The following is a 55,812-nucleotide window of genomic DNA, read 5'->3' as shown; positions in this document are numbered from 1 at the left end:
CAATGGGGTTCATTGAAGCACTCCGGGCTGCCGCCGCCAGTGGCATTTCTGGGGGGTTTTCAAGGTCGGTGGAAATGTCGATCAGTCTTGGATGCCCGATGAGACGGAGAGCCGAGACTCCGTAGGGGATGAGCGCAATGGCTGCGATCAATATACCGGCACTGGCGATGGAGGCACCCGATGAACCGTGCTCCCATATCTGGACCAGAGCGATCACGCCAAGCGCGAGGCCGATAAAGGCAAGCACTCCACTCAACCCCAGCAGCCAGAAAAACGGCACGGTTTCGACCAGAGCGAACCGGTGTCCTGCTCCCGACACTGCAAGGAGCACTGCAGCAAATGTCGCAAATCTACGGCTCCACGGAGCTGCCGGTGCTCGTTGCGGTACCAGAATTGCGTTCATATGACGGACCACGCATGTCTTGCGGCTAAGGATAGGTCCTCTTAACGCAATGCTCGCCGGCGGGAAATGCGGTTCGCGTATATTCCTTGAGGTTTCAGTCTCTTGCACCGTTAGGCTGCGAAACTGATTCAGCTTCCATGAATTGCCTGGTGGTATGCAACGTTCTGCTCGCCTCAGCGTTTCCTTCTTTAAGGATAACGCGCCACATTCCGGCCATGCTGACCAGCAGAATGAAACGGGCGGAGGGAGTGCGTGGATGAAAGTTGTGAGGGTCCACCATGCAAACAGTGCTTCCAGAACACGATAAAACCGCCTCAAGCTCGCTCGAGCTGGTCGAGCTCGAACTTGCTCTCAAGCATCAGGATTTCGTCGATCTCGGTTTCGAAGGTGCTGTGCAAAAGGCATTGGATCAGACAAACGGACGTATGCTTTTTCACATGCGGCTTGATGGAATGAACGATTGCGACTGGGTTGCCGCTGTCGTTCTGGAGGAGCATGGAGATCCCGCCTATGCTCTTGTGGTGCAGAGGACAGGCGGCGGCTCGCTCGAGATCGAAGACATTGAGACAAGTGAATTGCCGGTGGCTCGGATCGTCACCGCCTATGCGGGTTTGATGACAACACTGGATGGCGTGCAGTAATGCCGCACATCGCGTAACAAGGCGTTACTCCTTGGCGAGGAACCGGCAGAAAACCGTTGCGTTCCCTCCACAACGGAGTGAACGTCATGACTGATAAAGAAAACCCGGCCCCCGGTTTCTTGCGCAATCCCAACAAGCGCATGACCATTGCACCTCAAAAGAAGACGATTTCCGTCAAGGCCGATGGCCTCGAAATCGCAAAGACGGAGGCTGCGAAAATTCTACGAGAGAGCGGGTGTCCGGACGTGCTCTACATTCCATTCGCGGACATCAATTTTGCGCGCCTCGAGCAAACCCGCACCAGGACCCACTGCCCCTACAAGGGCGATGCCACCTATTGGCGGTTGTCCGGCGCCGGAGAACCGGGCGGCGATATCATGTGGGCTTACCAAGATCCCTATGACGAAGCCTTGGAAATCAAGGAGCACGGCGCATTTTACGCCGAGCTCGTTGATATTGAAGAACGCTAGGCGCTGGCCCGGGCTTCGCTGATCGCAGCCTGAGCTGCAGCCAGTCTGGCAATGGGGACGCGGAAAGGCGAGCAAGATACGTAATCGAGCCCCACGCTCTCACAGAAGCGGATCGAAGCGGGATCTCCCCCGTGTTCACCACAGATGCCGAGCTTGATATCAGAACGCGCCTCCCGCCCCTTTGCGGAGGCAATCCGCACGAGCTCACCAACACCGTCGACGTCCAGAGAAACGAACGGATCCTGCTCGATGATACCGCGTGCACGGTAGGTCTCCAGGAATGAGGCCGCATCGTCTCGGGAAATGCCGAACGTGGTTTGGGTAAGATCGTTGGTCCCGAAAGAAAAGAATTCCGCGCTGGCGGCAATTTCATCCGCCCTGAGAGCAGCTCGCGGCAATTCGATCATTGTCCCCACGAGATAATCGAACGTCACGCCTCGCTCTTCCATGACCGTGTTCGCGACCGCATCGACGCGATCCTTCACGAAGGTCAACTCGGCAGAGATGCCCACGAGCGGCACCATGATCTCAGGCACCACAGGCTTACCGGCCTTTTCGGCCGCATCTGCAGCCGCCTCGAAAATCGCGCGTGCCTGCATCTCCGCAATTTCCGGGTAGGAAATTGCAAGCCGGCAGCCGCGATGGCCGAGCATCGGATTGAATTCATGCAGCGCTTCGGTTCGCTGGCGCAATCTCTCAGCCGAAACCCCCATTGCCTCTGCCACCTCGGCGATTTCTTCCTCGGTTTTGGGCAGGAACTCGTGCAGTGGCGGGTCGAGCAGGCGGATGGTGACAGGCAGCCCGGCCATCACCTCGAAGATTTCAATGAAGTCCGACCGCTGCATGGGCAGCAGCTTGGCGAGTGCCGCCCGGCGATCGATCTCGCTGTCGGCGAGGATCATCTCGCGCATCGCGAGGATGCGGCCATCGTCAAAGAACATGTGTTCGGTGCGGCAAAGACCGATGCCCTCCGCCCCGAAGGATCTTGCGGTGCGAGCATCAGCCGGCGTTTCGGCATTGGCGCGCACCCGCATGCGCCGCACCTCGTCCGCCCACCCCATGATGGTGGAGAAATCACCCGAGAGCTCCGGCTGCAGCATAGGAACCGGGCCTTTCAGAACCTGTCCTGTCGCGCCATCAATGGTGATGGTGTCGCCAGCCTTGAGCGTCTGCCCCATGGCCAGAAGAACACCTTTCTTATGGTCCACGCGCAGGGAGCCAGCGCCTGAGACACAGGGCTTTCCCATACCGCGCGCGACCACCGCCGCGTGGCTCGTCATGCCACCACGCGTGGTCAAAATGCCTTCTGCGGCATGCATGCCGTGAATGTCTTCGGGGCTCGTTTCCACCCGCACCAGGATCACCCTGCGGCCTTCGGCCTTCGCTTCTTCGGCAGCTTCCGAAGAAAACACGATCTCGCCAGTGGCAGCTCCAGGAGAGGCCGGCAGGCCCATGCCGATGATGTCGCGCGGGGCGGAGGGGTCGATGGTGGGATGGAGAAGCTGGTCGAGAGACGCCGCATCGATGCGCGCCACCGCCTCCTCTTTCGTGATGAGCCCCTCATTGGCCATGTCGACCGCGACCTTGAGAGCCGCACTGGCCGTGCGTTTTCCCGAACGGGTCTGCAGCATCCATAATTTGCCGCGCTCGATGGTGAATTCCAGATCCTGCATGTCGCGATAATGCCGCTCGAGAGTGTCGGCGATCTGGATGAAGGCTGCGAACGCTTCCGGCATCAGTTTTTCGAGCGAGGGTTTGTCAGAGCCGGCGGCGAGCCTTGCCGCCTCGGTGATGTTTTGCGGCGTGCGGATGCCGGCCACCACGTCTTCGCCCTGCGCATTAACGAGGAATTCGCCATAGAGCGCCTTTTCGCCGGTGGAGGGATCACGCGTGAACGCCACGCCCGTTGCCGAATCCTCACCCCGGTTGCCAAACACCATGGCCTGCACGTTCACCGCCGTGCCCCAGCTTTCGGGAATGTCGTGCAGCCGGCGATACGTCACCGCGCGCGGGTTCATCCATGATGAGAACACTGCGCCGACCGCGCCCCAAAGCTGCTCGTGCGGATCCTGCGGAAACGGCGCACCGAGTTCGGTCTCGATCCGCCCCTTGTAGAGCGCGATCACGTTCTGCCAGTCTTCAGCCGAAAACTCCGTATCGACCTCATAGCCGAGCCGCGCTTTCTCCTCTTCGAGAATTTCCTCGAAGACATCATGATCGAGTCCGAGGACCACATTGCAGTACATCTGGATGAACCGGCGATAGCTGTCATAGGCAAAGCGTGCATCACCAGCCTCCGCCGCAATTGCCTCAACCGTTGCATCGTTGAGGCCGAGATTGAGCACCGTGTCCATCATTCCGGGCATCGAAGCACGAGCGCCGGAGCGAACGGAAACCAGAAGCGGTTGGCGCGCATCGCCGAAACGGCGACCGGCCACCCGGCCAACCTCTTCAAGAGCCGCTTCAACTTGAGTTTTCAGTTCGTCCGGATAGGTGCGGCCATTGGCATAATAGTGGGAGCAGAGTTCGGTGGTGATCGTAAAGCCGGGCGGCACCGGCAGCCCCAGGCTGCACATCTCCGCCAGATTTGCGCCTTTGCCGCCGAGCAGATTTTTGTCGCCCGCGCTGCCTTCGGCACGTCCATCGCCAAACACATAGACCCACTTGGTCATGCTGCCTTCCCCTTCCGGTCGATTTGCCGGCGCTGGAACCTTTTTGCACCGGCCACGGGACGCAGCGTTAAGCGGCAGCGCGCGCCAAGGCAAGGCCGGCTTCCGCGCCATCCGCCGCTTTATCGATTGAAGAGAAATTTTTTTCTCAACCAGCCATATCCAGGTGAAGCAGCAGAGCCTCTCGCACGATGCGAGGCGGCGATAGCCCGCCGCCTCCACTGGGCTGCACTGATGCGAGATCAGGCCGTGGCTATTACTGACCGGGGGCGAACTCCGACAAAGATCATCACCGCCGCCAGAAACAGCACTATGCTTGCCGCACTGAACACGCCCTGTGCGCCACTGGTGTCGAAGATCAACCCACCGCCGGCTGCGCCAAGGGCGATCGCAAGCTGGATGGCAGCCACCAGCAGACCACCGGCACTTTCCGCCTGATCGGGTACGGTGCGTGCCAACCAGGTGGACCAGCCAACCGGAACAGCGCCGAACGCGAGACCCCATAGTGCGATCATCACAGCACTCGCCACAGGCGTGGATCCAACCGAGATCAGCCCAAAGCCTAGAATGCTCAAAACCAGCGGCACGGTCATCAACGTACGGCGCAAACTCCGCTCGACCAGAAAACCGCCGAACAATGAGCCCAGGAAATTGGCAAGGCCGAAGCCCAGCAACATTCCCGAGACCGCCGTAATGCTCGCCTCCGTGATGTTTTCCAGATGCGGCCGGATATAGGTGAAGAACGCGAAGTGGCCGGCGAAGACCAGCATTGCCGACAAGAGGCCCAACCCAACCCCTGGGCGCACCAAAACATCAAGCAGCGTACGCAGCCGGGTTGCGGAATTGGGAGCCATGGCCGGCAGCGTGGCAAACTGGACCACGAAGGTGATGACCCCCAGCCCGGTGCCCAGCAGAAAGACACTGCGCCAGCCGAACAGATCACCTACATAACTGCCCACAGGTGCGGCAATAATGGTGGCCGCGGCCACGCCGCTGACGATCATCGACAGCGCCCTCGGCACCAGAGCATCCGGCACAAGCCGCATGGCGACCGCCGTCGACATGGTCCAGAACCCTCCCAGACCGATTCCGAGCAGAACGCGCCCGATGAGCAACACCGTGATGTCTGGCGCAAAAGCCACCATGAGATTCGAGACCATCAGCAACACGGTGAAGCCGAGCAGAACATGCCGCCTGTCGATGTTGCGCGTGGCAGCCGAAACCAGCAGGCTCGTTATCAGCGCCACCACGGCCGTGGCTGTCACCGCCTGACCGGCCATCCCCTCCGACACCTCCAGCTCCTGGGCCATGGGCGTTAAAAGGCTTGCGGGCAGAAACTCCGCCGTTACCAATCCAAACACGCCAAGTGCCATGGAAATCACCGCTCCCCAGGCTGGCGACCGACTTGCCTGGGCCCCGGTCCACTGCGGGACATCGTCCATCTGTCATTCCTTTCAAAATGCAAAAACTGTTGTGCAGTGCAAAAGAAATAGACTGGACTTTCCGGACGTACCATGCCAGAAAATCCGAAATGCTTGATCGAAACGCCGAAAATTCATCAATGCACGCCAATCCCGATCTGGTCAGTGATCTATTGATGGGGATGCGGCTATATGGGCTCGAATACAATCGTACCCAGGTCTCTCCCCCTTTCGGCCTTCGGTTTCCCGCCATCGAGGGGCGTGCTCAATTTCATTTCGTGGGGCGTGGCCCGGTGCATCTGCGCGGCCCCGGTGAGGCTATTCATGCTCTGGATACAGGCGATGCGGTTCTCCTGCCGCGCGGTGGCGAGCATTCTCTTGTTTCTGATACGAAGCTCAAGTGTCAGTGCATCACAGAGTTTCAGCCCAAAGCGCTGTGCAGGGACGTCAGTGAGATCGTGGCCCGCTCGAATGAGCGAGACCAGTCTTCCGATGTCCTCATCTTCTCGGGCTGCATGGAGTTCGATCTGGGGAGCATGCATCCGCTTGTTTCCCTTATGCCGGACGTCATGCGCGTCAACACATTGCTGGAGCGCTACCCGGAAATCCTTCCGATTCTTGATGCTATGGAGCGCGAAGCGAAAGAAGACCGCGCCGGTTTTGCAGGCATTCTTGCCCGGCTCGCAGACGTGGTTTCAGCCTTCATCGTGCGGGCATGGGTGGAGTGTGGCTGCGGCGGCACCAGCGGCTGGGTGGCAGCGTTGCGCGATCCACGTCTGGGGCGTGTCATTGCAGCCCTTCACCGCGATCCCGGCCGCGACTGGACGGTGGCAGAACTGGCGGCACAGATGGGCAGTTCCCGCTCCGTCTTCGCAGACCGGTTTCAGGCCGTAACGGGCATGACACCGGTCCGGTATCTGACAGAACTCAGGATGCGGCTTGCCGCGCAGTGGATCAGCCGTGAAGGCATGCCCATAGAGACGGCCGCTCAACGCTTGGGATATGGCTCCCAGGCCGCGTTCAGCCGCGCTTTCAAGCGCATCATAGGAAAACCGCCTGGCGCCGTGCGCGTCGCGCAGCCCCGATCACGCCCTGCCGCTACGGATCGTCAAGCTTCCGCTCCGGCTCCGTAGACCCTGTAAGGCGGAGCGTTGCCTCATCCATCGCTCCACCGCACCACCGGGCGAGTGCCGAGGAAAAAGGGCCGTCCCGCTCTCCCGAGACCAACGCAAAGAGTGTCATGCACGAACAGAATTTCTGATCGTCAGGATGTCCAAGAATAGCTGCCAGAGACTGGCCAGGTGCCTTCAACATCACCCTAGTCGCCTCCTGCAGGCGCGGCCCCAAAAGCGGATGCGCAAGATAAGCGCGTGCTTCCTCCAGGGAGGAAATGCCGTAATAGGTCGCGTTCCGCGACCGGCCAAGATCACGCAGCTGTGGAAACACAAACCACATCCAGTGGGTTTGCTTGCGGCCAGAACGCAATTCCCGGAGCGCGGTCTCAAAAACACCCGCCTGTGCCTCGGTGAAACGCTGCAGATTGAACGGATCCATCGCCATCTCAGCCCTCCCGCACACTTGATTGAACGACCACTATGAACCCTATTTCACACCAAGTTATACGCTCTGGCCTTGCAAAAAGTTCAGACGTCAAATAGAACAAAATAAGAACACTGGAGAGAGCCATGCGCAAGACCGGAAAACTGGATTATATCGAAATGCCCGCCGGCGGCGGCAGCATCGACAGCGTGAAGGCCTTTTATGCCAATGCCTTTTCCTGGTCGTTTACCGACTATGGGCCCGGCTACTCGGCTTTCAGCGAAGGTTTGGATGGCGGTTTCGACGGCAATCCGGAGGGCAATCATAAACCGCTACCCGTGATATTTTCCGAAAACCTCGAGGCCACTCTCAAGTCGGTCGAGGACGCAGGCGGCAAGATCGTGAAACCGATCTTCTCGTTTCCCGGAGGCCGCCGCTTCCATTTCACGGATCCGGCGGGCAATGAATTGGCGGTTTGGAGCGAGACATGAGCGCGTCGAAAACCGAACGACCGGTGAAGAGCGGGCACGGTCTCGATGAAATTTTCTTGCGGAGAGAGATGTTAGCCGGCCTCGCGCAGGCGCTCGGCAGTCTGCAGATCGACCGAGACGAGTTGGCTGACGCCCTGCTCGGCCATGGTGACCCCGAAGAGCCGGTTCATACGGGCCATGGTGATGGGATTGTGGGTTATGACCACGAAGCGTGTGTCCGTTGATGCCGCCATCTCGTCCATGAGATTGCAGAAGCGCTCGACATTGTGATCGTCGAGCGGCGCGTCCACCTCGTCCAGCACACAGATCGGGGCGGGATTGGTTAGAAAGACAGCAAAAATCAGCGCCATCGCAGTCAAAGCCTGCTCACCACCCGACAGGAGCGTCATGGTCTGAGGACGCTTGCCCGGAGGGCGGGCAAGAATTTCGAGCCCCGCCTCGAGCGGGTCGTCGGATTCGATCAGTTGCAGTTCTGCCGTACCGCCGCCGAAGAGATGCGTGAACAGTCGCTGGAACTGTTCATTGACCACATCGAAGGCGGCCAGCAGGCGCTCGCGCCCTTCCCTGTTCAGGTTCTGGATCGCGTGGCGCAGTTTGCGAATGGCTTCGATCACGTCTTCCCGCTCGGCGACAATCGTGCCGTGGCGTTCCGTCAGCTCGGTCTGTTCTTCCTCGGCGCGCAGATTGACCGCGCCGAGCCGTTCGCGCTCCATCTTCAGTCGTTCCAGCCGGCGTTCCACTTCCGCGATCTCCGGCATGGCCTCGTCAGGCTCCAGCTCGGCCATCGCCAGGACCTTGTGGGGCGGAACATTCAACACTTCCTGAATACGGGCTTCGGCCTCCTTGCGTCGCTCCTCGGCTGCCGTCACACGTTCTTCAGCACGGGCTCTGGCCTCGCGTGCGGAAGAAAGCGCCTGAATGCTCTCGGTCGCACGCTTGTCCAGCTCCGCCTGACGGTTCTCAGCTTCCTGCAGCGTGTCTGCGGCTTGCCTTCGCACCGCCTCAGCCTTTGCAATCTCGGAAAGCAGCGAACGACCACGCGCCTCTATCTCTTCGGGTGCTTCAGCGAGCTCCTCCAGTTCGGCTTCCGTGTCGGCGCGCCGCTGGAGTAGAGCTTCCGTGTGACGGTCGGCATTTTCCGCACGCGACTGCCAGCTCCGCCGCTCTGCAGCGATCGCCTCAAGTCGGCGCCGGCGAGCTTCCGCTTCGCGCCGCAAGCCTTCATAGGCAGCGCGCGCCTCGGCCACAGCTGCACGTTTGGCGGAGACCTCGGCAGACTGGCGCTCAAGCCGAGCCTGCAATTCCGTGAGGTCCGGCGCGCCTTCAAGCGCTTCTTCCGCCGCCATTGTCGCGGCCACAGCCTCTTCATGGTCTTCGACCACCCGGCCGCGTGCCTCTTCGAGGCTCATGCGCCGGCTTGAAAGCTCACCAGCCGCCTTCTCGGCACTTGCCAACGCGTCGCGCGCACGGCTGAGCGCGGCCTGCGCTTCACGCGCTTCTTCGCGCGCGCGGCGTTCGCCTTCCACCGCACTCTTCACGCCTTGCTCGGCGTCATTGAGCGCGGTCTCGGCAGCGCGAAGCCGCGCGGTCGCCTCAATCACCTCTCCATCGAGCTCGGAGAGGCGATTCTTCTGCGCCAGTCTCTGCGCCGCCGCTGTCGGCGCATCGGCGCTGGCGCGATACCCGTCCCAGCGCCACAAAGCCCCGTCCCGCGCGACCAAACGTTGACCAGGCTTCAGCATTTTCTGAAGCCGGGGCCCATCCGCGGCGTCCACAACGCCAATCTGTGCAAGGCGACGCGCCAGCTGTGCAGGTGCTTTCACCACAGAGGCCAGTGTCAGGACACCCTCGGGAAGGGCCGGGTCATCCGAGTCGATCTCCGAAGGCCCCCAATAGACAGGCGCGGCACTATCGAGCGGCACATCGAGGTCTTCGCCCAATGCGGCACCGAGCGCCGTCTCGAACCCGCGCTCAACGCGCAATTGTTCCAGAACCGCCGGGAACAGGTCCGCCCCGCCGGCATTCAAAATCTTGCGCAGGGTTTGCGCTTCTGTTTCCACACGACCAAGCTCGGCTCGTGCTTCCTGCAGGGGGGTGCGGGCGGCCTGCTCGGCCTCGCGGGCGGCTGCAACGCGCTCTTCGCTTTCGCCGACAGCCGCTTCAGCCAGTTCAAGGCGCTCGGTCGCTTCCTCAACCAGCATGCGTTTTTCGGCCGGGTCCGGCAGTCCGGCTATCCGGCTGGCGATTTCCGATAGTTCCGCATCCATATTGGCAATCTGCCGCGCAAGCCGGTCGCGGCGCTCGGCCTGCTCGCGGATGGCCCGCTCGGCCTGTTGGCGACTGGCAGAAACCTCCGCCTTCTCAGCCGTCAGCCGTGAGAGCAAATCCTCGGCACCCGTGAGGTCTGAAGAAACCTCTTCAAAGACACTCTGCAATTCGGCTTCACGCCCTTCAGCGCCGTCTTCGGCTTCTTTGAGCGCCTCTTCCTCTTCCGCCAGCCGCGCCAGCGCGTCGGCATTGTCGCGCACCATCTGCTCTTCGCGCGCCACATCGGCATTTAACTGGTCGATGCGTTTCTTCAGTTCCTGTGTGCGCGCTTCAATGCGCTTGGCTTCTTCCTCAACCTGTGTGCGGGCGATCGTCAGCCGTTGAAGGGCGGCGGCCGCAGCCGCCTCGGCATCGCGCAATGCAGGAAGCTTGTGTGCACCGACGGCCTGAGCCTTGGCCGCTTCCATCTGGCCGCTGGCATTTTCCCCCACCAGGGCCGTCGCCTGCGACAGCGCGCTTTGGGCCTCGGCTTCCTGCGCCTTGGCGGACGACCAGCGCAAGTGCAACAGGATCGCTTCAGCCTTGCGCACTTCCGCGGAAAGCTTCTTGAAGCGCGAAGCCTGGCGCGCCTGGCGTTTGAGGCTTTCGATCTGGCTGTCAAGCTCACTCACCACATCGTCGAGCCGTTCAAGATTTTGTTCGGCAGCACGCAGCCGCAATTCCGCTTCGTGACGGCGGGAATGAAGCCCTGATATGCCGGCTGCTTCTTCCAGAAGCGCACGGCGCGCCTGCGGTTTTGCCTGGATCAGTTCGCCAATCCGCCCCTGCCCCACCATGGAAGGCGAGCGTGCGCCGGTCGACTGATCAGCGAAAAGAAGCTGCACATCGCGCGCGCGCGCCTCCTTGCCGTTGATCCGGTAGACGGACCCCGCCTCGCGCTCGATCCGGCGCGAGACCTGCAACTCGTCCGCGTCGTTGAACGCGGCTGGTGCTGTGCGATCGGCATTGTCGAGAAACAGCGTCACCTCGGCGGTGTTTCGCGCCGGGCGCGTACCGGAACCGGAAAAGATGACATCATCCATACCGGAGGCGCGCATGTTCTTGTACGAGCTTTCGCCCATCACCCAGCGCAACGCTTCCACCAGATTGGATTTGCCGCAGCCATTGGGACCGACAACGCCCGTCAGCCCGTTCTCGATCACAAACTCGCTCGGCTCGACGAAGGACTTGAACCCCAGAAGGCGCAGCTTGGTGAACTTCATGCCGGCAGCACCTTATCCGGCGCGCACGAAAGCGGCAGGCAAACGCGTCGCCCGCTCAAGCATGCCGTCGATGATCGCCGACATTTGTTCAATCGATACGGCTCCCGAGTGCTTCATCCCGTTGATGAAGAATGTTGGAACAGCCTCACTTTCCGGACGCTCCAACCCCCCATTGCGCATGGCCCTGACTTCATCCGGAAGCTTACGGCCCGTCAAGCAAGCTTCAATATTCTCTGGCGAGAAACCCACATATAGAGCGGTTTTCAACAGGATAGAGGCCTCGCACCGCATCGCCTTGCGCGACCCGCGCATGTCTCCAAGAGCTCTGTACGGACCACAAAACGCAGGACACCACCGGCAAAAACCGGTGGTGTCAATCATCTCGGTCACTTCCCAGCCTGCGTCAGAGCATCCCGTCAATGACCGCCGAGATTTCCTCGATCGACATGGCGCCGGAATACTTCTTTCCGTTGATAAAGAAGGTCGGCGTCGCATCGACGCCAAAATCGCTGGCGCCGCGCGTACGCACAGCGCGAACCTTGTTCAAAAGCTCCTGATCGGTCAAACAGGCCTCAAAGCTTTCCTGTGTGAAGCCGGCAAGCTTGGAGATCTTCAAAAGAGCCGACTGCGCGTCCTGCACGGGCGCCCAGTTGTTCTGCTGCTTGAAGAGCACATCCACCATGGCGAAATATTTGTCATCGGAGCAACGCGCCAACATGAAGCCCGCTTCGGCGCGCGGATCAAACGGAAATTCGCGCAAGATAAAACGCACCTTGCCCGTCTCGATATATTTCTTCTTCAGTTCCGGATAGGTGCGGGTGTGAAATGTGGCGCAGTGACTGCAGGTCATCGAAGCATATTCGACAATCGTCACCGGCGCGTTTTCATCGCCCAGAACCTTGTCTTCCAGCGCGCCCTCTTCAAGAAGCTTCTCCATGTCCACCGTCCCGCTTGAAGGCGGAGCCTCGACGGCGGCCGTGGTGACGGGGTCGGTGGCCGGAGTCCCCGCATCCGCTTCGGCATTGCCTTCGGTGCACGCGGCCAGCCCAAGCCCGAGCACCGGCAAGGCGGCCATGGAAAGAAGGAGTTTGCGGCGCTGGATCAGTTCGGACATGAAATCTCACCTGTTCGTCTTGGGATGTTACCTGCGATACCGCCACAAAGCGGGCGTTTCGGGCGAATTTGGGTCAAGGGCGTGTTTTTCTGAAGCAAGCGTTCTATCACGTTTTGGTGATCGGCGTTCATTTTCGTCGGCCAAGAATGCTCGCACCGAGCTTCTGCAACGATAGACGCAAGCCCTCGTCCTCGACCCCGGCGACCAGCGCATCGATCCGCGCGGTCTCTGATCCGGTGAGCGGACGCATGGCCGGTGTGCGGCGCGTCTGCGGCTGCGCCACGGGCTTTTGCACGATTTTGATGCGCCCGACAGCCGCAAAGCCAAGAAAAGCATTCACCCTGGCGATCACCTCGCCCGTCTCGTGCTGCAGGCGCAGGGCAGCCGCCCCTTCGCAGGCAATCACCAGTGTGGCTGGTTCAAACGGATCATCCTCGTGCCGGCGCCGCGGCCAGGCAAGCTTTTCGGGTCGCGTGCTGAGCGCCAGTCTCTCACCCACGATGTCGCCCCAGCACTGAACAAGCTCAACGGAAAGGCCGGCACGCTTGCGCATCACCGGATCGAGAATGCCAGTGGCAAGATCGCTGACAGCGACGGGATTGCCCGATTGCCTCTTCCCTGTCATGACATGAAATCTCGCATTGATCCGCAACGCATAATGAGTTTCGCTCCAGTATGGCACGCAGGGCAGCGTCGGTCACCGACGCACAGTCTTCCTCGACCGATTTTTCGCTCCCGCTGCTCGCATGGTATGATCGCCATCACAGGAGCCTGCCCTGGCGCACCCCACCGGACGAAACCAGACTCGGCGTGCTGCCCGATCCCTACCGCGTCTGGCTTTCGGAGGTCATGCTTCAACAGACCACCGTCGGCGCGGTCAAGCGCTATTTCGAAGTCTTTACCGATGCCTGGCCCACAGTCGAGGCTCTTGCCGCCGCTGATGCCGACGATGTGATGAAAGCGTGGGCGGGTCTTGGCTATTATTCGCGCGCCCGCAATCTGAAGAAATGTGCGGAAACCGTCGCGACCGAATATGCCGGACGTTTTCCCGATACGGAGGCCGGTCTCAAGGCCCTTCCCGGCATCGGCGACTACACCGCCGCCGCTATTGCTGCGATCGCCTTCAACCAACCTGCCGCCGTGGTCGACGGCAATATCGAGCGCGTCATCACGCGTCTTCACGCGATAGAGACGCCGCTGCCGCAAGCGAAACCCGAGATCCGCGCTTTGGTTGCGAAAGCCATGCCACATGATCGGCCGGGCGATTTCGCCCAGGCCATGATGGATCTCGGGGCAACCATCTGCACACCGCGCAAGCCTGCTTGCGTGGTTTGCCCCATCGTCGCGGGCTGCGTGGCGCGGCGCGAAGGCATTGCCGAGCATTTTCCGGTCAAGGCGCCGAAGAGCGAGAAACCCATGCGCGTCGGCGCAGCTTTCGTCGCCATGCGTCCCGATGGCTCCGTGCTTCTGCGAAAGCGTCCCTCTTCTGGCCTTTTGGGCGGGATGGCTGAGGTCCCCGGCAGCGACTGGACGGCGCGGCAGGATGGCATCACAGACATATCCGCCGCTCCCTTCCCCGCCGCGTGGCATGCAACCGGATCGATCCGCCATGTCTTTACGCATTTTGCGCTTGAGCTTTGTGTTTTCAAAGCCAACCTTCCGGACGACGCTTCGCCGGGTGATGGCTGGTGGTCTCCCCCCAGCGCCCTTCCACATGAGGCACTGCCCACTGTCATGAAAAAGGTCATCGAGGCTGCGATACCTGGAGCCACGAAGAAACGCCGCAAAGGATAAAACCGCATGAGCGACATTCGACACATCGTATTCGACATCGGTCGGGTGCTGATCCACTACGACCCGGAAATTCCCTACCGCCACCTGATCCCTGACGATGATCGGCGCCGCTGGTTTCTGGAGAATGTCTGCACCGGCGACTGGAATGTGGAACAGGATCGCGGGCGCACCTGGGAAGAAGCCGAAGCGCTGCTCATTGCCGAGCACCCCCTTGAGGAAGAGAACATTCGTGGTTTTCGCCGCCACTGGCACGAAATGGTGCCACATGCCTATGACGATTCGGTCGCCATCCTCGAGACACTCATCGATGAAGGCCACGATGTGACGATGCTGACCAATTTCGCCGCCGACACATTTGTCGAGGCGCGCAGGCGTTTTGCCTTCCTGAACAGGCCGCGCGGTGTCACCGTTTCAGGTGAAATCGGGCTCATCAAGCCGGACCGCGCGATTTACGACACCCATGTCGAGAGTTTCGATCTGGAACCGGCAGCGACACTCTTCATCGACGACAGCGAGAAGAATGTGGAAGGCGCAAGAAATGCGGGCTGGCAGGCCGTTCATTTCACAGGCGCGGAGAAGCTGCGCAATGACCTCGCCCGCTTCGGCTTCTCCGTTTGAGAAACACAGGCGCTTTCGAATCATGCATTGATTCATGAAAGCGCTTTACTCCGTTGATTGATCACGCGTTTCATGGCTCCGGGACATGTCGCCGGAGCCGTTTCAATATCACGCTCAGGCGGCAACGCCTTGCATGTTCTCCCGCATGATCTGGCGCAGGCTGTCGATCGGCTTGAGGCTACCCTTTTCTTCAAAATGCCAGAAGGTCCAGCCATTGCAGGCTTCCAGGCCCTGAACGCGGGCACCGATCCGGTGGATCGAACCGGCCTCGTCTCCAATGGCAATCGTACCGTCAGCCCGGACATTGGCCGTCCACCGGCGCTTGGAATCATGCAACCGTGTGCCCGGCTGCATGAGGCCTGCTTCCAGAAGGCTGCCGAAAGCGACGCGCGGCGCGGCGCGCTTTCCCTGCATCTGGGCGAGATCCATATCGTCCAGCGGCTCGATCGCGGCTATCCGGGCGCTTGCCGCCTCAATGTAGTCGTCCTGCCGTTCAATGCCGACAAAATGTCGACCAAGCCGCTTGGCGACTGCCCCGGTCGTGCCCGAACCGAAAAACGGATCAAGCACCACGTCGCCCGGTTTGGTTGAGGCCATCATCACCCGCGCAAGCAGCGCTTCCGGTTTCTGTGTGGGATGCAGCTTGCCACCATCCTCGTTCTTCAGCCGCTCCTTGCCCGTGCAAATCGGGAAAAGCCAGTCGGAGCGCATCTGCACGTCGTCGTTGGAGGCCTTCAGAGCTTCGTAATTGAAGGTGTAGCCCTTCGAAGACTTGTCGCGCGAGGCCCAGATCATCGTCTCATGCGCGTTCTGGAACCGGCGCCCGCGAAAATTCGGCATCGGGTTCGTCTTGCGCCAGACAATGTCGTTGAGCAGCCAGTAGCCCAGATCCTGCATCACCGTGCCGACCCGGAATATGTTGTGATAGGAACCGATCACCCAGATCGTGCCGTTCGGCTTCAAGACGCGGCGCGCTGCCAGCATCCATGCCCGGGTGAAGGCGTCATAGGCCGCGAAACTGTCGAACTGGTCCCACTCATCGTCAACCGCATCGACGCGCGACTGGTCAGGACGGTGAAGATCCCCGCCAAGCTGCAGATTGTAGGGTGGATCGGCAAAGATCACATCGACCGATTTTTCCGGAAGACGGTCAAGTGCTGCGACACAGTCCCCCTTGATGATCGTATCGAGCCATTCGGCTTTTTTCGGTTCGGGTGCAAGCTCATCGATACGACGCACGGCGGACATGGACTGACCTCTAACTCGGACTGTTTACCTGCCGTTATGGTTACGGAAGATGGTAAATATTCCGTAAGGGCGCAGCGGATTTGCGGCTCATGCGAAGCTGTGCAATCTTCCCTTACGTCAAGTTTCATCCACGGAGATCCGGCATGATCCGCACCCGCTTGTTGAGCGTTCTCGCAGCCTTGCTCTTTGCCCTTCCTGCAATGGCCGCGGGCAAGACAATCATCGTCCTGGACGGTTCCGGCTCCATGTGGGGGCAGATTGACGGGACGACAAAGATCGAGATCGCGCGTGACACGCTGCGCAAGGTCATGGGCACGCTGCCGCAGGATACCGAGCTTGGCCTCGTGGCCTACGGGCACCGGGAAAAAGGTTCCTGTTCCGACATCGAGATCGCCATTTCGCCCGCAACAGGCACGGCGGGCGCTGTCGCTGATTTCGCCGACAATCTGAACCCGAAAGGAAAAACACCCCTCACGGATGCTGTCCGAAAGGCAGCAGAGGAACTGCGCATCGAAGAAAATCCGGCCACTGTGATCCTTGTCACTGATGGCCTGGAGACCTGTAACGCGGATCCCTGCGCTCTTGGCCGGGAGCTGGAAGCCGCGGGCGTTGACTTTACAGCCCATGTCGTCGGCTTTGGCCTGTCGGAGGAAGAGGGTCAGCAAGTGGCCTGCCTGGCAGAAAACACCGGTGGCCTTTATCTCAAGGCCGATGATGCCGGGCAACTTGCCGAAGCGCTCGAAACCACAGTCGCGAAGGCACCTGATCCAAAGCCCGAGCCAAAGCCGCAACCGGCTGCTGTCGAGTTCAATGTGCGCGGAATCGCCCGGCTTTCTCAGGATGGCCCGGACATGACCGACAATTCGGAAGTGCGCTGGGACTTCATTCCGCTCGGCGAGAATGGCCAACCGGCGGATCGCAGCGCCGCAGGCGGCTATCGCGGCGTGTTCGCGGCCAACGTTCCTCCCGGTCCCTATCGCGCAAAAGCGAGGCTTGGCCGCATCAATTTCGAGACCGATGTGGAACTGACCGCCGACAAGACGACAGATGTCATTGCCGTGCTTGATGCCGGCCTCGTGGAAATTACTCCCAAACGCACTCCGGAGGACACCCAGGCCGACCAGAGTGCGCGTGTCGATGTGCATTTCGACGACACCAAGGATGGCGGCTACGGCAAGACCCGTGTATGGGCCAGGGCTGGCTCCCTCAAGGTCACCGGGCGGATCGGCAAGGCCACGGTCGAGGAGAACCACGAACTTGCAGCCGGCGAAACGCTCACTCTCGATCTGGTCATTGGTTCGGGACTTGTCGTGCCCTTTGCTGTCTACACGGAAGGAGGTCCGGATGTCGAAGGCAGCGAAATCCGCTTCGAAGTCCAGGATGCCAAGGCCAACATCAATGGCGAACGCAAAACTCTGGAAGGCCAATATGGACCAGGCAAGCAGGGTATGGACGTTCCACCCGGCGATTACATGCTTTATGCACGGCTTGGAAAGGCCGAGGCTATGACGCCCATCAGCGTCAAGGCCGGCGAACGCACCGAAGCGACCGTCAACATCAATGCCGGCGTCCTGGCCGTCTCTGCTCCCGGCGCATACAGAATCGACTTTCTGGAAGGTAAGAAGGACCTTCAGGGCAATCAGAAGAACCTGAGCGGCGAGTATAACGTGGAAGCTCAGGAGACCTTGCACCCGGGCGAATACGAGGTGCGCGTACGCTACGAAGGTGACAGGGCCGAAGAGAGCCGGAAGGCGACCGTGACTGCAGGGGAGCGTACGGAGGTCGTCATCGAATAAGAGCCTCAGGCATGGCCTGCACGGAGTTGTCTTGGAGCGGCATAACGGCTATGCCCCCTCCTCGCATCCTTCAGCCCCCACATCAGAACAGGTCTTGCCATGCCAGCTCCCGAACTCGTCATCTTCGATTGCGATGGCGTTCTTGTTGATTCGGAAATCATTGCTTCGCGCGTCGAGGCCAAGGTGCTGACTGACGCAGGGTTCGCGATCACACCGGAAGAGTTGGCAAGCCGCTACGCCGGCCTCACCTTCAAGGACATTCTTCTCTCCATCGAGGAAAATGCTGACGCGCCCCTCCAGGCCACGCTGATCGATCGCGCCGAGAGCGAGGTCGACAAAAAGGTGCGAAAGGAAGTGAAAGCTCTGGACGGTGTGCATGACGCGGTCGCTGCTGTCACCGTGCCGAAATGCGTCTGTTCGAATTCTAGCCATGAACGGGTGGAGGCGATGCTGTCCCGCACACGGCTCCTGCCCTTTTTCAAGGATCACATCTATTCTTCTCTGGAAACGCCCACCGGTCGGCCCAAGCCTGCGCCGGACGTTTTCCTTTATGCCGCCGAGAAGATGAATGCCTCCCCGGGACGCTGTTTCGTCATTGAAGATTCGGTGCATGGAATTGCCGGCGCGAGAGCTGCCGGCATGCGCGTCATCGGGTTCACCGGCGGTTCACACATTCAGCCCGGGCATGCAGACCTCCTGATGGAGGCTGGAGCAGAGACGGTCATTCATCGTCATCAGGATCTCAGCGGTGTTCTCGAAGCCTTGTCGGAGTGGAGCGAGGACGCCTGATATTCCATCGGCCACGGCGATTCAGGAACCCGTTATAAACATCTGATTTTCTTTAAGAATCAGCGAATAGGCGCACCCATTTCCTCTTCAACCTCGATGCCGGAGGCACCGTTCCGACCACTAGCCCCCTGCAGAAGTGGCTAGCGTCCGCCGCTTGGTCCCTCGTCAAATCCGACCATCAACCGAATGCTTCGATCAGGCGCGCCTGAAATCATCACATTCGGATCGTTGAAGATGAACTGGGTGGCTCCCGCGGTGTCACTGATCGCCACCTGGTGCTGAAACAACTTGGAATAGACCACCTCACCACCGCGAACAGCCGCTATGCGGATGGGCATCGTAATCGTTCCGGTGCTTCCTTTCGGACCTGGCACGACACGCCCTGCCACAGCTACGGTCATTGTGAAAGAGCCCGTGCCATAGGTGCATTTGCGTGTGACATCGCTGATGGATGCCTGGTAGATAACGCTTTCCGGCTGGTCCTGCCCACCCTTCGCATAGGTGGTAAAATATGCCGTTCCCTCACGCAGCGAAACCGGGGGACAATAGGCGCGCAGTTCGCTCTCGCGGATCACGTTGTCGTCCTGCTGTTGAACATTCCCATTCTGAAGGTCGAGACCGCTTGTGGCGCTGTCGGACTGACAGCCCGAGACAAACGCGGTGGCAGAAAGCAGGATGGAACTGATGAAAAGACGATAATTGACCAAGTGACATGCCCCGTGGATCTGCGCGCCCTTCAAGCATTCGGTGAAACCCATGCGAAAAGGCTGCGGAGAGATGACAGATTTTTCCGGCAATTTCCAGAAAACCCGTCATCGACGATCAATTTCCATGCGGTTTGAGTGGAAAACCGGTTCCCACCCGTCCAGATCATGCTCTATACCAGACGCGCAGCCGGAATGCGACGGGCTCGTGCGCGCACCGGTGCTCTCTCCTCGCACTTCATGAGGCAACACGAAGAATGGCGACAGATTATATCAGCACGCGTGGCGATGCGCCGGCGCTTGGATTTTCCGATGCGATGCTGGCGGGGCTTGCCCGCGATGGCGGTCTATACGTTCCCCGGGAATGGCCACGCTTCTCGATCGATGACATTCGTGCCATGCGCGGTCTGAGCTATAGCGAGATCGCCTTTCAGGTTTTGTCCCCCTTTGTGAGCGATGAGATCGGTGCTGCGACCTTGCGCCGCATCATCGAGGCGAGCTACGCGACCTTCCGCCACCCGGCCGTCTGCCCGCTTGTTCAGACTGGCCCTAACGAGTTCATCCTGGAACTCTTTCATGGTCCCACCCTCGCCTTCAAGGACGTCGCGATGCAGCTTTTGGCACGGCTGATGGACCACGTCCTCGCCGAGCGCGGCGAGCGTGTCACCATTGTCGGCGCGACTTCGGGCGATACGGGCGGCGCGGCGATCGAAGCATTTGCCGGCACGGAGCGTGCCGATGTCTTTATCCTTTTCCCCGAGGGGCGTGTCTCCCCGGTCCAGCAACGACAGATGACCACCTCGGGCGCAGCCAACGTGCATGCGCTTGCCGTTAAAGGCAATTTCGATGACTGTCAGGGCCTCCTGAAGGACATGTTCAACGATCACGCGTTCCGCGACAGTGTTGCCTTGTCCGGTGTGAATTCGATCAATTGGGCGCGCGTCATGGCGCAGATCGTCTACTATTTCACCGCCGGTCTCTCGCTCGGCGCCCCCGACAGGCCAGCATCCTTCACCGTGCCCACCGGCAATTTTGGTGATATTTTTGCTGGCTATGCAGCCAGAGAAATGGGCCTGCCCATCGACCGGCTTGTGATCGCCACCAATGACAATGACATTCTCGCCCGCACGCTGGAGAGTGGCGAATATACGACCCGCGAGGTCGTTGCGACCACCTCGCCATCCATGGATATTCAGGTCTCTTCCAATTTCGAGCGCCTGCTTTATTTCGCATCCGGCAGGAATTCGGATGAAATCCGGCGCTATATGCAGATGCTGAAGCAGTCAGGCAGCTTCACTGTCGAACCGAAGACGCTGGACGCCATTCGGGAAGGGTTTTCTGCCGGCCGTTCAGATATGGCGGAGACCGCTGCGACAATCGGTTTGGTTCGTCGGCAGAGTGGCTATCTGCTCGATCCGCACACCGCCACCGGCGTGAAAGTTGCCCGTGATATGCCTGCATCCGCATCGCCCATGGTGGTGCTGTCGACGGCCCATCCGGCGAAGTTTCCGGCCGCAGTCAAAGATGCGAGCGACGTCGAGCCAGCCCTGCCTGAATGGCTCGGTGATCTGATGAATCGGAAAGAGTCCTTTACAGTCCTTCCCTCAGATTTAAGAATGCTGCAGGATCACATTAGCCGCCATGCGAGAGCGGCGCGTTGAGTTTGTTCAAGGAGTGAGAAGCATATGGGTGTTGAGGTAAGCCGTCTGTCGAACGGCCTGACGGTCGCAACCGAAACCCTGCCTCATCTGGAAACCGTTGCGCTGGGCATCTGGGTCAAATCCGGTTCGCGCAATGAGCACGAGAATGAGCACGGTATTGCGCATCTCCTGGAACACATGGCGTTCAAGGGGACCAGCAAACGCACCGCACGCCAGATCGCAACCGATATCGAAGACGTCGGCGGGGAGATAAATGCCGCGACAAGTGTTGAGACAACGGCCTTTTACGCCCGGGTCCTCAGTGCTGATATGCCGTTGGCGGTCGAGCTTCTGTCCGACATTCTGACCGATTCAAAATTCGACCCCCACGAGCTTGAACGCGAGCAGCATGTGATCCTCCAGGAGATCGGCGCCGCGCACGACATTCCCGACGACATCGTGTTCGACCGGTTTACCGAAACCGCGTTTCGCCACCAGTCGCTCGGCCGCTCCGTGCTGGGTACGCCGGAAACGGTTCAGTCGTTCACCTCCGAGCAATTGCGCGGCTTTCTGGAACGCCAATATTCAGCAGACCGTATGGTGATTGTCGCGGCCGGTGGGCTCAAGCACGACGACTTCGTGCGTGAGGTGGAGAATCGTCTGGGAACGTTCCGCAGCAAAGCCGAAGGCAAGACTCCTCCCTATGCGCATTATGTTGGCGGCGATTTCCGCGAACACCGCGACCTGATGGATGCGCAGATCATTCTCGGCTTCGAAGGACGCGCTTATCATGTGCGCGACTTCTACGCGTCCCAGGTGCTTTCCACCATCCTCGGCGGAGGCATGTCCTCCAGACTGTTCCAGGAGGTGCGTGAAAAGCACGGCCTGTGCTACTCGGTCTATGCTTTCCACTGGGGTTTTTCAGATACCGGCATTTTCGGCGTGCATGCAGCAACCGGAAAGAACGACATCGAAGAGCTGGTGCCGCTGCTGGTTGGAGAACTGCAAAAAGCCGGCCAGTCCATCGGGCAGGACGAGCTGGACCGGGCGCGGGCGCAATATCGCGCCGGCCTTATGATGGCGCGGGAAAACCCGGCAAGCCGTGCCTCTCAGATCGCGCGTCAGCTCCTCCTCTATGGTCGGCCCATCGATGTTGACGAGCTGATGGATCGTCTGTCGAACCTGACAGTTGATCGACTGACCGATCTCTCGCAACGCCTTTTCACCACCAAGCCCACGCTTGCGGCAATCGGTCCGGTCGGCAGCCTTGCGCCCTTCGAATCCATCCAGGATGCACTGGCCGATCAGGGGCCGATGCCGCGCAAGCTCGCCGTGTAGGATCGTCGCGGACATATGCTGGACGTGCCCTTCTTCCGCCGCCCGCCTCCGGCGCTCAAGGGCGAAACCGTGTTCCTAAGAACACCGGGCATGGGCGATCATGCGGAGTGGGCGGCCCTGCGCGATGAGAGCCGCGGATTTCTCGTTCCTTGGGAGCCCACCTGGGCTCCCGATGAATTGTCCAAACGTGCGTTCCGCCACCGTTTGAAGCGCTATCGTACAGAATACGACAACGGCACTGGCATCAGTTTTCTGGTCTTTGATGCCTCCACCGAAGCATTGGCTGGCGGAATCACACTCTCCAACATCAGGCGCGGCGTCGCCCAGAGCGCCAGTATAGGCTACTGGATGGGGGAGCGTTATGCGGGCCGCGGTATGATGTTGGCGGCCCTGCAATTGCTCATTCCCTATGCTTTCGACGGCTTGCGGTTGCACCGTTTGGAAGCCGCCTGTATTCCAGACAATAAACGTTCTGTCGGTTTACTTGAAAAAGCCGGATTTCAGCGCGAAGGGCTGCTCAGATCCTATCTCAGGATCAATGGTTCTTGGCGTGATCATTATCTCTATGCGCTGATCGCCGAGGAGCATCACGTGCCTGTACTAGAACCACGAGGCTGATTTCCTTGTTCCCCGCATTGCAGCGTTCCTTCATCTCCGCATTCATAGTGGCCTTCTTCGCGGCTGTCGCAGCCCTTGTAGCAGTGGCCGGCCCGGCACACGCGATCGAGCCTATCAAGATTGCCCGCGACGATGTTGCGCTGGACCTGTCGGGGGCGGTCGAGATTTACCGTGGCCAGGGAGATGCATTTCAGGTGTCGACCGCGCCCGATGTCGATGGCATCGTTCGGCGTATCGAGGTGGAGGCGCAGGATGAGCGCTCCACGGGGGACTGGGCGGTGTTTGCCCTTGCCAACACCACAGACCAGCAGCTTGACCGGCTCATCGTCGCACCTCATTTCCGGCTGGTGGGTTCGGGGCTGATCTGGCCCGACCTTGGCTCCCAACGCATCGCAGCCATCACGCCGAGTTCGGGTTTCACGCTCGACCGGCAGGAAAGCCCGGATGCGGACGAATTTCACGTCACCCTCAATCCCGGCTCCGTTGTGACTTTTGTTGCCGAGCTTTCCTCGCCCAACCTGCCGCAGGTCTATCTGTGGGATCCTGGCGCCTACAAGGACACGGTCAATGCCTACACGCTGTTCCGCGGTATCGTGATTGGCATTGCAGGTCTGCTCGCCCTCTTCCTCACCATCCTTTTCGTGGTCAAGGGAACATCCATGTTCCCGGCGACCGCGGCGCTTGCGTGGGCGGTGCTTGCCTATATCTCCATCGATTTCGGTTTCTTGAGCAAGGTGATCGAGATCACGCCGGGCAATGAGCAGATATGGCGCGCGGGCACCGAGGTCGGCCTGGCCGCCACACTCGTCGTCTTCCTCTTTGCCTATCTCAATCTCAACCGCTGGCACGATCACTTCAGCTATGGTGTGCTCGCCTGGATCCTGGGTCTCGGCATCATCGCCGGCTTCGCCATTATCGACCCCGCCGTGGCTGCCGGCATCGCGCGCATTTCCTTCGCCGCCACGGCCGTGGTCGGGCTCGGTATCATCATCTACCTCAGCCTCCAGGGCTATGATCGCGCCATCATGCTGGTGCCCAGCTGGGTTATGATCATTGCCTGGATGGTCGGATCGTGGATGGCGATCACCGGGTTTCTCGACAATGACATCGTTCAGCCGGCCATCGGCGGCGGGCTCATCCTGATCATCCTCCTGATCGGGTTCACCGTCATGCAGCATGCCTTCGCGGGCGGCGCCCTGTTCCAGGGCCTGTTCAGCGATATGGAACGTCAGGCGCTTGCGATCTCCGGTTCCGGCGACGTGGTCTGGGACTGGGACGTTTCGCGAGATCGCATCATCACGCGACCCGACGTGAGCCGCCAGCTCGGCCTGCCTTCGGGAAGCCTGAACGGTCCGGCGCGCGACTGGCTCTCAACGCTTCACACCGAAGACCGCGACACGTTTCGCACGACCCTGGACGTGGTGCTCGAGCAGAGGCGAGGACGTATTTCTCAGAGCTTCCGGCTGCGCGGCGCCGACGGCCACTATCACTGGTTCGACCTGCGCGCGCGCCCCGTGATCGGCTCCGACGGGCAGGTTATCCGTTGCGTGGGCACGATGGTCGACGTCACGGAGCAGAAGAAGGCCGAGGAACGTCTCCTGCACGACGCCGTCCATGACAATCTCACCGGGTTGCCGAGCCGCGAGCTGTTCCTCAACCGGCTCGATGCAATCATCTCCATTGCCCGCACGGAACAGCATGTTCGCCCCACTGTCTTCGTGATCGACATTGACCGGTTCAAGCAGGTCAATGAGGAATTGGGTATCTCGGTCGGCGATACGATCCTGCTCACCATCGCCCGCAGACTGCACCGGCTTTTGAAACCGCGCGATTCGCTTTGCCGATTGTCCGGGGACCAGTTCGCCATGATCCTGCTTTCCGAGCAGGAGCCAGCGCGCATCGCAGCCGTGGCGGATTCGGTCAAGCAGGCAATCCGCACTCCTGTAACATTCGCGCGCCGAGAGATTGTTCTGACCTCCTCCATCGGTCTCATTTCCTGGACCACCACGCAGGAATCGGCAGAGGAAATGCTCAAGGACGCCGAGCTTGCCATGTATCAGGCCAAGCGCTTCGGCGGGGATCGGATCGAGCCATTCCGGCCTGCATTCCGCTCCATCGACAACAACCGCCTGCGGATGGAGTCGGACCTGCGCCGTGCAATCGAACGCTCGGAGCTCAAACTCGTCTACCAACCAATCGTTCGCCTGGAAGATCAGGCCATCGCCGGCTTTGAAGCGCTTCTGCGTTGGGATCACCCGCGGCGCGGTGCCATCCCGCCGTCAGATTTCATCCCCATAGCTGAGAGTTCTGGGCTCATCGTTCAGCTTGGCCTCTTTGCCATGCAACAAGCCGCCGAAGACCTTTATCGCTGGCAGAAACAGTTTGCGGATACGCCGCTCTTCATGTCGGTCAATCTTTCAAGCCGCCAGCTCATACGTCGTGATCTCGTCGGGGATGTGCGCTCCGTCATTGCCCGATCAGGCGTGTCGCCGGAAAGCTTCCGGCTCGAGCTCACGGAATCGGTGGTCATGGACAATCCTGAACAATCCGCCCATGTGCTGCAAAAGCTGAGGCATATCGGCATCGGTCTCTCTCTGGACGACTTCGGTACAGGCTACTCTTCGTTGTCCTATCTCTCGAGCTTTCCGTTTGACACGATCAAGATCGACCGCCGCTTCCTCGAAGATCACAGCGCGCGTGGCATCGTGCTGGTCCGTTCCATGGTCAAGATGGCCAAGGAACTCGAACTCTCCGTGGTGGCAGAAGGTGTCGTCGACCAGCAGGATGCGCAACAGCTGGCCGAAATGGGGTGCGACTTTGCCCAGAGCTTCGTCTTTGGTGAACCGGAAGACGCCGAAACCACCGCAAGACTTCTGTTCGAACACACGACTGCAGCGAAATCCTGAAGCCGAATACACGTTCGGCCTGGGTGCGTAAGCCGCACAGTTTTCAGGCGTGGAGAGCTATCAGGCGTGGCCGGCGATCTGGCTGAGATTCGCCACATCGATACCGATTGAGGCAAGGACGCCATCATATTTCTGGTCGATCTCACCCTCGAAGAGGAGTTCCGGCGTCGCCGGACAGGTCAGCCAACCGTTCTCGCCGATTTCCATCTCGAGCTGCCCCGCGCCCCACCCCGCATAGCCAAGCGCCATCATGGCATGACGCGGCCCCTGTCCGAGCGATATGGCTCGGAGCATGTCGACAGTGGCTGTCAGGCAAATGCTGTCGGAAACCGGCATGGAGGATTCCACCACATAGTCGTCCGTATGGAGCACGAACCCCCTGCTCCGGTCCACAGGCCCACCGTTGCGCACCGGCATGTTCCGCGCTTCACGCGGCAGACGGATGGCCTCTTCCTCCTCCAATATCCCGAGCTGAACCAGAATATCCGGAAAGGCGAGTTGTTGCGGCTGGTTGATGATCAGCCCCATCGCGCCTTCTTCGCTGTGAGCGCACAAATAGATCACTGCGCGCGCAAACCGCTCGTCACGCATGCCAGGCATGGCGATCAGGAAATGGTTTTCCAGATATGGAAGTCCCGTCATTTCCTCACTGTGCTCTTCGTCTGTGGTGTTTCCACGGCTTTTCATGTCTCAGCCTAACCGGTTTTCCCATGGCTTGAAAGACGGATATCACGACGCTCCGACGGGCCGCTCACGCATTTATGATGCTGCCGTGCGGAAGTGTGCCTTGCAGGTGGAACAGCCCGATTGCAATCTCTCACCATGATTCGAGCTGCCTCCCTGACCCTTATGCTCCTGATGAGCACGCAGGCACACGCTGCCTCCAGCCAATGGCAGGAAAGCGAAGGCGGTTCGGTTCGCCTCGTCACCGTCGGGCTTCCGGATGGTGACGGGCGCTTGCGTGGCGCGCTGGAGATTGATCTCAAGCCTGGTTGGAAGACCTATTGGCGCAACCCCGGCTCTGCCGGCATTCCACCGCAGATCGATGTCTCACGCAGCGCGCATATCAGCGCCGCCGAACTGCAATACCCGGCCCCGGAACGTATCCATGATGGCGAAACCCAATGGGCCGGTTACACGCAGTCCGTGGCTCTCCCGGTGACCTTCACACTCGATCAGGCGAACGCTGTCACGCTGATCGATGTGGATGTGTTTCTGGGGATTTGCGAGACGATTTGTATTCCTTTTCAGGCGTCTTTCACTTTCGATCCAGCCGCAGACGCCGACAACATCAGCGATGCACTTACGGTTCGACGCGCCTTCGCCTCGCTTCCATCACCCGCCGACGCGGCGTTCGGGATCGTTTCTGCTGAACGGACAGGCGACGCTGTTCTTCTGACGGGCAATGTCCCCCCGTCAACGTCGGACCCTACCCTCTTTCTCGATCACGAACGCGCGCATCTGCTTGCTACACCGAAGCTCGAAAGCCGGGACGGCGACACGGTCAGCTTTGTTGTTGAAATATCGGGCGATGATATCGGGAAACTTGAAAGCACTCCCCTTATATATACGCTGACAGCCGGTGGAGAGGCTGTCTCGGGGGACATTCAAATCCCTTGAATCACTTTCATACTCATTCGTTTTTTCCAGGAGCCTCTGATGAAAATTACCGTCGGTGACCGCATTCCCGATGCGTCCTTCAAGAAAGTCAGCGCCGAAGGCGCAAACGAAGTGGCAGCGCCCGATTTTTTTGCAGGTCGCAAAGTGGTTATGTTTGGAGTGCCGGGAGCCTTCACCCCGACCTGCAGCAACAGCCATCTACCGGGTTTCGTAGAGAATGGTGATGCGATCCGTGCGCGCGGCGCAGACGACATTGCGGTCGTTTCCGTGAACGACGCTTTTGTGATGAAGGCCTGGGCAGGCTTTACCGGCGCAGAAGACAAGATCACCTTTATCGCCGATGGCAATGGTGACTTCACCCGCGCGCTCGGGCTTGATGCGGACCTCTCCGTCGCCGGGCTTGGACACCGGTCGAAACGCTATTCGATGATCGTGGACGACGGTGTCATTCGTGCAATCAACGTCGAGGAAAATCCGGGTCAGGCTGAAACGAGCGGCGCCGCCCGCATCCTCGAGCAACTTCAGGGCTGAGACACGCGCCTTCCCTGCACATCGCGATCCAATGTGTTGCCATCCTCGGGGTCACCCCGGGGATGTTTGTCATCCCGGCTCGGGGTAACGCCGCGGCACATCGGTTTTCACCTTGGTATCGCGCGTTACCGCCGCTTTTTCTTGAAAGGCTCCATGCCCGCACGCGCCAATGCGTCAGCCCGCTCGTTTTCGGGATGACCAGCATGGCCCTTGACCCAGTGCCAGTTGATCTTGTGGCGCTTTCGGGCCTCGTCCAACGCCTGCCAGAGTTCGGCATTTTTCACCGGCTTCTTGGCAGCCGTTTTCCAGCCATTGCGTTTCCAGCCCTCGATCCAGCCGGAAATGCCATCGCGGACATAGACGCTGTCGGTGTAGAGATCCACGTCGCAAGGCCGTTTCAGCGCGTTGAGCGCTTCGATGGCGGCCTTCAATTCCATCCGGTTGTTTGTGGTTTCGGCCTCTCCGCCAGAAAGCTCCTTCTCCACGCCGTTGTGGCGCAGCAGCGCGCCCCAGCCACCGGGGCCCGGATTGCCCGAACAGGCTCCGTCAGTAAAGATTTCCACACTTGTCACTTTATGCCGATCCCATATTCAGATGCCGATCCGATCTGCCGGTGAAAACGCAGACGTCGCACATACTCCATGGGATCGCGCTTGTTCACCAGCGCTCCGTCGGCAATGGTCAGCCAGTCATAGAGCCGGGTCAGCATGAAGCGCAGCGCCGAACCTCGCGCCAGTAGCGGCAACGCCTCGATCTCCTCCGCTTCCAGAGGACGAACCGACTGATAGCCCTCCAGCAACGCCGTGCCCTTGGTCAGATTGTAGGAACCGTCTTTTTCGAAACACCAGGCATTGAGGCCGGTGGCAATGTCATACGCCAGGAGATCGTTGCAGGCGAAATAGAAATCGATGATCCCCGATACCTTGTCACCGAGGAAGAAGACATTGTCAGGGAAGAGATCGGCATGGATAACGCCGGTCGGCAGATCCGAAGGCCAGCCGTCACTCAGCGCCGCCAGATCAGCCTCGACTTCCGCCTCCAGTCCCGCTTCCACCTCGTCCGCCCGCGGCTTCGCCTTTTCCCAGAGCGGCCGCCAGTCGCCAAGGGTCAGCGCATTCGCTCGCGTCAGCGCAAAATCGCGGGCAGCCAGATGCATGCTCGCCATGGCCCTGCCCACCTCGCGACAATGACGGGGCGCTGGCTTTCTCAGCCACATACCTTCCAGAAACGTGATCAGTGCAGCCGGACGGTCGGCGATTTCGCTTACCATGGCTCCATCCAGGCGCCGCACAGGAAGCGGACAGTTCACGCCATGCTGCGCCAGGTGCTCCATCAGCCCCAGAAAGAACGGCAGGTCGGAGCGTTCCACGCGCTGTTCATAGAGGGTCAGGATGTAGGCTGCCGTGGACGTGTGAAGCAGGTAGTTGGAATTTTCCGTGCCCTCGGCGATGCCCTTGTAGGACCTCAGGTCACCTACATCATATTCCTTCAGGAACGCGGCCAGCTCGACCTCGGAAATATCCGTATAGACTGCCATGCTTATGCGTTGCCGTTCACAAAGGCCATGTCGGCGCTGGTCAGTTCGACGTCGCGGATCGCGCGCATGACGGGGAAATTCTCGGTTTCCTCGGCGGTGATCGCGAGCTCCACCGTCACGTCGAAGCGCTCGCGGAACGCATCGATGATCTCGTTGACAATGATTTCGGGCGCCGAGGCACCGGCCGAAAGTCCGAGGACGCGAATGCCGTCCACCTCGTCCCAGGGGATTTCAGAAGCCCGCTGAACAAGCAGGGATCGCTTCGCCCCTGCCCGCTCCGCAACCTCCACCAGACGGCGCGAGTTCGATGAGTTGGGAGCACCGACCACGAGGAAAAGATCCGAGCCGGGTGCCGCCTTCTTCACAGCCTCCTGCCGGTTGGTGGTGGCATAGCAGATGGATTCGGCTGCCGGTGCATGCAGGTCCGGAAATCGGTCTTCCAGCGCCTTGAGAATGTCTGCCGTGTCCTCCACCGAGAGCGTGGTCTGGCTGACAAAGCCCAGTTCCGCGCCATCTGGCCGTACAAGCGCGTTGGCGCCTTCCACCGTCTCCACCAGGGTCACCGTGCCTTCGGGCAATTGCCCCATCGTGCCGATCACCTCGGGATGGCCCGCATGGCCAATGAGAAGAACATGCCGGCCCAGCCGGTGGTGGCGCATGGCCTGTTTGTGAACCTTTGAGACCAGCGGGCAGGTCGCATCCAGATAGAAGAGGTTGCGGTTCTGCGCATCCGCCGGCACCGATTTCGGCACACCATGCGCGGAGAATACCACCGGGCAATCGCGATGATCTTCGGGAATTTCGCTCAGTTCCTCGATGAAGACGGCGCCGCGCTCCTGCAGCCCCTCAACAACATAACGATTGTGAACAATCTCGTGGCGCACATAGACCGGCGCGCCGTATTTTTTCAACGCCAGCACAACGATCTGAATGGCGCGGTCAACGCCTGCACAGAAACCGCGAGGCCCGCAAAGCCGTACCGTCAGCTTCTGTCTTGTCATGTCGGCAGCCGTCATCTCTTGTCCCCTTGCTGATGCCGGAATTGGGGGTGTGGGGCCCTCAATGTCAAGGCCCCGGAGCCAAACAACGCGATCAGACGCTCCGCCGGTTTCTTCGCCACCAGACGAAGAGCACCCCGCATAGCGCCAGGGCGAGCCCATACCAGGTAATCGCATACTGCAAATGGCTGTTCGGCAGATCGATACGCGTCACGCCGCCCACAGGCAATCCACCGGGATTGGGCGCGTCGTCGGCATCGACATAGAATGGCAGCACCCGCGCCGTGTCAGGCAGTCCCGCCGTGCGTGCCATCGTTTCGATATCCTTCCAATAGAAGATGTTTTTGCTGATATCATTGTCAGGAACGATGAAGGACGGCTTCTCCTCAAGTCCGTTGCGCGCAAGACCGCTGATGCGCACGCCGCCAACGATCTGCCCTTCAGCGCGCATTTCCGCCTCCTTGCGGTCGAAAGGCACGAACCCGCGATTGACGAAGATGAATCGCCCGTCCTCGAGCCTGAGCGGTGTGTGGACGAAATAGCCCGACTGCCCCTTCCAGGTCGCGAAATAGTGTCGTTCGCCCGCATGCCGAAACGCCCCCGCAACGCGCACGGGCCGATATTCCACATCGCCGGTCTCCGCATAGACACGCTCGATGCTGGCGAGATCCGCGGGCTCTGCGTTGATGCGCGCCTCGATCTGCGCAAGCAACGCCTCTTTCCATTGAAGCCGCTGTACCTGCCAGGTCCCGAGCGCCAGAAGGCAGGCAAGCACTACAAGGCTGAGAAGCAGCAGCAGCCAGGTAAGGCTCGATCGGGGGGATTTCATTTCAGTTACGGCCATTATCGTTCGAGCTCTCCTTGCTCCGCCTTGTTGCGATATTGCAGCGCTATCAGCAGGCCCTTCATGAGGCGGAGAGCCGTGAGGCAAAGAACAAGCGCAAGCGGGATCCAGAGGAGAAAGTGAACCCAGAGCGCAGGTCCGAGGGACACTTCCATCCACAGAGCCAGCCCCACGACCAGAAAACCGATGATCAGGATAACGAACACTGCCGGTCCGTCGCCGGCATCGGCAAAGCTATAGTCCAGCCGGCAATTGTGGCATCCTCGTCCCACGCTCAGAAAACCGGCAAAGAGCCGCCCTTCCCCGCAGCGCGGGCAACGACCGCCAAGCCCGGCGCTGACCGGATCAACCGGCGGCCAGATCGCCTGATCGACGACAGGCTCGTCAGCTTGTGTGTTGTTCTGTCGCTCGGTCATGTCGTTTCAATCCCGCGTCAAACCAGGGAAAGATATACTGCCCGGCTGGTTGCATGTCCGTGCGCTCTAGCATGGCAGCGCCAGCCCGGTCGACACCGCCTCATGACGCAGCCCACGGATAGGACGAGAATGCGTCCCAAAAAAGAACGTGACTTGGCCAAAAAAGAAAGCGGCCGGGTTTCCCCAGCCGCCTTTCGCATTCTCACACTGCCTTGTCAGCCGTGTGCAATCGTCGCGCCCGCAGAGGCCCAAACATAGACGAAGGTGAAGAGGAAGAGCCACACCACGTCAACGAAGTGCCAGTACCATGCAGCCGCCTCGAAACCGAAATGATGCTTCGGCGTGAAGTCACCAGCCATGGCGCGCAGCAGGCAGACCAGAAGGAAGATGGTGCCGACGAACACGTGGAAGCCGTGGAAACCGGTCGCCATGTAGAAGGTCGCACCATAGATCGAATCGGAGAAGGCGAACGGTGCATGCATGTACTCATAAGCCTGAACAAAGGAGAACAGCACGCCGAGCGCCACGGTCAGAGCCAATCCCCACACGAGGCCCTTGCGGTCGTCTTCAAGCAGCGCATGGTGCGCCCAGGTGACCGTCGTTCCGGACAAGAGCAGGATGATCGTGTTGTAGAGCGGCAGGTGGAAGGGATCGAGAACCTCGACGCCTGCCGGCGGCCACACGCCTCCGGTGAATTCGGCGCGCGTTGCCTGCACCGCCTCGCCTGGGAAGAGGCTGGCATCAAAGAACGCCCAGAACCACGCCACGAAGAACATCAGCTCCGAGGCGATGAACATGATCATGCCGTAGCGCAGATGGAGCGAAACGACCCGGGTGTGGTGTCCCTCATGCCCCTCGCGAATGGTGTCGGCCCACCAGGAATACATGGTGAAAAGCACCAGGAAGAGGCCGATCAGGAAAAGCCAGAAATTGGTCGCGGCGAGGTCCACACCGAAAATGGTGAACTCCGAGCCGTTGAGCGCCTTCATCCAGGCAATGCCGCCAATGGACATGACCAGAGCGCCAAGCGAGCCAAGGAACGGCCATGGGCTCGGGTCGATGATGTGATAGTCGTGATGTTTTGCGTGCGCGTCGGCCATGTCAGCCCCCGAGATTCTCGTTCTGATTGGTGTTGGTCTTGGGCGCGGCAGCCACCGGCGCCTTCTTCTCAAGCGGGAAGAATGTGTAGGAAAGCGTAATCGTTTTCAGGTTCTTCAATTCAGGCACCTTGACGATCTCCGGGTCGACAAAGAACACGACCGGCATGTCATAGGATTGTCCCGGTTGCAACTCCTGTTCCGTGAAGCAGAAGCACTCGACCTTGTTGAAATAGGCGCCGGCCCGCGCCGGCGACACGTTGAACGTCGCCGTGCCCGACGTGGGCACGTTGGAAAGGTTCCGTGAAACGTAGGAAATCTGCTTCGTCTCGCCCAGACGCAGCGTCACTTCACGCTGTTTCGGCTGGAACTCCCAAGGCACCCCGTTCGTATTGGCGTCAAACCGGACAGTGATGGTCTGGTCCAGAATCGTATCGGAATACTGTTCGACACGCTGCGTCGTACCGCCATAACCCGTCACCTGGCAGAAGAGCTGGTAGAGCGGTACGGCTGCGTAGGCCATGCCCACCATGCCGCCCACCACGGCAACGCAAAGGATCGCTGCATTGCGATTTCGATGCCCTGCTGTCTCTTTCCGGTTTTCCGGCTTGCCACTCATGTCAAACCTCACATCGCGCGCTCGAACAGGCCCGGCCCGAGCTTGGCCAGGCTGCCGACATAGACGAGTACAACGAAGACAGCGAGCGCGATGGCAAGGGCGATGTTGCGCTTGCGGCGGGCCTTCAGCTGCGCTTCAGTCGGTTTGAGAAGGTCTTTGTCCATCATCTCACCTCAAGAAACCAAACCAAGGCTGGCAAGCAGCCGGTCGGCGAGAAGCGCCGTGAACAGGACGAACAGATAGAGCAACGAATAGCCGAAAAGCGCCTTGGCGGGTTTCATGCTCATATCGCTTTCCGGCATGCGCAGCACCTGCCAGGAATACCATATGAAGCCGACGCCCAGGATCGCGGCGACGGCTCCAAAGGCAAAGCTCGCAAAACCTGCCACCACCGGCAGGATACCGCTTGCGGCGAGAAGCAGCGCATAGATGAAAATCTGCTTCTTGGTCGTGGCATGTCCGGCGACATTGGGCAGCATAGGAATGCCCGCGCGTTCGTAATCGCCCGATTTGAAAAGCGCCAGCGCCCAGAAGTGCGGCGGCGTCCACAGGAAGATGATGAGGAAGAGCACGAGGCTTTCCATGCTCACCGTGCCGGTGACCGCGGCCCATCCAACGACCGGCGGCAGCGCGCCCGCGGCACCGCCAATGACGATGTTCTGCGGCGTCGAGCGCTTGAGCCACATCGTGTAGATGACGGCGTAGAAGAAAATCGTGAAGGCCAGCAGCGCTGCGGCCGTCCAGTTGGCCATCAGGCCGAGTGTGGCCACGGAAAACGCCGAGAGCACCAGACCGAAGCCAAGCGCCTCGCCCGGCGTGACGCGACCGGCCGGAACGGGCCGGCGGGCCGTGCGCCCCATCACCGCATCGATATCGGCGTCATACCACATGTTGAGCGCGCCCGAGGCGCCCGCACCAACGGCGATGGCCGCGATGGAGATCATGGCGAGCAGCGGGTTCGGCACCCCAGGTGCCATCACCATGCCCACAAAAGCCGTAAAGACGACAAGCGACATCACGCGCGGCTTCAAAAGCGCAATGAAATCGCCGGGTGCGGCCTCGGAAAGGCGCAGCCCCGTATCGTCCATATGCTCCTGATCAACCAACGCCATGGTGTGCCTTCGTTCTGTTAATCGGCTGCGCGGCACATTCGAAGACGGGCCGCGCAACCTTCACGCTTTGAATTTGCCTGCGATCAGCGGATCTTCGGCAGCTGTTCCCACTGGTGGAAAGGCGGCGGCGAAGAAAGCTGCCACTCGAGGGTCGTCGCACCCTCGCCCCATGGGTTGGCGCCAGCCGGACGCTTCTTGGCGAATGCCTCGAAGACACCGAACAGGAACACCAGCACACCGATGGCCGCGAGATAGGAGCCGTAGGACGACACCATATTCCACCCGGCAAACGCATCCGGATAGTCAATATAGCGGCGCGGCATGCCGGCCAGACCCAGGAAGTGCTGCGGGAAGAAGATGACGTTCACGCCGATGAAGGTGATCCAGAAGTGAACGCGGGCGATGAACGAGTTGTACATGTAGCCGGTCATCTTCGGGAACCAGTAGTACCAGGCCGCGAAGATCGCGAACACGGCACCCATGGACAGCACGTAGTGGAAGTGTGCAACCACGTAGTAGGTGTCGTGCATGGCGCGGTCGAGACCGGCATTGGCAAGCTGCACGCCCGTCACACCGCCAACGGTGAACAGGAAGATGAAGGCGATGGCCCAGATCATCGGCGTGCGGAACTCAATGGAACCGCCCCACATGGTGGCGATCCACGAGAAGATCTTCACGCCCGTCGGAACCGCGATCACCATCGTTGCGAACACGAAGTAACGCTGCGTGTCGAGCGACAGGCCGGTCGTGTACATGTGGTGCGCCCACACGATGAAGCCGACGGCGCCAATGGCGACCATGGCGTAGGCCATGCCGAGATAACCGAAGATCGGCTTTCTCGAGAAGGTCGAGACAATGTGACTGACAATGCCGAAACCCGGCAGAATCAGAATGTACACTTCCGGGTGACCGAAGAACCAGAACAGATGCTGGAACAGGATCGGGTCGCCGCCGCCTTCAGGCGCAAAGAATGTCGTGCCGAAGTTGCGGTCGGTCAGAAGCATCGTGATGCCGCCGGCCAGAACCGGAAGCGACAGGAGCAGAAGGAACGCGGTGATCAGCACAGACCAGGCAAACAGCGGCATCTTGTGCAGCGTCATGCCCGGAGCGCGCATGTTGAAGATCGTGGTGATGAAGTTGATCGCACCGAGGATCGACGAGGCACCGGCGACGTGAATCGAGAGGATGGCGAGATCCATTGCGGGACCAGGCTGACCGGACGTCGAAAGCGGTGGGTAGATCGTCCAGCCACCGCCCGTACCATAGGCACCGGCCGGGCCCTGAACGAAGAGCGACATGAGCAAAAGGATGAATGCCGGCGGGAGCAGCCAGAACGAAATGTTGTTCATACGTGGGAACGCCATGTCCGGCGCGCCGATCATGATCGGCACCATCCAGTTTGCGAAGCCGCCGATCAGCGCGGGCATGACCATGAAGAAGATCATGATAAGGCCGTGCGCCGTCGTGAACACGTTGAACATGTGCTTGCCGGCATCGATGGCTGCATCGCCCTCGAAACCGTAGACCATGGCGGCAAGGCCATGGAAAATCTGGATACCGGGCTCCGCAAGCTCCCAGCGCATCATGACGGACAGGAAGCCGCCGATGATGCCCGCACAAATTGCGAAGATCAGGTAGAGCGTGCCGATGTCCTTGTGGTTGGTGGAATAAACCCACCGGGTCCATCCGGTTGGCTTGTGATCGCCATGGGCGTCATGGGTTGTAGCGCCTGCCATTTCCTACCGCTCCATTTCCTCTCTAGACGTCAGCCGGCTCATTCGCCAGCAGACGCAACTTTCGTATTGCCCTCGATTGCGGCCATCAAAGCCTTGTTGGCGCCGGCGAGGTCTTCACCGGCGGCTGCAATCCAGGTGTCATATTGGTCTTGAGCCACAACGCGGATGGCAATCGGCATAAAGGCGTGATCCTTGCCACAAAGTTCCGAGCACTGGCCGTAATAAAGGCCTTCCTTCTCGGCCTTGAACCAGGTCTCGTTGATGCGGCCGGGAACGGCGTCGACCTTGACGCCGAAAGCCGGCATGGCAAACGCGTGTATCACGTCGCTGGCCGTCACGAGGACGCGCACGGTGGTGTCGACGGGAACAACGACTTCATTATCCACGGCCAGAAGACGCGGATAGACGGATTTGTCTTCCTTACCGGCATCGGCGCGTTCGTCTTCCTTGAGCATGAGAGAGCTGAAGGAAACGGGCTCTTCAAGCTGGTATTCGTAGTCCCAGTACCACTGCACACCCGTGGCCTTGATGGTGAGGGCTGGTTCCTCCTCGGGCGTGTACTGCGCCGTCAGAAGCTGGAACGACGGCACCGCCAGGAACAGCAGCACGACCACCGGACCAACGGTCCAGATGACTTCGATCAGTGTGTTGTGGCTGGTGCGCGACGGCGTGGGATTTGCCTTTGCGCGGAAACGCAGGATGCACCAGGCCAGCAAGGCCATCACCAGAATGGTGATCGGCACGATGAACCACAAAGTGTATTCCTCGAACCAGGTGATCTCGTGCATGATGCCGGTTGCGGCCGGTTGAAAGCGCATCTGCCAAGGCTCAGGTTGCGCAGCAACGGCGCCCGTGGCGAGAAACGGCAGAGTGGCAAGGCCAACAGCGATATTCTTCATAACCCTCGTCATCTCCCGTGGCGACACGGCAAGCCGGAACGTCCGGTTTTGCCGCAAAGGGAATTCTGGCTTTTTATAGGCGCGTTCAAACCATACTCTCATTTGAACCGCAAGGAAGGCGTTGGATGCGACGTGCGGCATTTTTGCGCCCCTTCGGCAGGCTCATACTGCCGTCCACGTTGAAAGTGCAATAGCACAAAACGCCCGGGCGTCCCATTTCCGTCGGAATTGCCCGCAAATGTCATTATTGTTTTCGCGTAATCGGGTTTTCCCAATCTTTTGCCGAAGCCCTCCCTTTTCGCCAACTGCAATCGCAGGATAAATTGCCCTGATTCGTACGGGAGCCAGGAACCATGAGCACGTCCTTCCTCAAATGCGCCGCTGCAGCGCTCGCGATGACCGTTTTCCCCGTCCTGGGCGCGCACGCGCAGCAGAGCGGCACGGTTCGCTCGACTCATGGCGCCTGGTCCATCCTTTGCGACACACCCGCCGGCGCCTCCAGCGAACAATGCGCGATGATGCAGAATGTCGTTGCCGAAGACCGGCCAGAAATGGGGCTTTCAGTCGTCGTGCTTCGCACCGCCGACGGAAAGGCGGAAATCCTGCGTGTTCTGGCTCCGCTCGGTGTGCTCTTGCCAAATGGCCTCGGCCTCAACGTGGACGGCAAGGATATCGGTCGGGCCTACTTCGTGCGCTGTTTCCAGGATGGCTGCTACGCCGAGGTGATCCTTGAGGATCAGCTTGTGGAAACTTTCAAGACCGGCCAGTCCGCGACGTTCATCGTCTTCCAGACCCCGGAAGAAGGCATTGGCATCCCCGTTGATCTCAACGGTTTTGCTGAAGGTTTCGAAGCCCTGCCCCGCTAATCGCGGAACTTCCTGTCCAAGCCGCACTGGATTGCGTGCCCGTGCTCCCTTAAATGAAAGGGAGTTTCGACAGGATATTGTTCATGACTGCCAAATCGCTTCTCGACGCCTTCGACTGCTCGCCCGATCGCCTGAAGACGCTCCTTGCCGACACGATCCGTGGCGCGGATGACGGAGAACTCTTCCTTGAATACAGGGAAGGGGAAGCGCTTGTTTTCGACGATGGGCGCCTGAAGACCGCGAGCTTCAACACCGATCAGGGTTTTGGCCTGCGCGCCGTTGCCGGTGAAGCGTCGGGCTATGCCCACTCCAGCGAGTTGTCCGAAGCCTCGCTGCGCCGTGCCGCCGACGCCGTTTCCACCGTCAAGGACGGATATTCGGGAAATCTCGCCACGGCTCCCGCCGGCACGAATCAGCGTCTTTATGGAGACGAGAACCCGATCACCTCGCCGGGCTTTGAGGAAAAAGCGAAGCTCCTGCAGGAAATCGATGGCTGGCTTCGTGCGAAAGACCCGCGCGTACGGCAGGTCACAGCCTCGCTAGCCGCCTCATGGCAGCATGTGGAAATCGTGCGTGCCGACGGCCAGATCGCCCGCGACATCCGCCCGCTTGTGCGCGTCAATGTCTCGGTCATGGTCGGCGATGGCGACCGGCAGGAAACCGGCTCCTATGGCATGGGCGGACGCAAGAGTTTTGGCGAGTTTCTGGCCGAGGATTCCTGGCAGTTCGCCGCGAGCGAGGCGCTGCGCCAGGCTCTTGTCAACCTTGAAGCCGTACCCGCGCCTGCCGGCACCTTCGATATCGTGCTCGCCAATGGCTGGCCGGGCGTGATGTTGCATGAGGCCGTGGGACATGGTCTCGAAGGCGACTTCAACCGCAAGAAGACCTCCGCCTTCGCCGGCCTGATGGGCGAGCAAGTCGCCGCCAAGGGGGTCACCGTTGTGGATGACGGTACCATCTCGGAGCGACGCGGTTCGCTCACCATAGACGATGAAGGCACGCCGTCGGGCCGCAACGTGCTGATCGAGGACGGAAAGCTGGTCGGCTATATGCAGGACCGCCAGAACGCCCGCCTGATGGGCATGGCCCCCACTGGCAACGGTCGGCGCGAATCCTATGCGCATGAGCCCATGCCCCGCATGACCAACACCTACATGACGGGCGGCGACAGGACGCCCGAAGAAATCATCGCCTCTGTAAAGAAGGGCATTTACGCCGTGTCCTTCGGCGGCGGTCAGGTGGACATCACCTCCGGCAAATTCGTGTTCGGCTGCACCGAGGCCTATATGATCGAGGACGGCAAGGTCACCCAACCCATCAAGGGCGCCATGCTGATCGGCAATGGCCCAGATGCCATGCACCGCGTCTCCATGGTCGGCAACGACATGAGCCTCGACAATGGCATCGGCATGTGCGGCAAGGCCGGCCAGGGCGTGCCCGTCGGCGTCGGCCAGCCACATCTGCGCATGGACCAGATGACCGTCGGCGGCACGCAGACCTGATGGGCTTCCAGCGCATCGTTATCCTGACCGGCGCGGGTGTCTCTGCCGAATCGGGCGTGGACACCTTCCGCGACAAGAACGGGCTTTGGTCGAAGATCGACTACCGTGACGTGGCAACGCCGGAGGGTTTCGCCGCCAATCCCGCCCTGGTGCATGAATTCTACAATATGCGCCGGCGCAGGATCGCTGAACTGGAACCCAACGAAGCCCACCGCGCACTCGCCCGGCTGGAGCGCGACTTTGCAGGCGATGTGCTGCTCGTCACCCAGAATATCGACGACCTGCACGAACGCGCCGGCTCCAAAAACCTCATCCATATGCATGGCGAACACCGAAGCGCACTCTGCACCCATTGCGGCGGTCGCAGCCCATGGGACGGCGATATGTCCCTTGATTCCCCCTGCCCCGCCTGCGCCATGGTTGGGCACCTGCGCCCCGATGTCGTGTGGTTCGGTGAAATGCCCTATCAGATGGAGCGCATCTACGGCGCTCTGCGCTCTGCCGATCTCTTCATCTCCATAGGCACGTCCGGCAATGTCTATCCGGCAGCACAATTCGTGCAGGAAGCCGGCCGCCATGGGGCACATACGATCGAACTCAATCTCGAACCTTCCGATACGTTCGACGATTTCGACGAGGCCATTCACGGCCCGGCAAGCCGTGTTGTGCCCTCCTATGTCGACATGCTCTTGAAAAGCTGATCAGCGCCGCTTCGGCTTCTTCTCCAGCAGTGCCACCGCTTCCACATGCGGCGACCAGAGAAACTGGTCGATCGGTACCACGCGCCTGAGCCGATAGCCTCCTTCCACGAGGATCGCCAGATCCCGCGCCAGCGTGCCCGGATTGCACGAAACCGCAGCCACCCGTTTCACATCGGAACGTGCAATCTGCCGGCATTGAAACTCCGCCCCCGCGCGCGGCGGGTCGAACACCAACCCGTCGAACTGCGCCAGTTCCTTCGCCAGCAGTGGACGATGAAAAAGATCGCGTTTTTCCGCCGTCACCGGCTTCAAAGAGGGCCATTGTCTTGCGGCAATATCGAGCGTGGCAAGCGCAATCGCATCGCCTTCAGCCGCATAGACCCGTGCCTTCTGCGCCAGCCGCAGCGCGAATGTGCCGCTGCCGGCGAAGAGGTCGGCAACATGCTTGCACCCATCAAGATGGCGGCCCACCAGCGCTGCCATCGCCTCTTCCGCGGCAAGCGTGGCCTGCAGAAAACCCGCCGGCGGAATGGCCACCGGCACCTCACCGAACATCACGCTCGGCTTCTGGCCCTCCACGATGATCTCGCCATCAGCCGAAAGCCGGGCAAATCCTTTTTCAAGCGCCAGATCGATCACTGCCCGGCGCTGTTTTTCGCCGAGCCGTCCCGCGCCCACCGCTGCAATGTCGAGCCCGGTGCGGGTTTCCGTAACCGTCAGGTGAAAGGGTTTCGGCGTCGCCGCGATGGCCTTGGCGAGGACCCGCAAATCCCCAAGCGCGGCAACAATGCCGGGTGTTGCCACCGGGCATTCCTCGACCACGACGATGCGATGGGATTGCGCGGCATTGAAGCCCAGAAGAACTTCCGAACCCAACCGCCTTGCGGTAAACGTTACTCGGCGGCGCGAATGCGGCGGGCAGGCAAGCGTCTCATCCACTTCGGTCTTGATGCCGCGTGTTGCCAGTGCGCTCACCACTTTCTCGCGTTTCCAGGCGAGATAGGCTTCGCTCTCGAGGTGCTGCACCGCGCAGCCGCCGCAATCGCCAAAATGCCGGCATGCCGGCTCCACACGCTCGGGCGCGGCCTCGCGCAAAACCGTCTTTGCAGCGCGCCCCTTTCGCAGTTCCGCTTCCACCACTTCGCCCGGAAGCGCAAACGGCACATAGGCAGGTCCCGTGGGCGTAAGCGCAACGCCATCGCCCTGTGCTCCCAGATGATCGATCGTCAGCGTTTCGCTCATTGGTCCTTGCGTCCGGCCAGTAGAAATTCGCGGTTTCTGTCTCCGCCTTCGATGGGTGACGGCGCAAGCCCCACGGCCCGCCAGCCGGCATTCGTCCCCAGCCATTTTTCCAGTTCTGCGGCGATTTCGTCGGCCTGCGCCGGATCGCGCAGCAAACCGCCCTTGCCGATGGCCTCGCGGCCCGCCTCGAATTGCGGCTTCACGAGAAAGATACCACACGCCCCTTTTGCCGCCAGCGCAAGGGCCGGCGGCAATGCGAGTTTGAGCGATATGAAACTGACATCCGACACCAGAAAGTCCGGCACGCGCCCATTCAACTCATCCTGGGTGAGATGGCGGGCGTTCACGCCTTCGAGCGAGGTCACGCGCGGATCGCCGGCTATGCGGGCATCCATCTGCCCCGTGCCCACGTCGATGGCGGTCACATGTACGGCACCGCGCTCCAGAAGCACCTGTGTGAACCCGCCCGTTGAAGCCCCGAGATCGAGCGCCTGGCAACCGGTCGGATCGAACCCGAAAATATCGAGACCATGGAGCAGTTTCAGCGCCGCGCGGGACACATAGGCGCTGGCCGGATCGTCGACCACGATCTTGACCGCAGGGGTAACCGTCTGCCCGGGCTTTTTCGCCGGCGTTCCGTCCACCTTCACCGTGCCGCGCAGGATTGCATCGCGCGCCCGCGCACGGCTCGCAAACAAGCCCCTATCCACGAGAAACTGGTCGAGCCTCATCGGGCCATCTCTTGATGGGCTCTCTGCGGGTTCGACTGGACGCGGTCAGGCACGCGCTGCGCTTTCCGCACGCTGGCCCAATGCCGCAAACACCATGCGCACAATCGCGCCCGCATCGAGCCCGGCATTCTCCACCATGCGCTCGGGCTTTGCGTGGTTGACGAAACGGTCGGGCATGGCCATCGGCCGCACCTTCACGCCGCTTTCAAGCAAGCCCTCATGCGCCATGAAGTCGAGCACGTGCGAGCCGAAGCCGCCGATCGCGCCTTCTTCGATGGTGATCAGCACCTCATGCTCCAGCGCCAGTCGCCGGATCAGCGCCCGGTCAAGCGGCTTTGCAAACCGCGCGTCGGCCACGGTGGTCGAAAGGCCTGCTGCATCCAGCTCGTCCGCCGCCTTCAAACAGTCCTCAAGCCTGCTTCCGAGCGACAGCAGCGCCACTTTGGAGCCCTCGCGTATCACGCGCCCCTTGCCGATTTGCAACACCTCGCCGCGTTCCGGCATCTCCACACCAACGCCATTGCCACGCGGATAGCGGAAGGCGATGGGGCCCTGATCATGTTCGGTGGCGGTGCGCACCATGTGCCGCAGCTCCGCCTCGTCGCTTGCTGCCATCACGACAAAATTCGGCAGGCTGGCCAGATAGGTGATGTCGAAAGCGCCACAATGGGTGGGGCCGTCCGCGCCGACAAACCCCGCCCGGTCGATGGCGAAACGCACTGGCAGGTTCTGCAGCGCCACGTCATGCACCACCTGGTCATAGCCGCGCTGCAGAAAGGTCGAGTATATCGCCGCAAACGGGCGCAGGCCCTCGGTGGCCAGTCCGGCTGCGAATGTCACCGCGTGCTGCTCGGCAATGCCCACATCGAAGGTGCGCTCCGGAAACTCCTTCTCGAACAGATCGAGCCCCGTGCCCGACGGCATCGCAGCCGTTACCGCGACGATCCGCTCGTCCTCGCGCGCTTCCTGAACCAGCGACTGGGCAAAAACCTTGGTGTAGCTCGGCGCATTGGCAGGCGCCTTGGCCTGCGCGCCGGTGATGACGTCAAACCTGTTCACGCCGTGATATTTGTCGGCCGCGGCCTCGGCTGGCGGATAGCCCTTGCCCTTTTTCGTCACCACATGGATGAGCACCGGTCCAGTGCCGTTGTCGCGCACGTTTTTCAAAACCGGAACGAGATGTTTTAGATTGTGCCCGTCGATCGGGCCGATGTGAAAGAAGCCCAGCTCCTCAAACAGCGTGCCGCCCGTCACATAGCCGCGCGCATGTTCCACTGCGCGCGTAATGGCGCGGTCGATCCCTTCACCCAGATAGGATGTCAGCTTCTTGCCCAGGTCGCGCACACCCTGATAGGTGCGCCCCGAGGCAAGGCGGGCCAGATAGGCGCTCATCGCGCCCTGCGGCGGGGCAATGGACATGTCGTTGTCGTTGAGAATGACGATCAGCCGCTCGCCCAGCGCCCCCGCATTGTTCAGCGCCTCATAGGCCATGCCGGCCGACATGGCCCCGTCGCCGATCACCGCAACAACATTGCGCTTTTCGCATTTCAGCCGATGCGCGACGGCCATGCCCAGGCCCGCCGAAATGGAAGTCGACGAGTGGGCCGTGCCGAAGGGGTCGTATTCGCTCTCGGAGCGTTTTGTGAAACCATAGAGCCCGCCTTCCTGGCGCAGAGTGCGGATGCGCGCGCGCCTGCCGGTCAATATTTTGTGCGGGTAGGCCTGGTGGCCCACGTCCCAGATCAGCCGGTCGTCCGGCGTGTCGAACACATAGTGCAACGCCACGGTCAGTTCGACCACGCCGAGCCCGGCACCAAGATGCCCACCGGTCTTCGAAACCGCATCGATCAGTTCCGCACGCAGCTCGTCGGCAAGCTGGGGGAGATCATCCTGCGAGAGTTTTTTCAAATCGGCTGGCGTGCCAACCGCGTCAAGGAGAGGAGTGTCGGGCGGCGATTTCACGCGCGTCACCTCGGCTGTTTGCATCACTTCGACATAGGGCTTCAGCTGCACAAAGTAAACGCGATGAGATGAAACAGTACAGTTTCATTGAAACTTGGTCTCACCACTTTTGAATACAAAACAACCTCCGTACAAACAAATGTACAGAGGCTGCCGCGCTCGGAGTTACTCTGATCTCAGGCCTCGTCGATCTCAGGCCTCGTCGAGCGGTTCACTGCCAACCGCCTGCCCCTCGCGCGACAAGCGGATCTTCTCAACCTTGTCCTCAGCGGATTTCAGCAGCAGGTCGCAGTGCTTTTTCAGGGCCTCACCCCGCTCATAGATCTTGATCGACTGGTCCAGGGGCACATCGCCACGCTCCAGATCCTCAACGATCTTCTCCAGCGCTTCCAGTGCCTGCTCGAAGCTCATGCTCTTGATGTCGTTGTTGGCTTCTTCGGCCATCTCTCACCCCTTCAACAAACGGCCGACATGCGCAGCGACCGACACGGAAAGTCCCTGCAGGTCGTACCCACCTTCAAGCAGACTGACAAGGCGCCCCTGTGACAAACGGTCGGCCCGTTCCATCAGAACGCCGGTCGCCCAGTCGAAATCCTCGGCTTCCAGATTGAGTTCAGCCAACGGATCGCGCCGGTGTGCGTCGAAACCGGCAGAAATGATGATCAGATCCGGTGAAAACCGATCGATCGCTGGCAGTAGCTTTTCATCGAACGCCTCGCGAAACGGCGCAGAACCCGAACCGGCGGGCAGCGGCGCGTTGACGATGTTGCCGGCGCCCGTCTCATGGGCTGCGCCTGTGCCCGGGTAAAGCGGCATCTGGTGCGTCGAGCAATAGAGAACGCTCGGATCGTCCCAGAAGATGTCCTGGGTTCCATTGCCGTGATGCACGTCCCAGTCGACGATGGCGATGCGCTCTGCACCGTGTTCCTTCTGCGCGTGGCGGGCCGCGATGGCCGCATTGTTGAAGAGGCAAAAGCCCATGGCCCGGTTCTTCTCGGCATGATGGCCGGGAGGACGCCCCGCGACGAATACGTTCCCGGCCTCGCCGGAAAACACGTCGTCGACACCGGCCACAGCACCGCCAATGGCCGTAAGAGCAGCTTCAAGGCTCTTCGGGCTCACGGTGGTGTCATCGTCGATCACCGCAAGCCCCTCATCCGGTATGCTGGCTTTAACCTTTTCAAGGTGTTCAACGGGATGCGCCAGCAACACCACCTGCTCATCAGCCCGAGGCGCTTCGAGCCGCTCGAGATAGGCGAAAGGCTCGTCGTCCAACCGGTCGACGATCACACGCAGACGGTCGGGCCGCTCCGGGTGGCCCGGCGGCGTTAGGTGCTCACGGCAGATCGGATGGGTGTAGAAACGGGTTCTCATTCCCCAAGTGTAGTGGTCAAACCATGGCTTGGCCATGACGGGAAGTGGTGCGTGGGGCCCATGTCAACAGGGTTTCACCCAGCTGGTTTTGCAGACGCCGCACCAGTGCGGACGCCCACCGTCTCCAGTGCCCGTTCCTTCAGTTCCCGGAATTGCTTGGATGCATTGCTCAGCCGCTCATCCCACTCGCGATTGGGTGTCTGTCCTTCGATAACCTTGAAATAGACGGACATCAGCGCAGCAATGGCAAATGGCTCGATGAGTGCCGCCTTTACCGCCCAGGCAAACACGATCGCCAATACAAAGGCCCATCCTGCCAATTGCCCCGGCATGGCATAAAGGATCGCGCCCGCCGGTGCCAGCATGACAAGGAAGACAACAAAGGTCAGAAGCCACATGAAGAGCGCCAGCCAGACGGCATTCTTGAGCATGGTCTTGCCATTCTGCGCATAGAGCACCACGCCCTGCCGAGCCGTTTCGAACGGTGTGCTTGAACCGATGCGAACATTATAGCCGAGAATGATCTCGTCCACATAAGTAAGCGCAATGCGGATCACCGTGTTGACGAAACGCATCAGCGTGTCGAGGCCTGGAATGGGCAGAAAGCCGGCAATCCCACCCAGAAGTCCGGTCAAAACGCGAATCACGCCTTTTACGAGCTGGTCGAGAACGAAAAGCACATTGGCCTCGGCAAAACGTGCCGTCACTTCCTGGCGTGCATAGGTGATCTGGCTCTTGCCATCTGGCACATCGCGCCCGTCGATCAGATGCACCATTACGGCGATATGGCCGGCCTTGACGATGTAGAGGATGTATTCGCGGATCCAGTAGACAATTGCGGAGACCAGGCCAAATCCGACAATCCCGCCCCAAAGCGCGAATGTACCGGGGCCGCCGGGGTCCGTGGAGATGTGGCCTACACCATAACCAACCCCAGCCCCGGTCCCCGTAGCAAAGATATAGGCAACGGTAATACCGAAATAGACCACCATGCGCAGCACGATGAAGGGCCATGTCCGACCCATGATCGCGAGCGTCCTGCCAATATCGAAATCCCACATGAAACAGCCCCCAGCACGTTGCCGGAAGCATGACCGATGACGCAGGATTGTCAACCTGGAGTAGGCGTTGGGTAGCGAAGCCCTTCAAGCAGCCGCTTGAAGGCGGAAACTGCACGCTTCGACGTTGCCTCAGGGTCATCCGAATTGGCAATCCACAAGGATGCGTGGAGACTGGCTCCGCTCACCAGCCGAGCCATCGCTTCGGGGTCGGCCACATCCGCCCGCCCTTCTTCCACCAGTCTCTGAAGACTGGCCGTCAGCGAACGTATGCACGACGGCTGATTGGGCCAGTTGAACGGATCGCCAAGCACGGACGGGCCGTCGAGCAGCATGATGCGCTGGATCTCCGGCTCAAGAGCCATCTCGATATAGGCGACACACTCGTCCACAAAGCCCTGCCAGGGGTCGCTGGCACGCTGTGAAACGCCCTTGAGCCTTTCGGTCATCTCCCCATCGATCTGCATTATGACGGCTTCGAACAGCCCTTCTTTACCGCCGAAATGGTGGTAGAGAGCGCCGCGCGTCAGGCCTGCGCCTGCGGTAAAATCATCCATCGAAGCATTCGCATAACCAACCCTGCCGAAGGCATCCCGCGCTGCAGCCACCAGTTTGGCTCTGGTTTCGGCAATCATTTCACTGCGCGGCTTATGCACCATTCAAGCCTCCATTCACATACGCGACGTATATCAATTGACATACGAGGCGTATGCCATTATCTGATCCACATACGCTGCGTATGTAAAACACCCCTGCTTCTGCATCAAGGATCTTTCCAATGGCCAACCCCTATCGCCAGATTTTCAAGGCACCGGGCTCCAAAGGCTTCGCCGCAGCCGGTTTCTTCGCCCGATTGCCTATTGCCATGGCCCCCATCGGCATTGTCGCCATGCTATCACAAACCCACGGCGAATATTGGCTTGCCGGCGCAGTCTCGGCCACGTTCGCCCTCACCAATGCCTTCGTTGCACCGCAAATCTCGCGGCTCGTGGACCGGCGTGGCCAAAGCGCCATATTGACGCCGTTCACAGCCATCTCCGTGATCGCATTTTTCCTGCTTATTACCGCGGCCAATCGTGACTGGCCGCTGTGGACGCTGTTTGCCGCCGCCCTCGCCGCAGCCACCATGCCCAGCATCCCGGCCATGGTGCGATCGAGATGGACCGAGATCTTTCACGACCGTCCCGAACTCAACACCGCCTTCGCTTTCGAATCTGTCGCCGACGAACTGGTCTATATCGCCGGCGCCTCGCTTTCGGTGGGATTGAGCGTCTCGCTCTTTCCTGAAGCCGGCATGGTGGCGAGCACACTCTTTCTGGCGTTCGGAACGGCGGCTTTCGTGTTGCAGCGCTCGACAGAACCAGGCATACGCCCGGCCGAAGACGGTCCGTCACATTCCGCGATCCGCCTGCGCCCGGTGCAAATCGTCACGCTTGCCCTGATCTTTGTCGGTGCCATCTTCGCCACCGCCGAAGTCAGTTCCGTGGCCATCACCAAGGCTCTTGGCCAGCCCGGTGCCGCCAGTCTTGTCATTGGTGTCTACGCTGTGGGTTCGTTTCTGATCGGAATCGTCATTGGCGCCCTCAACCTAAAAATGCCCCTCCAACGTCAGCTCGCCATTGCAGTGGCCGTGATCGCCTTCACCACAATTCCGCTTCTCTTCGCCAACACAGTTGCCTTGCTCGCTCTGGCTGTCTTTGTCAGCGGCCTCGCCGTCTCGCCCACTTTCATCACGGCATTTGGCGTGATCGAGCGCCGTGTGTCCCCTTCCATGCTGACAGAAGGCATAACCTGGGTCATGACCGGGATCGGGATCGGTATGGCGCTCGGATCGTTTGTCGCCGGCTGGGTGATTGATGCGTTCGGGCCGCAAAACGGTTTCTGGGTATCCGTCGCTGCAGGCTTTTCTGCCCTTTTGACCGTGCTGCTTGGTCAGAAGAGCCTCGCCGGAGAGCGTCGCGTGGCAGCAGCCCGTGAAACATTCCAGCCGGCGGAGTAGAGCCCAGGCTTCATCTTGAGCCAGGCCGGAGAGGTCGGGCCTGGCTCCCAGGGGTCAAACAATATCGGTCGAGGCGATCTCTATGCCGAAACCCTCAAGCCCGACATAGTGGCGCTCACGCGAGGCCATCAGCTTGATGGAGGAAATACCCAGATCTTTGAGGATCTGTGCGCCAAGTCCGATTTCGCGCCACTCGCTCTCACGTCGTAAGGCCTCGTCATGGTCCTCGCGGTCGCTTCCCGCCGGACGGCGCCGGTTTTCATGGGCGACACCCACGGAGCCTTCACGCAGATAAACCAGAACGCCCCGTCCAAGTCCCGCCATGCGGTTCATCGCTTCGCGCAGCCGTTCTTCCTTGCCGAAAACATCGGCTACCACGTCCTCGGTGTGGAGCCGGACAGGAATATCCACCCCGTCCCGGATATCGCCAAAGACGATCGCCACATGCTGCATCGCTTCCCAGGGAAGCGTGTAGGCATGGGCCTTGGCAGGACCGCTCGGCGTATCGATATCGAAACTCGCCACGCGCTCCACCAGCGTTTCCTGCCTCTGGCGATAGGCGATGAGATCGGCAACCGACACCTGCATCAGCCCGTGCTGTTCGGCAAAAGCCGAAACCTGCGGTCCACGCATCACCGTGCCGTCATCATTCACCAGCTCGCAGATAACCCCGATGGGCGGCAGCCCGGCAAGCTTGCAAAGATCAACGGCCGCTTCCGTATGGCCCGAGCGCATCAGCACACCGCCCTCACGTGCGACCAGCGGGAAGATGTGTCCGGGGCGCACGAAATCGGCAGGGCCCACATTGGGGTTTGCCAGATTGCGGACGGTCAGTGTGCGGTCTTCGGCCGAAATGCCGGTCGTGGTGCCATGTTTGAAATCGACGCTGACAGTGAATGCCGTCGCGTGCGGCGCATCGTTCTCGGCCACCATGGGTGCAAGGTTCAGCCGCTTCGCCTCGCCATGGGGCATGGGGGCGCAGACGATGCCCGACGTGTGGCGCACGATGAACGCCATCTTCTCGGGCGTGCAGTGCACGGCGGCAACGATGATGTCGCCCTCATTCTCACGACCGTCATCATCCATGACGACAACCATCTCGCCCTTTTCAAAGGCACGAAGGGCTTCGACGACCTTCTTCTGATCATAGGGCATCAGCAAACTCCGTCAGATGCGGCCGGTCTGGCCGCGGTGGCGCAGATAGTGATCGGCGATTGCGCAGGCAACCATCGCTTCGGCAATCGGCACGGCGCGAATGCCCACACACGGGTCGTGCCTGCCCTTGGTCATCACGTCGACCTCATTGCCATCCTTGTCGATGCTCTGGCGCGGCGTCAGGATCGACGAGGTCGGCTTCACCGCAAAGCGCGCAACAATCGGCTCACCGGTTGAGATGCCGCCCAGAATGCCGCCGGCATTGTTGCTCAGGAAACGCGGGGTTCCGTCATTGCCCATGCGCATCTCGTCAGCGTTCTCCTCGCCGGCAATGCGGGCCGCCTCAAAACCATTGCCGATCTCCACGCCCTTCACAGCATTGATCGACATGAGGTTCGCGCAGATATCCTGATCAAGTTTGGCATAGACCGGCGCACCGAGCCCCGCCGGCACACCTTCCGCCACCACCTCAATGACCGCCCCCACCGAGGAGCCTGCCTTGCGAATGCCATCGAGATATTCCGTAAAGACCGGGACGGATTTCGGATCCGGCGTGAAAAACGGGTTTTCCGCGTCACCTATGAAATCCCAGCTCCAGTTCGCCCGGTCGATTTCCTTCTCGCCCATGGCGACCAGAGCGGCACGCACGGTCATGCCCGGCACCACCTTGCGGGCAAGCGCGCCGGCAGCAACCCGCGTTGCCGTCTCGCGCGCAGAAGAGCGCCCGCCGCCGCGATAATCCCGCAGGCCATATTTGGTCTCGTAGGTGTAATCGGCATGTCCCGGCCGAAAACGCTTTGCGATCTCGCCATAGTCCTTCGAGCGCTGATCGACATTCTCGATCATCATGGAGACCGGAGTTCCGGTGGTGATCAGCGTTTCGCCATCCTCGTCCGGCAGCACGCCTGACAGGATCTTCACTTCGTCCGGCTCGCGCCGCTGTGTGACGAAGCGCGACTGGCCTGGCCGTCTTCTGTCCAGTTCGGCCTGTATCTCTGCAGGCGTGAAACGAATGCCGGGCGGGCACCCGTCGACCACACAGCCGATAGCCGGTCCATGGCTCTCGCCCCAGGTGGTGACACGAAACAGATGACCGAAGGTATTGTGAGACATGAATGCAGGCTTTCACAGATCAGACAGCGCGGCCGTGATGCAGTTTTCCCGGCCGGTCGCTCCGCTTCTATTGGCCTTTGCGAATGTGGTCAAACCGGATTGCCACATGCGCAAGTTTTGACACATTTAGGTGGTTTAAGAAATGGATCGAATCTGCGCCACACGATCTGGATAACCAGTCGAAATCCGAGAGGTATGGAATGCGCATTCTCGCCGCCGTCACGGGCTTACTTATGTTCGCTTCCTCCGCCTTCGCCCTGGACACCGAGGGTAAGGTCGCCAATGTGGATCCGGAAAATCTGACCATCACGCTCGACAACGGGCAGACCTACAAACTGCCGTCCGAAATGGACATCTCCGCCATCGAACCGGGGATGAGCGTGATCGTGGCCTATCGGGAAGTTGACAATGGCGTCAAGCAGATCACAGACATGCTCCTGCCGGATTAGGGGCTAAAGCCACTCCGCCGTACCGTTTTCAAATCGGAGAATTCTATCCTGAGGGATGGCAAGCGCCGCCGCCTCATCGCTGGAGGCGTGTCCCGTCAGGTAAAGGAGCGACCGGATAACCCCGCCATGCGTCACGCACACCGTAGGGGTATTCACCTCGTCCAGCCAAGGCTTCACCCGTTCAGCCAGCGTCTCATAGCTTTCAGCAGCATCACCGGGCGGCACGAAACCCCACTTGTCTTCTGACCGGCCACTGGTGCATCCCGGATTGGCCGCTTCCAGCTCGGCGTAGGTAAATCCCTGCCAATCTCCGAAATTCAGCTCCATCAGGCGTGGATCGGTGCGATAGCCTTCCCGCGGCAGGCCGAGCCCTGCACGCACGCGCTCCATGGTCTCGCGGGTGCGTCGCAATGGACTCGCCACAAAATCGAAGCCGTCAGCATCATGGTTCAGAAGATCGGCAAGGCGAATACCATTGCGGTCAGCCTGAACCTGGCCAACCGCATTTATGTCCGTATCGGCCTGACCCTGGAGGCGCTCTTCGGCGTTCCATTCGGTCTGACCATGGCGAATGACATACAATAATGGAAGCACGACGCGCCTTCGTAGCTACTCCGTCACCACAGAGATGTCCGGAGCGTCGACCGCTTTCATGCCGACAACATGATAGCCGGAGTCGACATGCAACACCTCGCCGGTCACTCCGCGCGAGAGATGGGAAAGCATGTAAAGCGCCGAATCGCCCACTTCGTCAGTGGTGACCACACGTTTCAGTGGCGAGTTGTACTCGTTCCAGCGCAGGATGTAGCGGAAGTCTCCGATGCCGGAGGCGGCCAGTGTCTTGATGGGCCCCGCCGAAATGGCGTTGACGCGGATGTTGCTGCCGCCCAGGTCAACCGCCAGATAACGCACACTCGCCTCGAGCGCCGCCTTTGCGACGCCCATGACATTGTAATGCGGCATCACCTTCTCGGCGCCGTAATAGGTCAGCGTGAGGATCGACCCACCATCGCTCATCAGCGGCTCGGCGCGTTTGGCAAGCGCTGTCAGTGAGTAAACCGAGATATCCATGCTGCGGAGGAAGTTGTCACGGCTCGTATCGACATAACGGCCGGTCAGTTCGTCCTTGTCGGAGAAGGCGACAGCGTGGACCAGAAAGTCGATCTTTCCCCACTCCTTCTCGAGCTTTGCGAAGACCGCATCGACGCTGTCCATGTCCGTAACATCGCAATGCCCCGCGACAATCGCGCCGAGTTCCGTAGCCAGTGGCTCCACCCGCTTCTTCAGCGCGTCCCCCTGATAGGTCAGGGCCAGTTCTGCACCGGCATTGGCACATGCTTTCGCGATGCCCCAAGCGATCGAGCGGTTGTTGGCGACCCCCAGAATGAGCCCGCGCTTTCCGGCCATCAGGCCATTGCCATTTGTCATGGAATGGTTCTCCGAATCCAATTGCCGAAGCGTCTTGCTTTCACCTGAAGGCGCGGCGCTTCTTCATCCTGTGTACTGCATCTGCGCCGCTGGCGATTCTCCAGCGGCACAATGCGATAAGCCGGCAGCCCTATCGCACAGCCGGGCCACGGCATCAAGCGGATTGGCGGAACAAAGCCTCCAGAGCAGGGTCTCCGCCCTCCGGCAGCATGATCTGGACATGGGCGTAGAGATCGCCATTGCCCTCGGTCTTGCGCGGCAGCCCCCGCCCCTTGAGGCGCATCGCCTTGCCCGAGCTGGTCCAGGCCGGGATCGTCAGCGCCAGCTTTCCGGTCGGGGTTTCGACCGGGACCTTGGCCCCCAGAACCGCATCGCGCAGACTGACCGGCAAGTCCACATGGAGATCACGTCCTTCGACCCGATAGCGCGGGTGTGCCCTGAAACGCAGTTTGACCAGCGCGTCACCCCGCTCGCCGAACGGCGTCTCCTCACCCTGCCCCTTGAGACGGATTGTCTGGCCGTCCTCCACATAACGGGGCAGTTTCACCGCAATGCGCCGACCGCCGGGAAAGATGGCCGTCACCTTCTGCGCCTTCGCCACATCCTCGATGTCCACATCAAGCGTGGCGTTCAGATCACCCATGCCACTGGGGCGGCCGCCGCCGGCATTCCCGGCTCCGGCACGACGCCCACGTCCGCTTCCTGCCTGCGAAAAGGCATCACCAAAAATCTGGCTGAAAATGTCCGCGCCGCCGAAACCCGCGCCATCGGGACCACCGCTCCTGAACTCGAAATGCTGCGCTCCCGGTCCCCCACGGGCGGACCGGCGAAATCCTGCAAACGGGTCACCGCCTGCTCCGGCGCCTTCGAAGCCAGCAAAGCGGGGCTTGCCCTCGGCATCGATCTCGCCACGATCGAAAGCGCGGCGCTGCTTCTCGTCGCCGAGGATTTCATAGGCCTGGCCGATTTCGGCAAAGCGTTCCTTGGCCTTGGGATCATCCGGTTTCTGGTCCGGGTGATATTGCTTTGCCAGCTTCCTGTAAGCCGATTTTATATCCTTGGACGAGGCGTTCTTGGCCACGCCCAAAACGTCATATGGATTGCGCATGTGCAACTCTGTTTCTGGTCGTTCCCCATTATAGGGCAAAACGCTCGTGAATTCGGGATGTTGTTCACTATATGCGTTCGGTTAGGAAGAAATTCCAGACCTTGGACCGGTTTCGTTCGTCAAACCGCCTCGAAAGTCTGAATCTGCCACCCGAATTCCGGGCTTGGGCAAGCCGTGCCGCGATAAAGGCTGATCCCGTCAAAACTTTCGCGCGTTGTCACGAAGCTGCGACACGTTCCGTCATCATATATATGCGAGATTACGCCGCGAACGCCGTTTTCCTCATCCGCCCACGAGAGCGGCAATGCACCATCCAGCCCCTCTCCCATCTGCGAAACCATTGCGTGAAGCATCGCGGCCGTTCCGGCTGGCAGCGTCGGGGAGTGGGAGGGCTCCGCGGCAGGGGTAACCGAACCGGTTACCGCAGAAGCGTCGATACCCGACTGATCGAGATCGAGTGCAGAGACACTGCAGCCCGCAAGCAGGGTTGCGGTCATGGGGAGGAAAAGGCGCCCAAAAAGACGCAGCCCCAAGGCCATACCCCGAACTGGCGCTTGCGTTGCCCCCGACAATCGGCATTCTCCCCGTAGAATAAGCGAACAGGCAGCCAGTATGATTGACGAGACGTTAAAATCCGGTGACTTCACGGAGCGCGACGAGCCCTTCCGGCTCTTTGCCGAATGGCTTCACGACGCCACCCAATCAGAGCCCAACGATCCCAATGCGCTGGCTCTCGCCACCGTCGATCCCGATGGAATGCCCAATGTGCGCATGGTGCTTCTGAAGGGCTTTGATGAGCGCGGCTTTGTGTTCTACACGAATTTCGAGAGCGCCAAGGGTGGCGAGATCCTGAGCGCGAAAAAAGCAGCCATGTGCTTTCACTGGAAGAGCTTGCGCCGACAGGTGCGCATTCGCGGGCCGGTTGAAGTGGTGAGCGACGAAGAGGCCGACGAATATTATGCCTCGCGCCCGCGCGGCAGCCGTATCGGCGCCTGGGCCTCAAAACAGTCGCGACCGCTTGAAAGCCGGTTCGCGCTTGAAAAAGCGGTTGCCGAATATACCGCGAAGTTTGCGGTCGGCACGATCCCGCGCCCGTCGCACTGGTCGGGTTTCCGGATCGTTCCGCAGACCATCGAATTCTGGCACGACCGCCCTTTCCGCCTGCACGACCGCGTGGTCTTTACCCGCGATGGAAAGGGCGACTGGCAGACCGAGCGGCTTTATCCGTAAGACAACCGCCCTCGATCACAGCCTCCTTCTCCCCGCGAGCGGGGAGAAGGTCCCGGCAGGGGGATGAGAGGCAGGCGTTGTATCACCGATCGAGGCGTCCAATGCTCCTCGACCCACCCTATTTGCGGCTCATGAAGGCCATGAAGGCGGCCCGCGCTTCATCCGATTTCAGACGCGCACGGAAATGCTCGCCCTCTTCCCTGATGCGCGCGACAACATCGTCGCGCGGCCCGCGCAACAGGTTCCGGGCGATGCGCAAAGCCTCGGGCGGTTTTGCGGCAAGTGCTTCCGCCGCCTTGAAGACCGCACTCTCCAGCTCGCCCTCACCCACCACGCGGTGGATCAGCCCTGCCGCCTGCGCCTCTTCCGCCGGCAGTCCTTCGGCCATCGCCAACATGGCAAAGGCGCGCTGATGGCCCATAATCGCAGGTCCAAGCAAGCTCGACCCCGCCTCCGGCACGAGGCCCAGATCCACAAACGGCGTTGAAAACACCGTTTTCGGCGTGGCGAAGGTCAGGTCGCAATGCATGTGGATCGTCGTGCCGATCCCCACCGCAATCCCGTCCACACCCGAGACCAGCGGTTTTCCCGCCCCGGCCAGCGCCAGAAGAAAATCATAGACCTCCTCGCCACCCTCGCCGCCGGCGGCTACCGCCATGAAATCGGCAAGGTCGTTGCCCGCCGAAAACGCGCCTGGCTGGCCCAGAAGCACATGGCAGCGCACTGCCTCATCCGCATCACCCGCCTTCAGCGCTT

56 protein-coding genes (2 of these 56 cut by a window edge) are annotated in these 55,812 nt (G+C 60.4%); 20 read left to right on the top strand and 36 right to left on the bottom strand.

Features of this window, described 5'->3' with window-relative positions:
- On the bottom strand, positions 1-403 hold the 5' portion of the coding sequence (locus AC2CHD_RS12970) for a DUF1499 domain-containing protein (RefSeq protein ID WP_484554010.1). It extends 377 nt beyond the left edge of the window; the window shows 403 of its 780 coding nt (coding positions 1-403); its start codon is at positions 401-403; the stop codon falls past the left edge of the window.
- 278 nt (positions 404-681) lie between these two features.
- Here AC2CHD_RS12970 and AC2CHD_RS12965 point away from each other — a divergent pair, with 278 nt between their 5' ends.
- Together AC2CHD_RS12965 and AC2CHD_RS12960 are read left to right on the top strand one after the other, a co-directional pair.
- Positions 682-1,044 carry a hypothetical protein gene (locus AC2CHD_RS12965; RefSeq protein ID WP_484554009.1) on the top strand — a complete coding sequence of 121 codons (363 nt, stop codon included), beginning with the start codon at positions 682-684 and terminating at the stop codon, positions 1,042-1,044.
- 56 nt (positions 1,045-1,100) lie between these two features.
- Entirely contained in the window at positions 1,101-1,514 is a 414-nt protein-coding gene (locus AC2CHD_RS12960) for a DUF427 domain-containing protein (protein ID WP_484554008.1), read from the top strand.
- Here AC2CHD_RS12960 and ppdK read toward each other — a convergent pair.
- Positions 1,511-4,186, bottom strand: coding sequence for a pyruvate, phosphate dikinase (gene ppdK / locus AC2CHD_RS12955; RefSeq protein ID WP_484554007.1), 2,676 nt, complete (start codon positions 4,184-4,186; stop codon positions 1,511-1,513). The two genes, AC2CHD_RS12960 and ppdK, sit on opposite strands and share 4 nt — an antisense overlap.
- A gap of 239 nt (positions 4,187-4,425) precedes the next feature.
- Complete coding sequence (locus AC2CHD_RS12950) at positions 4,426-5,625, bottom strand: MFS transporter (RefSeq protein WP_484554006.1); 1,200 nt, start codon at positions 5,623-5,625, stop codon at positions 4,426-4,428.
- Positions 5,626-5,714: 89 nt separating this feature from the next.
- Here AC2CHD_RS12950 and AC2CHD_RS12945 point away from each other — a divergent pair, with 89 nt between their 5' ends.
- Positions 5,715-6,737, top strand: coding sequence for an AraC family transcriptional regulator (locus AC2CHD_RS12945; RefSeq protein WP_484554005.1), 1,023 nt, complete (start codon positions 5,715-5,717; stop codon positions 6,735-6,737).
- On the opposite strand, the gene AC2CHD_RS12940 is transcribed toward AC2CHD_RS12945, so the two are convergent.
- The gene (locus tag AC2CHD_RS12940; protein WP_484554004.1) at positions 6,703-7,164 is read right to left on the bottom strand and encodes a DUF1810 domain-containing protein; all 462 of its coding nucleotides are present in this window, start codon (positions 7,162-7,164) and stop codon (positions 6,703-6,705) included. The two genes, AC2CHD_RS12945 and AC2CHD_RS12940, sit on opposite strands and share 35 nt — an antisense overlap.
- A 125-nt stretch (positions 7,165-7,289) precedes the next feature.
- On the opposite strand from AC2CHD_RS12940, the gene AC2CHD_RS12935 reads away from it, so the two are divergent.
- Positions 7,290-7,634: a VOC family protein gene (locus AC2CHD_RS12935; protein WP_484554003.1), complete on the top strand. Its 345-nt coding sequence runs from the start codon at positions 7,290-7,292 to the stop codon at positions 7,632-7,634.
- A 71-nt stretch (positions 7,635-7,705) separates the two neighbouring features.
- Here the strand turns inward: AC2CHD_RS12935 and smc are convergent, their stop codons facing one another.
- The 4 genes from smc to AC2CHD_RS12915 form a co-directional block, all read right to left on the bottom strand.
- Positions 7,706-11,164 (bottom strand): chromosome segregation protein SMC, encoded by a 3,459-nt coding sequence (gene smc / locus AC2CHD_RS12930; protein ID WP_484554002.1) that lies wholly within the window; start codon positions 11,162-11,164, stop codon positions 7,706-7,708.
- Positions 11,165-11,176: 12 nt separating this feature from the next.
- A complete protein-coding gene (locus AC2CHD_RS12925) occupies positions 11,177-11,545 on the bottom strand; it encodes a DsbA family protein (protein ID WP_484554001.1) in 369 nt (122 codons plus the stop codon).
- 22 nt (positions 11,546-11,567) lie between these two features.
- Positions 11,568-12,278: a DsbA family protein gene (locus tag AC2CHD_RS12920; protein ID WP_484554000.1), complete on the bottom strand. Its 711-nt coding sequence runs from the start codon at positions 12,276-12,278 to the stop codon at positions 11,568-11,570.
- A gap of 127 nt (positions 12,279-12,405) precedes the next feature.
- Positions 12,406-12,903 (bottom strand): DUF721 domain-containing protein, encoded by a 498-nt coding sequence (locus AC2CHD_RS12915; RefSeq protein WP_229447549.1) that lies wholly within the window; start codon positions 12,901-12,903, stop codon positions 12,406-12,408.
- Positions 12,904-12,953: 50 nt separating this feature from the next.
- Between AC2CHD_RS12915 and mutY the strand changes: the two genes are divergently transcribed.
- Both mutY and AC2CHD_RS12905 read left to right on the top strand, forming a co-directional pair.
- Positions 12,954-14,072: an A/G-specific adenine glycosylase gene (gene mutY, locus AC2CHD_RS12910; RefSeq protein ID WP_484553999.1), complete on the top strand. Its 1,119-nt coding sequence runs from the start codon at positions 12,954-12,956 to the stop codon at positions 14,070-14,072.
- Between the two features lie 6 nt (positions 14,073-14,078).
- On the top strand, positions 14,079-14,690 hold the full coding sequence (locus AC2CHD_RS12905) for an HAD family hydrolase (RefSeq protein WP_229447551.1): 612 nt from the start codon (positions 14,079-14,081) through the stop codon (positions 14,688-14,690).
- A 114-nt stretch (positions 14,691-14,804) separates the two neighbouring features.
- On the opposite strand, the gene AC2CHD_RS12900 is transcribed toward AC2CHD_RS12905, so the two are convergent.
- On the bottom strand, positions 14,805-15,938 hold the full coding sequence (locus AC2CHD_RS12900; protein WP_484553998.1) for a DNA methyltransferase: 1,134 nt from the start codon (positions 15,936-15,938) through the stop codon (positions 14,805-14,807).
- Between the two features lie 143 nt (positions 15,939-16,081).
- Here AC2CHD_RS12900 and AC2CHD_RS12895 point away from each other — a divergent pair, with 143 nt between their 5' ends.
- Positions 16,082-17,734, top strand: a complete 1,653-nt coding sequence (locus AC2CHD_RS12895) for a vWA domain-containing protein (protein WP_484553997.1) — start codon at positions 16,082-16,084, stop codon at positions 17,732-17,734.
- Between the two features lie 99 nt (positions 17,735-17,833).
- A complete protein-coding gene (locus AC2CHD_RS12890; RefSeq protein ID WP_484553996.1) occupies positions 17,834-18,523 on the top strand; it encodes an HAD family hydrolase in 690 nt (229 codons plus the stop codon).
- Positions 18,524-18,663: 140 nt separating this feature from the next.
- On the opposite strand, the gene AC2CHD_RS12885 is transcribed toward AC2CHD_RS12890, so the two are convergent.
- Positions 18,664-19,281 (bottom strand): hypothetical protein, encoded by a 618-nt coding sequence (locus AC2CHD_RS12885; RefSeq protein ID WP_484553995.1) that lies wholly within the window; start codon positions 19,279-19,281, stop codon positions 18,664-18,666.
- A 203-nt stretch (positions 19,282-19,484) separates the two neighbouring features.
- Here AC2CHD_RS12885 and thrC point away from each other — a divergent pair, with 203 nt between their 5' ends.
- The 4 genes from thrC to AC2CHD_RS12865 are packed head-to-tail and all read left to right on the top strand — an operon-like array spanning position 19,485 to position 25,729.
- Positions 19,485-20,888: a threonine synthase gene (gene thrC / locus AC2CHD_RS12880; RefSeq protein WP_484553994.1), complete on the top strand. Its 1,404-nt coding sequence runs from the start codon at positions 19,485-19,487 to the stop codon at positions 20,886-20,888.
- A 24-nt stretch (positions 20,889-20,912) separates the two neighbouring features.
- Positions 20,913-22,205, top strand: coding sequence for a M16 family metallopeptidase (locus AC2CHD_RS12875; RefSeq protein WP_229447557.1), 1,293 nt, complete (start codon positions 20,913-20,915; stop codon positions 22,203-22,205).
- 15 nt (positions 22,206-22,220) lie between these two features.
- Entirely contained in the window at positions 22,221-22,823 is a 603-nt protein-coding gene (locus AC2CHD_RS12870) for a GNAT family N-acetyltransferase (RefSeq protein WP_229447558.1), read from the top strand.
- Between the two features lie 47 nt (positions 22,824-22,870).
- Positions 22,871-25,729 (top strand): EAL domain-containing protein, encoded by a 2,859-nt coding sequence (locus AC2CHD_RS12865; protein WP_484554246.1) that lies wholly within the window; start codon positions 22,871-22,873, stop codon positions 25,727-25,729.
- A gap of 60 nt (positions 25,730-25,789) precedes the next feature.
- Here the strand turns inward: AC2CHD_RS12865 and AC2CHD_RS12860 are convergent, their stop codons facing one another.
- Positions 25,790-26,416, bottom strand: coding sequence for a YqgE/AlgH family protein (locus AC2CHD_RS12860; RefSeq protein WP_370633305.1), 627 nt, complete (start codon positions 26,414-26,416; stop codon positions 25,790-25,792).
- A gap of 171 nt (positions 26,417-26,587) precedes the next feature.
- On the opposite strand from AC2CHD_RS12860, the gene AC2CHD_RS12855 reads away from it, so the two are divergent.
- Both AC2CHD_RS12855 and AC2CHD_RS12850 read left to right on the top strand, forming a co-directional pair.
- Positions 26,588-27,349, top strand: a complete 762-nt coding sequence (locus AC2CHD_RS12855) for a protein-disulfide reductase DsbD domain-containing protein (protein WP_484553993.1) — start codon at positions 26,588-26,590, stop codon at positions 27,347-27,349.
- A gap of 39 nt (positions 27,350-27,388) precedes the next feature.
- Entirely contained in the window at positions 27,389-27,880 is a 492-nt protein-coding gene (locus tag AC2CHD_RS12850; RefSeq protein WP_229447561.1) for a peroxiredoxin, read from the top strand.
- Positions 27,881-28,005: 125 nt separating this feature from the next.
- Here the strand turns inward: AC2CHD_RS12850 and rnhA are convergent, their stop codons facing one another.
- The 11 genes from rnhA to coxB form a co-directional block, all read right to left on the bottom strand.
- Positions 28,006-28,452: a ribonuclease HI gene (gene rnhA, locus AC2CHD_RS12845; RefSeq protein ID WP_229447562.1), complete on the bottom strand. Its 447-nt coding sequence runs from the start codon at positions 28,450-28,452 to the stop codon at positions 28,006-28,008.
- Positions 28,449-29,417, bottom strand: coding sequence for a homoserine kinase (locus AC2CHD_RS12840; RefSeq protein WP_484553992.1), 969 nt, complete (start codon positions 29,415-29,417; stop codon positions 28,449-28,451). Before AC2CHD_RS12840 ends, rnhA begins: the two co-directional genes overlap by 4 nt.
- A 2-nt stretch (positions 29,418-29,419) precedes the next feature.
- Positions 29,420-30,433 (bottom strand): 4-hydroxy-3-methylbut-2-enyl diphosphate reductase, encoded by a 1,014-nt coding sequence (gene ispH / locus AC2CHD_RS12835; RefSeq protein WP_484553991.1) that lies wholly within the window; start codon positions 30,431-30,433, stop codon positions 29,420-29,422.
- Positions 30,434-30,509: 76 nt separating this feature from the next.
- Positions 30,510-31,259: an SURF1 family protein gene (locus AC2CHD_RS12830; RefSeq protein WP_229447565.1), complete on the bottom strand. Its 750-nt coding sequence runs from the start codon at positions 31,257-31,259 to the stop codon at positions 30,510-30,512.
- Positions 31,259-31,675: a DUF983 domain-containing protein gene (locus AC2CHD_RS12825; protein WP_484553990.1), complete on the bottom strand. Its 417-nt coding sequence runs from the start codon at positions 31,673-31,675 to the stop codon at positions 31,259-31,261. The genes AC2CHD_RS12830 and AC2CHD_RS12825 overlap by 1 nt, the downstream gene beginning before the upstream one ends.
- Before the next feature lie 215 nt (positions 31,676-31,890).
- A complete protein-coding gene (locus AC2CHD_RS12820) occupies positions 31,891-32,775 on the bottom strand; it encodes a cytochrome c oxidase subunit 3 (protein WP_484553989.1) in 885 nt (294 codons plus the stop codon).
- A 1-nt stretch (position 32,776) separates the two neighbouring features.
- Positions 32,777-33,391: a cytochrome c oxidase assembly protein gene (locus AC2CHD_RS12815; protein ID WP_484553988.1), complete on the bottom strand. Its 615-nt coding sequence runs from the start codon at positions 33,389-33,391 to the stop codon at positions 32,777-32,779.
- An 8-nt stretch (positions 33,392-33,399) separates the two neighbouring features.
- The gene (locus AC2CHD_RS12810) at positions 33,400-33,558 is read right to left on the bottom strand and encodes a hypothetical protein (protein WP_484554256.1); all 159 of its coding nucleotides are present in this window, start codon (positions 33,556-33,558) and stop codon (positions 33,400-33,402) included.
- A 6-nt stretch (positions 33,559-33,564) separates the two neighbouring features.
- Entirely contained in the window at positions 33,565-34,503 is a 939-nt protein-coding gene (locus AC2CHD_RS12805; RefSeq protein ID WP_484553987.1) for a heme o synthase, read from the bottom strand.
- 83 nt (positions 34,504-34,586) lie between these two features.
- A complete protein-coding gene (gene ctaD / locus AC2CHD_RS12800; RefSeq protein WP_229447571.1) occupies positions 34,587-36,239 on the bottom strand; it encodes a cytochrome c oxidase subunit I in 1,653 nt (550 codons plus the stop codon).
- Between the two features lie 38 nt (positions 36,240-36,277).
- Positions 36,278-37,138, bottom strand: a complete 861-nt coding sequence (gene coxB / locus AC2CHD_RS12795; RefSeq protein WP_484553986.1) for a cytochrome c oxidase subunit II — start codon at positions 37,136-37,138, stop codon at positions 36,278-36,280.
- A gap of 395 nt (positions 37,139-37,533) precedes the next feature.
- On the opposite strand from coxB, the gene AC2CHD_RS12790 reads away from it, so the two are divergent.
- The 3 genes from AC2CHD_RS12790 (at position 37,534) to AC2CHD_RS12780 (ending at position 40,207) form a co-directional block, all read left to right on the top strand.
- Positions 37,534-38,004, top strand: coding sequence for an invasion associated locus B family protein (locus AC2CHD_RS12790; protein WP_484554245.1), 471 nt, complete (start codon positions 37,534-37,536; stop codon positions 38,002-38,004).
- An 83-nt stretch (positions 38,005-38,087) separates the two neighbouring features.
- A complete protein-coding gene (gene tldD, locus AC2CHD_RS12785) occupies positions 38,088-39,506 on the top strand; it encodes a metalloprotease TldD (protein ID WP_484553985.1) in 1,419 nt (472 codons plus the stop codon).
- On the top strand, positions 39,506-40,207 hold the full coding sequence (locus AC2CHD_RS12780; RefSeq protein ID WP_484553984.1) for an NAD-dependent deacylase: 702 nt from the start codon (positions 39,506-39,508) through the stop codon (positions 40,205-40,207). Before tldD ends, AC2CHD_RS12780 begins: the two co-directional genes overlap by 1 nt.
- On the opposite strand, the gene AC2CHD_RS12775 is transcribed toward AC2CHD_RS12780, so the two are convergent.
- The 7 genes from AC2CHD_RS12775 to AC2CHD_RS12745 form a co-directional block, all read right to left on the bottom strand.
- Positions 40,208-41,449, bottom strand: coding sequence for a class I SAM-dependent RNA methyltransferase (locus AC2CHD_RS12775; protein WP_484553983.1), 1,242 nt, complete (start codon positions 41,447-41,449; stop codon positions 40,208-40,210). It lies immediately after the preceding gene.
- The gene (locus tag AC2CHD_RS12770; protein WP_484553982.1) at positions 41,446-42,180 is read right to left on the bottom strand and encodes a TlyA family RNA methyltransferase; all 735 of its coding nucleotides are present in this window, start codon (positions 42,178-42,180) and stop codon (positions 41,446-41,448) included. The genes AC2CHD_RS12775 and AC2CHD_RS12770 overlap by 4 nt, the downstream gene beginning before the upstream one ends.
- Positions 42,181-42,225: 45 nt before the next feature.
- Positions 42,226-44,142 (bottom strand): 1-deoxy-D-xylulose-5-phosphate synthase, encoded by a 1,917-nt coding sequence (gene dxs / locus AC2CHD_RS12765; protein WP_484554244.1) that lies wholly within the window; start codon positions 44,140-44,142, stop codon positions 42,226-42,228.
- Between the two features lie 192 nt (positions 44,143-44,334).
- The gene (locus tag AC2CHD_RS12760; protein ID WP_229447578.1) at positions 44,335-44,586 is read right to left on the bottom strand and encodes an exodeoxyribonuclease VII small subunit; all 252 of its coding nucleotides are present in this window, start codon (positions 44,584-44,586) and stop codon (positions 44,335-44,337) included.
- A gap of 3 nt (positions 44,587-44,589) precedes the next feature.
- Positions 44,590-45,516, bottom strand: a complete 927-nt coding sequence (locus tag AC2CHD_RS12755; protein ID WP_229447579.1) for a histone deacetylase family protein — start codon at positions 45,514-45,516, stop codon at positions 44,590-44,592.
- A 74-nt stretch (positions 45,517-45,590) separates the two neighbouring features.
- On the bottom strand, positions 45,591-46,577 hold the full coding sequence (locus tag AC2CHD_RS12750; protein WP_484553981.1) for a hypothetical protein: 987 nt from the start codon (positions 46,575-46,577) through the stop codon (positions 45,591-45,593).
- Positions 46,578-46,627: 50 nt separating this feature from the next.
- A complete protein-coding gene (locus tag AC2CHD_RS12745; protein WP_229447581.1) occupies positions 46,628-47,233 on the bottom strand; it encodes a TetR/AcrR family transcriptional regulator in 606 nt (201 codons plus the stop codon).
- Between the two features lie 119 nt (positions 47,234-47,352).
- Between AC2CHD_RS12745 and AC2CHD_RS12740 the strand changes: the two genes are divergently transcribed.
- Entirely contained in the window at positions 47,353-48,573 is a 1,221-nt protein-coding gene (locus tag AC2CHD_RS12740; RefSeq protein WP_484553980.1) for an MFS transporter, read from the top strand.
- A gap of 54 nt (positions 48,574-48,627) precedes the next feature.
- Here the strand turns inward: AC2CHD_RS12740 and ribB are convergent, their stop codons facing one another.
- Both ribB and aroC read right to left on the bottom strand, forming a co-directional pair.
- On the bottom strand, positions 48,628-49,728 hold the full coding sequence (gene ribB / locus AC2CHD_RS12735; protein ID WP_484553979.1) for a 3,4-dihydroxy-2-butanone-4-phosphate synthase: 1,101 nt from the start codon (positions 49,726-49,728) through the stop codon (positions 48,628-48,630).
- A gap of 12 nt (positions 49,729-49,740) precedes the next feature.
- On the bottom strand, positions 49,741-50,841 hold the full coding sequence (gene aroC / locus AC2CHD_RS12730; RefSeq protein WP_484553978.1) for a chorismate synthase: 1,101 nt from the start codon (positions 50,839-50,841) through the stop codon (positions 49,741-49,743).
- Positions 50,842-51,041: 200 nt separating this feature from the next.
- On the opposite strand from aroC, the gene AC2CHD_RS12725 reads away from it, so the two are divergent.
- Positions 51,042-51,290: a DUF1344 domain-containing protein gene (locus AC2CHD_RS12725; protein WP_229447585.1), complete on the top strand. Its 249-nt coding sequence runs from the start codon at positions 51,042-51,044 to the stop codon at positions 51,288-51,290.
- Positions 51,291-51,293: 3 nt separating this feature from the next.
- Here AC2CHD_RS12725 and AC2CHD_RS12720 read toward each other — a convergent pair whose 3' ends face one another.
- The 4 genes from AC2CHD_RS12720 to AC2CHD_RS12705 form a co-directional block, all read right to left on the bottom strand.
- Positions 51,294-51,884: a histidine phosphatase family protein gene (locus AC2CHD_RS12720; RefSeq protein WP_229447586.1), complete on the bottom strand. Its 591-nt coding sequence runs from the start codon at positions 51,882-51,884 to the stop codon at positions 51,294-51,296.
- A 15-nt stretch (positions 51,885-51,899) separates the two neighbouring features.
- A complete protein-coding gene (gene fabI, locus AC2CHD_RS12715) occupies positions 51,900-52,718 on the bottom strand; it encodes an enoyl-ACP reductase FabI (RefSeq protein WP_484553977.1) in 819 nt (272 codons plus the stop codon).
- 154 nt (positions 52,719-52,872) lie between these two features.
- Positions 52,873-53,826 carry a DnaJ C-terminal domain-containing protein gene (locus tag AC2CHD_RS12710; protein WP_484553976.1) on the bottom strand — a complete coding sequence of 318 codons (954 nt, stop codon included), beginning with the start codon at positions 53,824-53,826 and terminating at the stop codon, positions 52,873-52,875.
- 119 nt (positions 53,827-53,945) lie between these two features.
- Complete coding sequence (locus AC2CHD_RS12705; protein WP_484553975.1) at positions 53,946-54,323, bottom strand: RT0821/Lpp0805 family surface protein; 378 nt, start codon at positions 54,321-54,323, stop codon at positions 53,946-53,948.
- Positions 54,324-54,438: 115 nt separating this feature from the next.
- Here AC2CHD_RS12705 and pdxH point away from each other — a divergent pair, with 115 nt between their 5' ends.
- Entirely contained in the window at positions 54,439-55,056 is a 618-nt protein-coding gene (pdxH, locus tag AC2CHD_RS12700; RefSeq protein ID WP_484553974.1) for a pyridoxamine 5'-phosphate oxidase, read from the top strand.
- A gap of 118 nt (positions 55,057-55,174) precedes the next feature.
- Here the strand turns inward: pdxH and AC2CHD_RS12695 are convergent, their stop codons facing one another.
- Positions 55,175-55,812, bottom strand: the 3' portion of a protein-coding gene (locus AC2CHD_RS12695; RefSeq protein WP_484553973.1) for a crotonase/enoyl-CoA hydratase family protein. It continues 109 nt past the right edge of the window; only the last 638 of its 747 coding nucleotides appear in the window; its start codon lies beyond the right edge, outside the window; it ends in the stop codon at positions 55,175-55,177.

The sequence above is a fragment of the Nitratireductor sp. ATLC21 genome (assembly GCF_057196525.1).
Note: the sequence above shows the minus strand (reverse complement) of the source record. Positions and strands in the feature narration are given on the sequence as shown.

Bases quoted from the DNA above. Each gene is read 5' to 3' on its own strand.
- AC2CHD_RS12710 (WP_484553976.1), bottom strand. From the start codon at position 53,826: ATGCGCAATCCATATGACGTTTTGGGCGTGGCCAAGAACGCCTCGTCC.
- AC2CHD_RS12900 (WP_484553998.1), bottom strand. From the start codon at position 15,938: ATGTCCGCCGTGCGTCGTATCGATGAGCTTGCACCCGAACCGAAAAAA.
- AC2CHD_RS12925 (WP_484554001.1), bottom strand. From the start codon at position 11,545: ATGATTGACACCACCGGTTTTTGCCGGTGGTGTCCTGCGTTTTGTGGT.
- ribB (WP_484553979.1), bottom strand. From the start codon at position 49,728: ATGCCCTATGATCAGAAGAAGGTCGTCGAAGCCCTTCGTGCCTTTGAA.
- ctaD (WP_229447571.1), bottom strand. From the start codon at position 36,239: ATGGCAGGCGCTACAACCCATGACGCCCATGGCGATCACAAGCCAACC.
- AC2CHD_RS12810 (WP_484554256.1), bottom strand. From the start codon at position 33,558: ATGATGGACAAAGACCTTCTCAAACCGACTGAAGCGCAGCTGAAGGCC.
- AC2CHD_RS12855 (WP_484553993.1), top strand. From the start codon at position 26,588: ATGAGCACGCAGGCACACGCTGCCTCCAGCCAATGGCAGGAAAGCGAA.
- AC2CHD_RS12780 (WP_484553984.1), top strand. From the start codon at position 39,506: ATGGGCTTCCAGCGCATCGTTATCCTGACCGGCGCGGGTGTCTCTGCC.
- AC2CHD_RS12820 (WP_484553989.1), bottom strand. From the start codon at position 32,775: ATGGCCGACGCGCACGCAAAACATCACGACTATCACATCATCGACCCG.
- AC2CHD_RS12760 (WP_229447578.1), bottom strand. From the start codon at position 44,586: ATGGCCGAAGAAGCCAACAACGACATCAAGAGCATGAGCTTCGAGCAG.
- aroC (WP_484553978.1), bottom strand. From the start codon at position 50,841: ATGTCTCACAATACCTTCGGTCATCTGTTTCGTGTCACCACCTGGGGC.
- AC2CHD_RS12940 (WP_484554004.1), bottom strand. From the start codon at position 7,164: ATGGCGATGGATCCGTTCAATCTGCAGCGTTTCACCGAGGCACAGGCG.
- AC2CHD_RS12915 (WP_229447549.1), bottom strand. From the start codon at position 12,903: ATGACAGGGAAGAGGCAATCGGGCAATCCCGTCGCTGTCAGCGATCTT.
- AC2CHD_RS12755 (WP_229447579.1), bottom strand. From the start codon at position 45,516: ATGAGAACCCGTTTCTACACCCATCCGATCTGCCGTGAGCACCTAACG.
- AC2CHD_RS12920 (WP_484554000.1), bottom strand. From the start codon at position 12,278: ATGTCCGAACTGATCCAGCGCCGCAAACTCCTTCTTTCCATGGCCGCC.
- AC2CHD_RS12770 (WP_484553982.1), bottom strand. From the start codon at position 42,180: ATGAGGCTCGACCAGTTTCTCGTGGATAGGGGCTTGTTTGCGAGCCGT.
- AC2CHD_RS12950 (WP_484554006.1), bottom strand. From the start codon at position 5,625: ATGGACGATGTCCCGCAGTGGACCGGGGCCCAGGCAAGTCGGTCGCCA.
- coxB (WP_484553986.1), bottom strand. From the start codon at position 37,138: ATGAAGAATATCGCTGTTGGCCTTGCCACTCTGCCGTTTCTCGCCACG.
- AC2CHD_RS12840 (WP_484553992.1), bottom strand. From the start codon at position 29,417: ATGGCAGTCTATACGGATATTTCCGAGGTCGAGCTGGCCGCGTTCCTG.
- pdxH (WP_484553974.1), top strand. From the start codon at position 54,439: ATGATTGACGAGACGTTAAAATCCGGTGACTTCACGGAGCGCGACGAG.
- AC2CHD_RS12935 (WP_484554003.1), top strand. From the start codon at position 7,290: ATGCGCAAGACCGGAAAACTGGATTATATCGAAATGCCCGCCGGCGGC.
- AC2CHD_RS12830 (WP_229447565.1), bottom strand. From the start codon at position 31,259: ATGGCCGTAACTGAAATGAAATCCCCCCGATCGAGCCTTACCTGGCTG.
- AC2CHD_RS12805 (WP_484553987.1), bottom strand. From the start codon at position 34,503: ATGGCGTTGGTTGATCAGGAGCATATGGACGATACGGGGCTGCGCCTT.
- fabI (WP_484553977.1), bottom strand. From the start codon at position 52,718: ATGACAAATGGCAATGGCCTGATGGCCGGAAAGCGCGGGCTCATTCTG.
- AC2CHD_RS12775 (WP_484553983.1), bottom strand. From the start codon at position 41,449: ATGAGCGAAACGCTGACGATCGATCATCTGGGAGCACAGGGCGATGGC.
- AC2CHD_RS12790 (WP_484554245.1), top strand. From the start codon at position 37,534: ATGACCGTTTTCCCCGTCCTGGGCGCGCACGCGCAGCAGAGCGGCACG.
- AC2CHD_RS12965 (WP_484554009.1), top strand. From the start codon at position 682: ATGCAAACAGTGCTTCCAGAACACGATAAAACCGCCTCAAGCTCGCTC.
- AC2CHD_RS12870 (WP_229447558.1), top strand. From the start codon at position 22,221: ATGCTGGACGTGCCCTTCTTCCGCCGCCCGCCTCCGGCGCTCAAGGGC.
- ispH (WP_484553991.1), bottom strand. From the start codon at position 30,433: ATGACGGCTGCCGACATGACAAGACAGAAGCTGACGGTACGGCTTTGC.
- AC2CHD_RS12745 (WP_229447581.1), bottom strand. From the start codon at position 47,233: ATGGTGCATAAGCCGCGCAGTGAAATGATTGCCGAAACCAGAGCCAAA.
- AC2CHD_RS12815 (WP_484553988.1), bottom strand. From the start codon at position 33,391: ATGAGTGGCAAGCCGGAAAACCGGAAAGAGACAGCAGGGCATCGAAAT.
- AC2CHD_RS12740 (WP_484553980.1), top strand. From the start codon at position 47,353: ATGGCCAACCCCTATCGCCAGATTTTCAAGGCACCGGGCTCCAAAGGC.
- AC2CHD_RS12725 (WP_229447585.1), top strand. From the start codon at position 51,042: ATGCGCATTCTCGCCGCCGTCACGGGCTTACTTATGTTCGCTTCCTCC.
- AC2CHD_RS12825 (WP_484553990.1), bottom strand. From the start codon at position 31,675: ATGACCGAGCGACAGAACAACACACAAGCTGACGAGCCTGTCGTCGAT.
- AC2CHD_RS12850 (WP_229447561.1), top strand. From the start codon at position 27,389: ATGAAAATTACCGTCGGTGACCGCATTCCCGATGCGTCCTTCAAGAAA.
- AC2CHD_RS12885 (WP_484553995.1), bottom strand. From the start codon at position 19,281: ATGGGTTTCACCGAATGCTTGAAGGGCGCGCAGATCCACGGGGCATGT.
- thrC (WP_484553994.1), top strand. From the start codon at position 19,485: ATGGCGACAGATTATATCAGCACGCGTGGCGATGCGCCGGCGCTTGGA.
- AC2CHD_RS12875 (WP_229447557.1), top strand. From the start codon at position 20,913: ATGGGTGTTGAGGTAAGCCGTCTGTCGAACGGCCTGACGGTCGCAACC.
- AC2CHD_RS12890 (WP_484553996.1), top strand. From the start codon at position 17,834: ATGCCAGCTCCCGAACTCGTCATCTTCGATTGCGATGGCGTTCTTGTT.
- AC2CHD_RS12905 (WP_229447551.1), top strand. From the start codon at position 14,079: ATGAGCGACATTCGACACATCGTATTCGACATCGGTCGGGTGCTGATC.
- mutY (WP_484553999.1), top strand. From the start codon at position 12,954: ATGGCACGCAGGGCAGCGTCGGTCACCGACGCACAGTCTTCCTCGACC.
- AC2CHD_RS12895 (WP_484553997.1), top strand. From the start codon at position 16,082: ATGATCCGCACCCGCTTGTTGAGCGTTCTCGCAGCCTTGCTCTTTGCC.
- AC2CHD_RS12705 (WP_484553975.1), bottom strand. From the start codon at position 54,323: ATGACCGCAACCCTGCTTGCGGGCTGCAGTGTCTCTGCACTCGATCTC.
- AC2CHD_RS12750 (WP_484553981.1), bottom strand. From the start codon at position 46,577: ATGTGGGATTTCGATATTGGCAGGACGCTCGCGATCATGGGTCGGACA.
- AC2CHD_RS12945 (WP_484554005.1), top strand. From the start codon at position 5,715: ATGCTTGATCGAAACGCCGAAAATTCATCAATGCACGCCAATCCCGAT.
- smc (WP_484554002.1), bottom strand. From the start codon at position 11,164: ATGAAGTTCACCAAGCTGCGCCTTCTGGGGTTCAAGTCCTTCGTCGAG.
- tldD (WP_484553985.1), top strand. From the start codon at position 38,088: ATGACTGCCAAATCGCTTCTCGACGCCTTCGACTGCTCGCCCGATCGC.
- ppdK (WP_484554007.1), bottom strand. From the start codon at position 4,186: ATGACCAAGTGGGTCTATGTGTTTGGCGATGGACGTGCCGAAGGCAGC.
- AC2CHD_RS12860 (WP_370633305.1), bottom strand. From the start codon at position 26,416: ATGAAAAGCCGTGGAAACACCACAGACGAAGAGCACAGTGAGGAAATG.